This is a genomic window from Candidatus Borrelia fainii (genome assembly GCF_027925085.1).
Lineage (GTDB): Bacteria > Spirochaetota > Spirochaetia > Borreliales > Borreliaceae > Borrelia > Borrelia turicatae.
The window spans coordinates 749,726-807,396 of sequence record NZ_AP027070.1 but is presented as its reverse complement, the minus strand read 5'-3'; the positions used below and the strand labels follow the sequence as shown (position 1 = coordinate 807,396).

Genomic DNA, 57,671 nt, shown 5'->3' with positions numbered 1-57,671 from the left:
TTCAACTTGATACTTATTTTATCAATCAAAATATATCAAAACACCCTTTCCAAAATTGTTGGTTTTCACTGCATATATGAACCTAGCTGTTCAAATTACGCACTAGAATGTCTCAAAAAATACAACATCATGACAGCTCTTATTCTAATTACATTAAGACTACTTAGATGTAATGCTTTATTTAAAGGGGGTTTTGAATCATTACCAACTGAAAAACCAATATTAAATTCATTAAAAATTTTTAGAACAAGATTAATTAAATAAATTTTTGTATTTATCTGGAACCCAATTTTTGACATATTCTTTATGAACATCAACGAATTCAACAGCATTCCTATATTCCTGTCCAGGTTTCTTATAATTTTTCTCTATTAAAGGTAACAACAAATCATCACCCCAATAAAAATTATCAAACAAATAATAAGCATCGGGATCAGCATCCTTAAGTCCAATTCTAACAAGAGAATGAATACTCTCAGGTCCTCCCATTGACAACAAAGGATCATCTAAAAATTTAATATCATATTTGGTAAATGCCCAATGAGGCTTCCATAAAGGAACTAAAATCCACTCATGCTTCTTAATGGCAGATTCTAAACTTGCAAGCATTACGCTCTCACTTGAAGAGATAAGTTCATATTCTTTATCTAATCCATAACGCTCGAGAGTTCCTTCTACAGAAAGCTGCGTACCCGCTCCAGCATCTATGCCTACCATTTTATTTTTAAATTCACCTCCTCTACCCTTAAGTTCAGAAATACTTGAAATTGTAACATAACTTGGCACCACAAATCCTTGTAATGTTCCCTCATAATTAGCACCAAGATCAACAAATTTATCTTTAAATTTTTCATAATAAAATTTATCGGCCGTAGGCACCCATGCAGATACCATACCATCTACCTGCCCCGATGCTAAATACTGATACATTATAGATGTTGTAACAGGCAATATCTCCACATTATATCCTATTTTCTCAAAAACAACTTTCATAATATTGGTAGCAACCGTTTCTCCTATCCAATTAACATATGCAATTTTGACTGATCTTATACTTTTAAAGCCACTATCCTTAGAATTATCATTCTTATCACAAGAAAACAAAATTAAAATAAAACTTATAAAAACAGATATCAATAAACCTTTCATAGATCAATTCTCCTACTACTTACACAAAAATAAAATATTATTTATTATACATTTCCAAAAATCTTTTAAACTTATTTTCTTTTTTCACTCCATAATTATCAGTATTTAAGTAACTAAACTTGATAAAAATAGCCTGCATAATTCTATCCAAAATAATAGCTATTACTACAACAGCTAATCCAGATATTAAGCCTTCACCAAAATGCAATCTCTCAACAGAATATATTACAGTTCTACCAAGTCCTGATGAACCAACCATTGCCGCGATTACTATCATAGATATTGCCATCATTATTGACTGATTAATTCCCTCTACTATGCTTTGAAGAGCCAATGGCAACTGGATCTGAAAAAGGATACGAATATTACTACTTCCAAAAGACTTTGCAGCCTCAATGACCTCACCTGGAACTTGAATAATCCCTAGTCTTGTATATCTAATAACTGGAGGCATTGCAAAAATTATTGTAGCAAAAATAGCTGAAGATGTACCCATACCAAAAAAAGGTATAGCTGGTATTAAATAAATAAACGGAGGCATTGCTTGCATTAAATCAAGCAATGGTTTTAAAAATACATAAAATTTTGAATAATATCCACCTAAAATACCTATTAAAATTCCCCAAATTACCGAAAAGAACACAGACACAAAAATAATTGATATCGTATCCATTGAAACTTCCCAAAGATTAAAATATAAAATAAAGCAAAAACCTAACATAATTAAAAGAGCTAATCTTTTCTTTAAAAATAAAAAGCTTAAAACACAAATTAGAATAATAAAAAAAACAGGATTAATTAAAAGAAACAACTTTTTCAAATTGTCATAAAAAAAAATTACGATTTTCGCAAACCCTATACCGTTAGAATCCGAAAAATTGTCAACTAAAAAATTAAAAGCCTTATCTATATTAGCAACTATAAAATCTCTATTCATAAATAATTATCTCGCCAATAAACCAGCAATCTCCCCTAAATCAATGTATCCAATAATATCATCTTGATCTCCTTTTATAATCAAATAATCCAATTTATTTAAATACTTAACAACACTTTTGATCTCATTATCTAAACCTAAATTTAAAGAAACAAGATTATTACATTTTTTATTAACAGACAAATCATACAAATTAAAATTATTATTCTCTTTTTCAAGAATAACATTACATTTATCAGTATCACCATTAAGAGTAAAATCCATTTTAATAATATCCTTAATTTTTAAAATATTTAAAACGGGAAGATTTTTAATAAAATTAGCTATAAAATCAGTTTTAGGATCTCTTAATATTTCTAAGGGCCTACCCACCTGAACAATCTCACCATCCTTCATAAAAGCAATTCTATTGCCCAATTTAAAAGCTTCAATCAAATCATGAGTAATAAATACAACCGTCTTTTTTAATTTGTCTACCAACCTTAAAAGTTCACATTGCATTTCTCCTCTCATTAAAGGATCAAGAGCTGAAAAAGCCTCATCCATTAAAAGGATATCAGGGTTAACCACTAAAGCTCGTGCTATGCCTACTCTTTGTTTCATTCCACCTGAAAGCTCATTTATATATTTATATTCAGAATCTTCAAGACCCACAAGTTTTAAAATATCAAGGGCTCTTTGAATCCTAGTTTTTTTAGGAATATTTTTAACTTCAAGTCCATAAGTCACATTCCTTAAAACATTCATATGTGGAAAAAGCCCAAAATTTTGGAAAACCATGGCAAATTTATCTTTTCTTAAAGCAGAGAGTGCTTTTTGTTTAATATCATTTATTTCAACATTATCCACCAAAATAGACCCAGAATCGACTTTGTGTATACCATTCAAACATCTAACAAAAGTAGATTTACCACAACCTGACATACCCATAATAACTAAAATTTCATTCTCATAAACATCAAGGCTGATATTTGCATTTGCAATAAAAACAGAAAATTCTTTGTAAATGTCAGATCTATCTTTACCACTCTCATAACTCTTTATAGCCTTAATTATTTGTTTTTTATTTTTATTATAAGAAAATGTTTTATAAAGGTTCCTGACTTTAACACTAGTCTTAGACAAAGCAAACTCCTAATGTAAAACATTATAATTCCATATAAATCAATACTAATTATACTAAAATATCAGAATTTTGATTGACACAAATAAAAATAAGGGTCTTTTAAGAGACCCTTATTGAAAATCAAATTTATCTAAGCAATGATAATACATATTGAGGCACTTGATTTGCTTGTGCAATCATAGCCATTGCGGATTGTGTCAAAATGCTGTTAGTTGTAGATGCAACAATTTCATCTGTCATTGTTGCATCTTGAATTTGAGCATAAGATGATTTTAAGTTTTCAATAGCATATTCTGTGCTAGCCTTAATAGACTCAAGTCTGTTTTGGAAAGCACCAAGATTTGCTCTTTGATCACTTACCATTCTAATAGCATTTTCTATCTTTGAAAGTGACATATTAGCATCAACAGTAGTTGTAACATTAACTGGAGAATTAACCCCACCTTGAGCTGGAGCTGCTGCTGGTGCTGGAGCAGCTTGAATTCCCTCTTGTTGCACACCTTCCTGAGCTGGAGCAACCTGCGCACCTTCACCTGCAAAAAGGTTTGCAACATTAGCTGCATAAATATTAACAGCAATTGCTTCATCCTGATTTGCACCCACATGTACTCTTAATGTCCATGAAGCTTGTGATCCAGCTAATGATGCTGGTGTGTTAATTTTTGCAGGTTGCATTCCAAGTTCTTCAGCTGTTTTTATATTTTGAGCAGCTGACTTGTTGGACAACATATGCATTTGGTTGTATTGAGCTTGATCAGCAATTCTGTTAATTTCATCTGTAAGTTGCTCAATTTCAATTTGAATAGAACCTCTGTCTGCATCTGAATATGTACCATTACCAGACTGAACAGCAAGTTCTTTCATTCTTACTAATACTTTCTCTACTTCATTTAAATTCCCTTCTGTTGTTTGAATAAAATTTATAGCCTTTGAAGTATTTCTAGAAGCCTGAGATAATCCTCTAATTTGAGAATTAATCTTTCCTGCAACACCCATTCCAGCAGCATCATCAGATGCACGATTAATTCTATGCCCACTAGAAAGTTTTTCTTGAGTTTTGCTAAGATTAGCAGCATTAATGCTATTATTTCTTGAAGCATTTATAGCTGACGTATTATGATTTATGATCATATATCATTTCCTCCGTGATAAATTAATATAATTTTTGACATTTTAGACAAATCCATTTGTCTTTTTAAAAGGATATCACAAAAACAAGAAAAAAATAAATACAATATTAATTTAAATTTGTTATCTGTTTTGCCTCTGCAAATTTAAAGACTTAAGGATTTCCTCTTGCTCCTTCATACGCTTTACAGTGAAATCCAAAGTATTAAGCTCTCCTTCAACCTTCTGTTCTCTTTCCTCATACTTCTTTTTATAATCTTCAACAACATTTTTCTGATTGGGAATTTTGAGATCATAATTTTTAATCTTATTAGAAATAAATCCTCCAGAACTTATCAAAGGAGATAGATAATCGCCAAGCATCTTAGCAAGTCCATCATCATAAATACGGTCATCATTAAAATCAACTGCAAAAAGTTCCTTGACTGAATTAATATTATTTTGTATTATTTCATTAAATTTTTTCTCGTCAAGCCCTAAATAACGCGAAAGCCCCCCTGATGAAGATATAGAATTAGTAAAAACCCCTATTTGATTGATAATTGAAAAATTAGGATCATTAGTCCTATAAGAATTAAACATGATTAATTCTAATCTTGATCTAAGATTTTTTAATGCAAACTCCGCCCTAAGGATTCCCAAATTCTTATAAGCTTCTTCCCTCTCTTCATCACTAAAATATGACCATTCTTCAAGTATATCTGATTTTTGACCTTCTAAATTACTCTCATTTGAACTTACAACATTAATTTCAGCAATAACTTGATTATAAGCTACCAAAAAATCTAATAAAAGTTTTTTAATTCCCTCATAATCAGGTTCAACTCGAACAACAATAGTATCATCTGATGCTTGTTTTAAATTCAATGTAACATTCGGAATTAAATCATTAACAGTATTCGAATCACGCTCAACATCAACTCCATCAAACTTCACCTTTGCATTTTCTGCAAAGCTCTTGGCATTTATTGGCAAGAACCCATCTCTATTCTTTGGATCAAAGATCTCAATATTGCGAATAACAAAAGCCTTATTATTAACTTTATTTTCGATGTTGATCTCCTTTAAATCCAAAAGTGAACCAATTTCAACCTCGGCTTTTTCAAAATCACTTGCAACATTTATTGGCGGCAATTCCAAAGATTTTGTACTACTATGAATTTTAATCATATTCATCTGAATATACTTTCTCTCTTTCAAAGGAAGTTTATACTCAGATTCAAGATTAATTATACTATCTTCACCCTCAACCTTAGCATCCTCAAATGTAGCCTCTCCAGGATTAAAAACAATCTCGTTTAAAATACCTTTATCACCTGAATCATAATATTTAATTTCAAATCTAATTTTACTTCTACTACTAACCTCAATATTTTCTGGAATACTTATTGAAATTTCTGAGAGAGGCTCTAATACAATATCATTCTTATCAAGAAAAATTTTATTACTACTACTTTGTTGACTATTAATAATTTCTGTTAAATTAGGACTAAAATTTGTTGTAAGCTCACTTAAAATACCTATCTGTTTAGCAAGCTTTAAAGCCTCACCTTTCATGATAAGTTTATTGTTTTCACCTTCCTTTAAAGACCGCAAAATCAACCTACTATTTCCAGCACTATCACTTCTTACAATTTTAGCAGATAAAAACCCTTTTCCTCGATTATTAATATCCTTTACAAGAGATTCAATATCTCCATTATTCCTAATCTTAATCTCTTTATTACCAATTAAAAACACATAGTCTCCTGAAGGAATACTAATCTCCTTTTGTTTGAAATTCGCAGATAAAAAAATATCGGAACTTGCTATCTGATTAACATCAATTTTATAAGTTTCATTTTTAGCTCCATAACGAGCAGATAAAGAGAGAATATCATTATTACTAGAATTACCTGACATGTAATTAAAAGGACTATTAAAAGATGTAATCTGCCTTGCAAGTGAATTTAAAGTAGAGATCTTTTTATTAACCATCTGCCAAGCTCGTTTCTCTTGCTCTAAGTTTTCAAGCTTTTTTACAGATGAATCTATCTTGGCCTTATCAGATTTAAGCATTGATTCACGGATTTCTTTAGTATTATATTTATTATCCACACCTGGAACAAAAAATCCAGAAGACATTACAACACTCCTTAATTGGAAATTTTAACATAAAAAACATAAATTTTTACACACAAAATCATACCTTACAGTCAAAACTAACAACCAACCTCCCATTAAAAGACAAATAAAAAACAAGCATCTTTAAAAAAGATATTTGCTTATAGTAAAATTTAGGTTTATAGGAGCGTAAATATGCCAAATTTTTGTTTGTTCAATTCAAAATCTGTTCTAACAGGAAATGATAAAATAGACAATTCAGCAGTCCTTATTAAAGACAGTAAAATCTTTGATATCGTAACAGCTAATCGACTTGAAAAAATTGATTTACAAAACTATGAAATGATTGATGTTAAAGGCAACTATATCACACCTGGTCTTTATGACAATCACATACATGGATTTCACGGATACGGAACCGACCAATGCTCAACAGACTCAATAATTAAAATGTCCCAATATTTAGCAAAGTATGGAGTAGTAGGATTTCTACCAACGCTATACCCACGTCCAACTGAAGAAATGATTGAAACAATCAAAGCATGTACAAAAGCAATAGGCAAAGAAAAGGGTGCAAAAATCTTAGGACTTCATCTTGAAGGACCATTTTTCTCTTCTGAAAAAAAAGGCGCACATCCTACCTCCTATCTCCAACAACCAAGCATTGAGGTTATGAAAAAATTCATAGACGCCGCGGGGGGTACCTTTACGGATTCGTTTGGAAGAAAAAGAACAAATATTGCAACAATGACCGTTGCACCTGAACTTAAAGGCATGAGAGAGCTTGCAATGTTTTGCATGGAAAACAACATCACACTTCAAGCAGGACATACTAATGCAAAATATGAAAATATGATTGAGGGCTTTCAAGTAGGCATACTTCACACAACACACTTTTTCAACGCAATGTCAAAACTTGATCACAGAAATCCAAATGCAATAGGAGCAACTTTAATCCATGGGGATGTATCTTGTGAAATTATTGCTGATGGATATCATATTCATCCAAAACTTGTTTTAATGCTTAGAAAACTTAAAGACATAAGCAAATTAGTGCTTGTAACTGATGGATTAACTCCAACACTACAACCATCTGGAAAATTAATAGCTAATGGAGAAGAAGTATACCTTAACGATGACGGATTATTTCATATTGTAGAAAACGACACAATCGCAGGATCAGCTCTCACAATGATACAAGGCATTAAAAATTTAGTAGAATTTGGATATAGCCTAAGCGATGCCATTCAAACAAGTTCATACAATCCAATAAGGATAATTAATATTGAAAAAAAAGGATTAATATGTCATGGTTATGATGCAAATATCAATGTCCTTGACAAAGACTTAGATTTAAAATTAACAATGATAGAATCAAAAATCATTTTCAATAAACTTTGATTTTATTCATTTATAAATATAAGGAGCAATAAATGAGATTAATTATTAGATCTAACTATAATGATATTTCAAAATGGGCTGCTAATCATGTAGCTATGAGAATAAAAAAGTTTTCACCAACAAAAGAAAAACCATTCATTTTAGGGCTCCCAACAGGTAGCTCACCAATTGGAATGTATAAACATTTAATTGAAATGAATAAACTTGGAAAAATTTCATTTGAAAATGTAGTCACATTTAATATGGATGAATACATAAAATTAGATAAAAATCATCCTGAAAGCTATCACTCATTTATGTGGAACAACTTTTTTTCACATATAGATATCAAAAAAGAAAATATACACATGTTAAATGGTAATGCTACTAATCTTATAAATGAATGTGAAGAATATGAAAACAAAATTAAATCTTACGGTGGCATTATGCTTTTTGTGGGAGGAATTGGACCTGATGGTCATATTGCCTTTAATGAACCTGGATCATCACTAAGCTCAAAAACAAGAATTAAAACTTTAACTCAAGATACAATTATCGCAAACTCAAGGTTTTTTGAAAATGATATTAATAAAGTTCCCAAAAGTGCCTTAACAGTAGGAGTAGGAACAATTATGGATTCAAAAGAAGTGATGATTATAGTAAATGGACACAGTAAAGCAAGAGCCTTAAAACATGCTATTGAAAAAGGAGTAAATCATATGTGGACAATTAGTGCTCTACAGTTACATAAAAACGCAATCATAGTATCAGACGAAGCTGCAACGTATGAACTAAAAATCGGCACAGTAAAGTATTTTAATGATATCGAAAGAGATAATTTTAATAATGAAATATAAACGTTATTAATTTCTAAAAATAGTAAATATAACATAAACTAAGCACAAGACATAAGCTCTTTAAGCCTAGTTTACGAAACGCTTAAAATAACATTATTCTATGATTTCATTATATACTCTTGAAACCTCTTCCCAATTTAAAACCTTAAAGAATGCATCAACATACTCAACTCTTTTATTTTGATATTTAAGATAATAAGCATGTTCCCAAACATCAATACCTAAAATAGGTTTATAGTCTTCCATCAAAGGACTGTCCTGATTTGGTCTTGATATTATTTGCAATTCTTTATTTGCATGAATAACTAACCAAGCCCAACCACTTCCAAAAATACTAATAGCTGCATCTCTTAAAGCCATCTTAAGATTATCAAGACTACCAAAAGTAACATTTACATGTTCTTCAAAATTTTCTAAAATATTATCTTTGTTCCCAGGTTTTAAAATCCTAAAATACAAAGTATGATTAGAATACCCACCAGCATTATTCCTAATAGCTGCTTGGAACTCTTTGGGAAATCGATGAATATTTTTTAATATATTTTCAATATCCTGAGAATAATTTATTTCTATCTTTTCAAGAACAGAATTTAAATTTGCTGTATATGCATTATGATGTTTACTATGATGAATTTCCATTGTCTTAGCATCAATGTATGGCTCTAAAACATCATAAGCATAACCAAGTTCTGGTAATTTAAACATAAAATCCTCCTTTTTAGCTTTTCCCATGACAATTTTTATATTTTTTTTCACTGCCACAATAACAAGGTTCATTCCTTCCAATTTTAGGAGTACTTCTAATTATTTGAACTCCTACTGTATTACCTTTGTCTACCGAGGCAATGCCTGCAAATTCCTTATGAGTAGCACGAATATTTTTAGGCTTTTTATTTTTATAACTACTAGAATCAACATCCACTCTTACCTGCAAAGTTCGCCTTAAAGTTTCAACCTTTATATCTTTAACAAGTTCACTAAAAATCGCAAAACCTTCTTCCTTATATTCAGTAATTGGATTTTTATTAGCATAAGATCTCAAGTAAACCGATTCTCTTAAAGAATCAAGATTTGCAAGATGATCTTGAAACTTAAAGTCAATATTCCTTAAATATTCATGTTTTAAAAATTCATTAAAAAATTCAACTCCAATTAATTCTTCCTTTGCATCTAAATTAGCCCTTGCAATTTCCATTAACTTATTTTTCAAATCCACAATATTCATGGTTTCAACAGAACCAACACTTTCCATCATATAAGCAAAAATTGAATTTATCTCATTTAATACAGAACTCGTAACCACTTCTCCCTTAATTTGATCAAATAAAAAATCAAGATATTCTCTTAAAGAGAGAAGAATACGTTCCTTAATATTATTATCAACAAGAATTAAATTTCTTTGAGAATAAATAAACTCTCTATGCTTTGTTATAACATCATCATACTCTAAGAGGTGTTTTCTAATCTCAAAATTTCTATCTTCCACACGCTTTTGTGCATTAACTAAAGACTTCGTTAACAAAGAATGTGCAATAGGCTCACCTGTTGCCATTCCAAGTTTTCCCATCAAAGCTCTCAAATTATCACCTGCAAAAAGCCGCATTAGATCATCTTCAAGAGATACATAAAACCTTGACCGACCAGGATCTCCCTGTCTCCCTCCTCGTCCCCTAAGTTGATTATCTATTCTTCTTGACTCATGGCGTTCACTACCAATAACATAAAGCCCACCAAGAGCCTTTACTTCCTCATAATCTTCAAGATACTTTTCTTTCTCATTTTGCATAGCCTTTTGAAACTCTTCAAGACTCATATTCGTCCCAAACTTTTTACGAACTCGATGCTCAAGATTACCACCAAGCTTAATGTCAGTACCACGTCCAGCCATATTAGTTGCAATTGTAACAGAATGTTTTGCTCCTGCTTCAGCAATAATTAACGCTTCACGAAAATGATTCTTTGCGTTTAAAACTTCATGCTTAATACCTTTATTTTTAAACATATTTGAGAGGATTTCAGATTTTTCAATAGAAACTGTCCCAACAAGCACAGGTTGTCCTTTCTTATAAGCCTCATAAACTTCATCTGTAATTGCTTTAAATTTAAATTCCTCAGTGTAATAAATAATATCATCCTCATCTATTCTTGCTACCAATTTATTAGTTGGAACAACTATAACATCAAGATTATATATTTTATGAAATTCTTTTGCCTCTGTGTCAGCCGTACCAGTCATGCCAGAAATTTTTTTAAACATCCTAAACAAATTTTGAAATGTAATCGTTGCCATAATTTTATTTTCACTTGCAACTTTAACACCTTCCTTAGCCTCAATAGCCTGATGCAATCCATCAGAATATCTGCGTCCTTTCAAAATACGACCTGTAAACTCATCAACAATTTCAACCCCAGAATCCCCAACAATATATTCTCTGTCCTTTAAAAAAAGTAAATGGGCTTTTAATGCTTGAGTCATATAATGAACATAATTAAAATTAGAATCAACATACATAGATCCCTTAATTATGCCTTTTGAAACCAAAATTTGTTCAAGATTATTTAAACCATTTGCCGTAAAAGATACTCTCTTACCCTTTTCATCAATCGTATAATCCCCATCAAGTTCATCTATCTCTAAAGGATAATCTCCAGTTTTTGGATCTTTAGAGCATTCTTTTAAAAGTGAAACAAGAGAATTGACCTCAAGATAAGCACTAGTATCTCCTTCTGTAGAACCTGAAATAATTAAAGGGGTTCTAGCCTCATCAATCAAAATAGAATCAATCTCATCGATAATACAATAATTAAAATTTCTTAAAGATTTTTGAGATAAATCAAAACACATGTTATCTCTTAAATAATCAAATCCAAGCTCATTATTTGTAACATAAGTAATATCTTTATCATACTCTGCCTTGCGTCTAGCAGAATCCATATTAGACAACACAACACCAACACTCACTCCTAAAAGCTCAAAAACCGGTTTCATCCAATTTGAATCACGCTCTGCAAGATAATCATTAACTGTAACGATAATAACACCATCACCCGTTAAACTATTAAGGTAAGCAGCCTGAACTGAAGATAAAGTTTTACCTTCTCCCGTCTTCATCTCTATTATTTTACCCTGATGGAGGGCAAGTCCAGCAATAAGTTGAACATCATAAGGTCTCTCCTTAAGTCGCCTTCTAGCAGCTTCTCGAGATAGTGCAAATGCTCTCTCTAAAATATCTTCTAAAGTTTTACCCTCCTTAAGTTCATCTCTAAATTTTTCTGTTTCCATAGCAAAATCTTCATCTAATAAAGACAATGCCCAAGATTCAAGCTTATTAATAGTTCTCAAAGTAGGAAAATAACTTTTTAGATCTCTTTTACTTTTTGAACCAATAGTTGCTTCAAATATCGCTCTTAACATATTAGGTATCAATTCTCCTAAAATAATTGACTTTCAACTATTTAAAATAATAACATCTAAAACATGAAAAAGTTTTATAAAATTCATTTAAATCTATTTTTTATGATTATATCATGTAATACCAAAACTTTAAACGAAGCTGGAGAACAACAATTTAAAATACCATTTGGAACCTTACCTGGAGAAATAACACCACTTGTAAGCAAATTTACCAATTCAAGCTTTGATATCAAAACATACAATGGACTTGTATACATTGTAGAAGCAAAAGCAAATAAACTTATGATTTTTAATTCTTATGGAAAATTAATTCAAACTTACCAAAATGGCATATTCAAAACAAATTTTGACCTTAAAATCAAAAAAGTAGATTTTGAAAATATTAAGGCAATTTATCCATCAAAAGACTTTATTGTAGTATCAGATAAGCTAAATAATAAGAAATCTAAATTTGATGAGAGAGAAAATATATCATATTCTACACGAATATTTATTTTAAATAAAGATTCATCTGTAGAAGTATTGGGACAAGAAGGACGGAATGGAACATTATTTCCACAAGTTTACGATATCAATATTGACGACAAAAACAACATAGCAATAATAACTATATCTAATGAAGGATATATAATATACTCCTACGATAAAGATCTCTCACCCCTATATAAAATTTATGTTAATACAAACATACTACAAATACCGGAAGAAGAGAAAAAAAAATATAACATATCAATAGATAAAGTATTTTTTGAGGTAAACAAAAAAATCATTTATGTAAAGACAACTCATTATGAAAACATTAGAACCAATGAAAACATTAACGACCTTGGAGTAAGGATCAAAAACCAATATTTTTATACAATGAGCTTAAACAAAAATAAAGAATTTGAAATAAAAAATAAAATCACACTACCCCAAAACTTATTAGATGATCAACAAGAAAGTTTTATAAATATCATTGGAATTCAAAAAGATAAAATAATAGCATCCACTAACATGAGGAACCTGTCTAATATTTTAATATGGAAATTGGATAATAAGGGCAAAATAAAAGAACAAATGCTCTTAATCGAACCACCGAACCTTGAATTTCTTGCTGAAAGCCTATCTAAGGATGGAATACTTAGTATACTTTATGGAGAAAAAAGTGGGGTCAGCGTCTATTGGTGGAATTTAAATACTTTACTTAAACTATGAGGTAATTTAGAAGTCAACATTTATGAAAAATAAGAATTGCAAAAGTAAAATACAAAATAATAATAAACAAAGACTAAAAAAAAATCTAACTCTGGGAATAATCTTTGTCATCATACTAATTATTATCAAAATTGTATTAATTCCTAAACTACAAAAATTAGAAAGTAAATATAGACCTACCATCACAATAGAACATAAAATAAGAAATGAAAACCTATATATCAAAATCAATATTAAAAATCAAAACATGAAAGACTTAGGAAAAGCCAATATAGAAGTATACTTAGATAATAAACTTATTGAAAATAATATGATTTACATAGACAAGATTAACTATACATTATATACTAATGTTGCATACAGGAAAGAGGGTTTATTAAACATAGTGCTAATAAATCAGAAAGGCGATAAGGCATATTTTAGGAAAAGATTAGATCTTGGAGGATAATAGATGTTGCAAATATATTTTATATCTGTTTTACTTAATATCTTGGGGGGGATAGTGCTAGCATTCCCAATTTTGGGAGAAAGATTTAAGTGTTTAATTATCTTTGAAGAATTTATAAATTTAATTAACAATAACAAAAATGTAAAAAGCATTTTTGGCACAACATTTTTAATAGCTAGCATCTTTGAAATAATCATACCTTATGATTTGCCAATAATTGGAAATTTATTTCCTGCTATCAGTTTATTTTTTATTGGTTTCATCCTCGTCTTAAGTCAAAAAATGCCCACAAGTCTCCAAAATAATAAAGAATATGGAAAATTTAAATCTTTCATTGAAAGCAATAAAAAAGTAATAGGAATCTTAGCATTAATTATTGGAATAATTCATTTTTTTGCACCAAGAATACCTTTTCTTTAAAGATTAGCTTATGACATACAATTTTAATTACTCTTAATTATAATTCCAAAAAACAAGAGAATGAAATAAATCAAAAGGATATTCTAGATAAAGACAAAAAAACTAAAATAAACTCACCTACATACAAATGTATGTATACTGTACAAAAATGACTAAAAATAAAGAGATCATAATAAATTTTAAAAATTTAGAATATAACTTAACCGCAATTAAAAATCATATTCAAAAAAGAGAATTAGTAGCCACACTAAAATCTGATGCATATGGACATGGACTTATTCAAACATTTAAATTTTTAAAAGAAAAAGGGATAAATTATTTTGGTATTTTTTGGATAGATGAGGCTTTAAAGATCAAAAAAATAGACAAAAGGGCAAATGTATTACTTTATATCAACACAGATAAAAGTGCAATAAAAAATCTAGTTAAGTTCGATATTACACCCTTTGTTGCTGACTCTCAATATCTATCACTAATAGAACAAGAATGTAGAAAACAAAATAAAAGAATCAAAGTTCATTTAAAAGTTGATGTTGGAATGAATAGATATGGAATCAAAATAGAAAATGCTCTTAATCTAGCAATTCAAATTCAAAATTCAAAATTAGTAGAATTTGAAGGAGTTTGTACACATTTACCAACAACAGAAAATAGGAAAATTACTCAATCACAAATCGAAAAATTTGTTCATTTTATAAACGAACTTAAGACCAAGAATATAAAACCAAAATTCATTCATGCTTCTAACTCAGAACACATAACAAACTATCCAATAAGTGAAAAATTTAATATGATACGACCAGGACTTATTTTATATGGATATAAGCCAAATTCAAATAGCTTAAACAATAATTTACAACTTAAACCCGTACTAAGCTTATATTCAAAAATTATATTTCTTAAAAAGATAAAAAAGGGAGAACAAATATCATACTCTGGTCTATTTACGGCAAAAGAAGATATGCAAATCGGACTTTTACCAGTTGGATATTCCGATGGAATTCCACAAAATACATCTAACAATTTTTATTGTATAATAAGAGATAAAAAATGCTTTATTAGAGGAAAAATATGTATGAACATTTCAATAATAGAAATCCCTAAAGATCTAAAAATTAACATAGGAGAAAAAGTAGAAATTGTTTCTGAAAGATTAAGCTTAGATATACTTAGCAAGGAATCTGGCATGAGTAAATATGAAATACTTTGCTCTATTGGAAAACATGATAAAAAAAAATATTTATATTAAATTACCTAAAGAATCAAATTTTTGAAAATCAACTAAATTTCCTTTACTATTATAAATCCATTTATAAACCGAAATTCCCCCAATATCATCTCTTAGTTTTAAATCTGGACCATGATTTGTCTTTTTTGAAATCTTGCCAAATTTATTATACTCATATTTATACACACTAACACCGTGAATATCATATTGTAACTGGCCGAGACTGCCAAAATTTTTACGACTAATAAGTCTATTTTGTTTATCATATTCATAAGCATACTCAAAAATAGCACTCCGATCTGCAACCAAAACCCCACTCTTAGAATAATTACTCTTCAAGATCAAATTGCCATTAACATCATATGTAAATTTATATCTAAAAACACCTGCAAAATCATCTATAGGATTATCAAAATCCCCATAATGCTCTTGAGATTTAAGAAGACCATCCTCATTATAAGCATACTTATAAATCATCACACCATTGGAATCACTAATTAAATTAAAATCTTTATCAAAGAAAAGATTTTCAATCAAATAAAACTTATTATCATACTTATAACTATAAACTGCAATACCCTTAAAGTTATTCATTATTTCATATTTTTCCTCATAACTAGCGGAAATATCACTATTATAATTTTTATTTATTCTATTACTATAATTTATTACCCTTTTTTCATTATTTTGCACATAAAAAATGGTTTTTCTAATAGCATAACCATTCTGACTAACGACTAAATTATTGTTAGCATCATAATTATACTCCTTATAAAAATAATCCTTTTCTTTTAAATTATATTCATATCTATATATTGCTACATTATTCTCATCGGGAGTCAAATTATTTTTAATATCATAATTTAAAATTTCAATGAGTTTGCCATCAAAATCATAACGATACATCTTTATTGCAACAGAAAAAGGATTTGCATACAAAGAAGCTAGTGGATCTAAATATTCTTCCTTTATAATATTATGTGAACTGTCATAAGTTAACCTAAAACCATATATTCCATTCTTAGCCTTGATGTTATAATTGTTATCATCGTAATATAAAACTGTTTTCCTCCTATTAGAATCATCATAAATAATTTTAGTATAGTAAACATCATTTAAATCTTTAATTTGAAAACCAACCTCACTAAACCTATAAACATAAAAACTACTATCATCATTGTAAATAAAATGATAATAAGCAATTCCATAATTATCTCTTATAATCTCATTAGATTTATTATAATTAAAAATACTCTTCGGTCTGCCATTTGGAAAATATTCTATTTGTTCAACATAAACATCTTTTAAATTCTTAGCAGCAAAACCTCCATTTAAAAATAATCTCCTTTCTATATCCTCAAAATATTCTATTTTGATCTGATTTGCACCAAAAAAAGAAGGAATTAAAATACTAAGTTTGCCAACATAATCAACAAATACAAGTTTGCCATCATTATAAGTAAATTTATATCCACACTCTTCTTCCGCATTTTTTTTACTGCTCTCATATTTTCCAATTATCCTATAATTAATATCATAATCAGCAAACCTATAATAAATTTCTTCTGAAAAAAGAGCACAAGACACAAAAAACATCACCAAAAACATAGTCATTCCTTGATCAATCAACCTTATTTTGATAAATTTATTATACAATAAATTAATTTAACTAGGAGTTTAAGATGGCAAAAATTTCTAAAAATGCTCAAAGAAGTGGTTCTAAAGAATTGTTAAGCAAGTGGGGCGGAAAAATTATAATGAAGTCTAAATTTGAAAATGGTAAAATAAAACACTATGCTGAATGTCAAACCTCAAAAAATATAGCAAGAAGACCTAAAGATTTATTTTAAAATTTATTTCTTATTCAATTTATCTTCAAATTTCAACCAAGCTTCATCTTGTTCACTTTTAGTATAGGCCCTATTTAAGGTTGCTTCCTTAGGGGTTTTGCCTTTTCTAACATAAGAACTCCTAATTTGCTCTCTTAGCTCTTCCCTTTGTTTTCGTCTTTTGCTTAGTTGTCTCTTCACTCTTTCATTTGGATCAAAAAGCTCATGCTGAGCTTTAACCACAATCTTAGAATTTAATCTAGATAAAGCCTCTTTATAACTCTGCTGCCTACCTGTTAATAATAACATAAGCCTCTTTAACAAAGGCAAATCTCTATAAGCAGCATCTAAAAGATTAGATAGGTCAACTTTATAAATCTTATAAAGTGGTAAAAATGTATTACTATTTTTAAAATATTTAGCAGCTTCGGTTTTGATTATATCCTTAAGATGCGTCTGAATATTTTGTGTTTTAGAAACTCGTTTATAATGAGAAACAATAAAATCAAGAAATGCGACTTTATTTTTTAAACAATAATCATTTATATCATAATTAGAAACAAACTCAATCAATGTTTTTTCAAGACCTTCTTCTGTTAAAATAGTAGAAGAATTTTTCCCACTATTAAATATTTTCACAAATTCATTTCTCAACTTATCCCTAATATCAACTAAAATTTGATCGAATTCCTTTAAAAACATAGAATAGGCACATGGCTTATATAAATACATTCCACGTTTAATGCTAAATATCTTAGGTAACGAACCCTTAATGTTCGACTCAAAAAAGTATTCATTAGCCGTCTTTAAAAAATATTCAGAATCAGATAATCCCTCAGCATGCTCTTGAAGAATATTTTTAAATTCTTCTATATTAATAAATCTCGGTTTAAACTCTATTGTTTTTTCAATTGATTTTAAAGTTTCATCAATCTTAATACTTTCTAAATTTCTAAGTTCTCCTAAGTTTTTCTCATTAGTAATATAAATATTTAATACTTCTAAAAAAGTAAAGTAATGTTTAGAAATATTAACGCCTTTTTTATTTAAAATTTCTTCCTTATTTTCTAAAATTCCTACAAGCAAACTATAAGCAACTCCCACACCATTCATACCCTCATCCAACATTCGATCATATTCATTAAGCTTTACATTTTTAGCTCTCATAAAAACATCTTTAACTATTCTATTAGAAGCAATCCCGAATAAAATTCTCTTCATAAATTCAATAAAATATAAGGCTTTTCCTGATGGAATTATTAAAGAATCCAACACAAATATCTTTTTTGATGAAGAATTTTCTTGAAAATATTTAAGATTAATGTCTGAATTTGAAAGAATGACGAACTCTTTTTCGAAAACCAATAAATTTTTATCTATATTTTTAATTGTAAGTAAAGTACTAAAGAGTTCTATTCCCACATAATGCTTTAAAAACAAATCCTCGATAGCATAATAATAAAAATCATAACTATTTTCATCTGTTATTATTATTTTATAAGGTACCATTTCCCCATTAGATGTTGACTGATTAATAATAATTCCTCTCTTAACCTCATAAAGTTTGCGAAATAAAAAATCCAATTCGCCTTTAAGAGCACGGATTTTAACAGAATAATCTTCGATAAAATCAGCATAATCTATAATATTGTTCTTGTGTTCCAAAATAATCCTTAAAATCATTTTTTGAGTATCTGAAGAAATCCCTATTTGAGAAATCAAAATATCCACTTCTTTATCATTGAGATAGAAAATTTCGGGTAATTTTTTCATCTTATATTTCCAAGCTCCTCATATACAAAACAATAATAACATATTGATAAATTCAATAGAATTAAAAAACGCCAAATAAAAATGAATTATATAAAATATATAAACATAAAAATAGAATAGCAGGTCCTCTACTGAAAACTCCTCTAAATCTCACTATGAATAATAATATTAAAGATACAACAAACATGATACTAAAATCAGTCAAATAAATATCACTCATGAGTACTGGATTTATAAAACTACTAATAGATAAAATAAACCCAATATTAAATATATTACTTCCAATGATATTACCAAGGGCAATATCTGACTCCTTTTTAATTACTGCAAAAAGAGAAACGACAATCTCTGGGATGCTGGTCCCAAAAGCTACAAAAATAATTCCAATCACTTTCTCACTAATATTAAAAACATTGTGTGCAATGTATATTGAACTATCTATTAACAACTTTGAACCGAAATATAAGAAATATATACTTAGTAATAAGAGCAAAATATTTAAAAATAAAAACTTAAACCCATAATTACAATTAAGATTTTCTAAATTTTTTGTAACAGAATTATATTCTTTCTCTTCTTTGTAAAACAAATATAGATAAGATAAAAATAAAATTAAAATCACCAATGAACTGGTTCTATAATAAGATACCTTAAAAAAAGACAAAGTACCAAAATCAAAAGAAAGCAATAAAAGAAGCAACATCAATAAAAATAAAATTATAAAAGAAAATTTAAGTCTCTTAAAATCAGTTTCAATCCTTAAAAAAACCCCTGTTAAGGGAAGCGCAAGCAACATATTAATGATATTACTCCCAATGATATTAGAAACAATAATTTCATTTTTACCCTTAAGAGATGCTATTAAACTTGTAAAAAGCTCTGGAGCACTTGTTGATAAGGATACTATTATAACACCAATTAAAAGACTAGGAATTTGAAAATAAGTAGCAATGTTAACAGAGCTATTTAAAAGATAATTCCCACCAAGATACAACAAAAAGATACCAAATACTACACAAAAAAGATGAATATGTGCCAAAAAAATTTCCTTCCACAAACATTTAAAAATTCGCTTAAATTATTCTTAACCATATAGTAAATATTAGATGCATTCCATAAACTAAAGCCATTACCTAAAGATTCCTTAACGCCTCTTAATTGATGAGAAAAATATTTTAAATAAACTTCTTTATTTACACGGCGCTCAGAACCAAGCAAAAAAGCTTGAACATAAGGTCTAATTATAACCTTACCTGAAGAGAATACAGCAGCTCTATTACTTCCTTCCTTATAAATTTTATAAGCTCTTGTAGTATAGTATAACTCATTCTTTAAAAAATCGCTAGTATAATGAGAAGGATAAAACATTGGAGAAATAACATCAACATAATCTGCAATCATAGAAATATTTTGACCAATACTATTTGTAATAAACCATCCATTATTTCCGTAAATGTCAATAGAAATAGGAATAGAAATATTTTTTCTAGCCATAATTAAAAAAGATTCAAGAGCATCAATCGCACGCATCTTATATTTATTAAATCTTGAAGTTATAAGAGACACAGGTCCATCTGTTGGAAATCTAATATAATCAAACTGAATCTCATCAACTCCAAGAGACTGAATTTCTCTTGCAATAGATAAATTATAATCCCACGTGTCTTGCAAGAAGAGATCTACCCAATGTTCTTTTTGAACAAATTTAAAAGAATCACCATGTTCAACCTTTACAAGGTTTGCCCAAGGCTGATTGGTTTTTTTATTCCAAAGAGCATATTCATAATTATTATAAAAATAAAGTTTCGCGTCTTTAAACACAACAACTCGTGCAATAACATATATTCCAAGTTCTTTTGCTTTATTTAAAATATAAGGAACATCTATCAAATTTTTAACAGCCTTTATCTTGTTTGGCAAAACTAATTTACTTGAATAAGTTAAAATACCAGTATCATCTTTAAAATCAATAATAACAGCATTCATGCCTAATCTTTTTATAAACTCAAATCTCTCATCAATAGCTGTTTTGCTCCTAAGAGTGTAAGCCGTTAAATAAATTGACCCCTTATTAGAAGCAAGATTCATTCTTTCTAATTTTTCAACAGAATTTTCTCCATACACAGAAAATTGACTATTAAAAGTCCATTTGCCATCAACATAGGAATAAAAATGATTATCATAAGTTCTAACTAAAAGTTTTTCCATTTTTGCATCTGACAAATCAATAACACGCACTATCTGTTTTTTAAAGGGAAAGTCCAACTTCCTAACAACCCCTAAAGTTGTATTAATTAAAATAATATCTCCATAAATTCCACAGGAAAAGTACAACTCATTTGCATTGTTTCTTGAAAACTCTATTGCACTAACCATATCATAATAACCAGCACCCAGATATGTCTTAGAAATTAAAGAATTTAAGCTCTTAAAATCCAAATTATCATTAACACTTAAATAAATTCCACTATTAGAAGTACCAATAGCAATACGTTTATATTCTCCTCGAGATAATGCACTTGATGTAATGTAAGAATTTTTATTAAATTTCTCATTATCAACTAATTTTATAAAACTTTTAAAATAATTATGAGAAACATAAACAGAGTCATTAGTTGTCAAAAGGGAATTTGAAGAATAAAAATCTTCATAAATAGAAGTTATTCTCTTATACACAGGTTTTTCAAACGGATATATCCATCTAGTCTCTACTCCCTTAGGTTCAACCTTAAATATCAAATTATTATGTTTTTTATATAAAGCACCTTTATTAACAAAAAATAAATCACCATTCTTAAAATATTTAGTCTCGTCTAATGAATGCAAATGAAAACACAAAAAAAAAGAAGAAAACAACAAGCAAATTATATACAAAAGCATTATACATGTATTAAGTTTCATATAAATAACATCCAGCCTTTTTTAAAATAAATTTAAAAACAAATATCATTGTAACAAATTATTGAAGTTCCTATTAAGTTCTTCCATAAAGTTTTGTAATGTCACTTATCTTTTTGCTTAAATCGTCACTTAAATCACTACTTAATATTCTAAAATTGTTAAGCATTGCATCAGACATATTTATACTAAAATCAGATATCAAATTAAGATAATCTTTCATTGGAATTATTACACTATTTGCAACACTAGCCATCGCCCCTCTTATCATATCCCAAACAATAGCATTTTCACTAGTATTGAAATAATCAAAAATATATTTTTTATGCTCATTATCAACGGAGTTAATAAATCCACGAATAGTATTACTCTCATGAGTACCCGTATAAACAACACAATTTCTTATATAATTATGGGGAAGATATATATTTGTGGAATCAAAATCAAATGCACATTGCATCATTTTAGTTCCAGGAAAACCAAAATAATCTCTTAACCTAAATGTATCTCCACGATCTTTTACAAGGTCTTCAACCCAAATTTCTAAGTCATCAATCTCATTTAGAACCTGTTTAAAAAAATCTTTCCCGGGACATTTTACCCATTGTCCACCAAATAGCAAAGATTCTTCTGCAGAAACCTCCCAAGTTGATACGAATCCTCTAAAATAGTCAATTCTAACAATATCCACATATTTACGCAAAAAATCAATACGATTAATCCACCATGCATAGTTATCTTTTCTTAAAGCTTTCCAATTATAAGCTGCATTGCCCCAAAGATATTTTTTGCTAAACAAACAATCAGGGGGTATCCCCGTTACTTTATCTTTACTTGCATCAAACCTTAATTTAAAATATTTTTGATGCGCCCAAACATCAGCAGAATCATAAGACACAAAAATAGAAATATCACTTACTATTTTAATTCCAACATTATTAGCATATTTTTTTAAAGCTTTAAATTGTGAAAAAAAGAAATATTGTAAAACTTGTTGAATGTTGATTTCAACCTCAAGTATCTCTCTAAGCTCAGCTAAAGCCTTAGCATCCCTTTTTAAAATTTCTCTACTAAATAAAAGATTAAAAGCCTGTGAAGACTGAAACTTAGAATAGTACTCTTTAAAAGCAATAAAACTTGAAAAATCTAAAAGCCAATAATCAGCTGATTTTTTAAACTTTTCAAATGCATGAATCTCATCAATTGTTGCCCTGTGCAAAAAATTCAAAGCAGCATTTCTTAAAACAACTTCCTTAGCTTTTAACTTATCATAATCAATATATCTATCTTCCAAGCATTCAAGAGTATCTAAGTCTATATCAATAAACTTATCAATAGCATTTAAATCAATATAATTGATATTACCAGCAAATGCAGAACAACTTGAATAAGGAACCCTCACAAAATTAGGAGGTGAATAAGGTAATATCTGCCAATAACCTTGTGATGAAGCGGCAAGAAAGTCTATAAATTTATATGCCCCTTTCCCTAAATCACCAATACCGTATTTAGATGGCAGAGAACTAATATTTAGCAAAATTCCACTTTTTCTTTTCATTTTTTATACCTCAAAACAATTGACTATTTAATTAAGATCTTAAAACAACCGTTCACATACAATCATTATAACTAAAATATAAAACTCACAAAGCATTATTCAAAAGATTTAATGAAATATTTTTCAAAAAACATAATCTCAATTATGATATAATTCGTTAAATGAATATTAAAATTGTTATATTACTACTTTTAACAAATACTCTAGCATTTTCATCTGAAATATTAGAATTTAAATATACTAAAGGAGCTAAATTTAGAATAGAAACTACAGATAATCAAGAAATTTACCTAAATGGAAGATTTAACTCAAAAACCAAAACTAATATCCAAGTTTCAAGTGAGGTAAAAGATGTAAAAAATAATTTTGCAGATATCAAATCTTACTTTAGAGTATTAAAAAGAGATAATGAGAGCGATGTTTACTTACTTAAAGAAGAATTTGAAGGAAATTTTAGCATAAACAAACAAGGCGAATATAAAATTAATAATGCTCAAAAAAGACCTTCTGTTAGAGGCATTCCAAGATTCCCAAAAACACCCATAAAAGTAAATGAAACTTGGACATATCCAGCAGAAGAATATATTCAAGCATCTGAGATTTCACAAGAAATAAAAGATTTTGTCACAAAATTTGATGTAAATTATGTGTACAAAGGCAAAGAAAAAATAGATGGCAAATACTACGACATACTTCTATCAAATTATAAGTCTAAATATAACGTAAAAAACATATTATTCTCTCAAAAGGTTAACCAAATAATTTATTTTGACTCAAAATTAGGAAATATATATAAATATAATGATACATATGAATTTCAAATGCAAAATGACAACAATAATATCAAAATTACTGGAAACTCATTTGGGAAAATAATCTCTATTGAGCTACCAAATGAAAATATAATAGAGCATGAAGTTAAAGAATATATCAGCACAAAACAGATAGACTCTATTAACATAGAAAAAAACGAAAATGGCATTAAATTAAGCTTAGATATTGAATTCTACCCTGATTCTTTCCAAATCATTAAAAAAGAATACAACAAACTAAAACACATAGCCAATTTATTAGAAAAGTTTAAAGACAACAATATTTTAATAGAAGGACATACAGCAAAGTTTGGAACAGAACAAGAAATGCAAGCATTGTCTGAAAAAAGAGCTCATTCAATTGGAAACTATTTATTAAAAATGAAAGTAAAGAACAAAAACCAAATATTTTTTAAAGGATGGGGTGCTAAAAAACCTAAGTATGCAAACTCATCTCCTTTAGCATCAAAAAATCGAAGAGTAGAAATTACAATTTTAAACAATTAAATATTAGATTGATCTCTTGCTCTTTTTTTCTTTTTTAGTCTGACAACTTATACATAAAAATGCATAAGGAATAGCCTCAAGTCTTTCTCTTGCAATACTTTTATCACATGCTAAACAATTACCATAAGTATTTTGGGAAATTCGATAAAGCGCCTGATTTATTAAATGCAGCTTCTTTTTCTCAACTGAACTTAAAGCTTCAAGATTATTTCCATCCATATTGTCAAATGCAATATCAATTATGTCCTTTAAATGCATATCATTATTAATGATCTCTCTTTTACTATCCTCAACAGATCTTATAGAATTTAATATTTCTTTCTTTGACTCTAAAAGAAAATTTCGCATCTTTTCAACAAATTCATGCTCAAAATTACTTTTCTGCATGATATTACCTCCCTATAATAAATTACAATTTTTAAAAAACTCCGTGTAATTATATAAACAATCCCATATAATGTAAACTAGTACATTAATTTTTAATAAAAAAATAATTGCAATGATACTTCTAATTGTGTACAATTGATTCTGTTACATAAATAACAAGGGGGCATTTTGAACACTAAAGAAGAAGCTATTGAAACTGAAGGGATTGTTAAAGAATCTCTCCCTAACACAATGTTTAGGGTAGAACTTAAAAATGGGCATTTAGTTTTAGCTCATCTATCTGGAAAGATGAGAAAACATTTTATAAAAATAGTTCCTGGAGATAGAGTTAAGGTTGAGTTATCACCTTATGATCTTACAAAAGGGAGAATAGTATATAGAGAAAAATAAATACTTATATCAAAATAATTTAAATCAATTAATAAATTGGTATTACTTTATATTAAACTATCTTTAACAGACGCTATAAAGTTTTTATGAATCCATCCCTGAAGTCCATGACTTGTTTGAATAAGAACAAAGTCATCTTTTCTATTAAGTACGTAAACACTTATATTCCCGTTTAAGAATCGCCAACTTCTTGAAAAATTATCAGGGACTTTATAAAGAGAAACTAGATCACCTTTAATAATTCCAATCTCAGACTGTTGGTCAACATAAAAGTAATATGTTTGAAATAAAGTAAAACACGTTACAGATAAAAGCAAGAATAAAATAATTCTCTTTAAATTTTTTGCATAAAATTTATAAGAAATAATCACTATTAAAATATTTATTAAAATTAAACTAATAATAAAAAAAATATTAGACCAAACAAAACTATTGTTTCTAATATTTTCATTAACTCCATTCTTAGCCTCAATAAAATCAATCACCTTGTAAAAGGTATCATTACTTGGTGAAGTAAAAAATGCTTTATAAGCCGAATAAATTGCATCAAAATATCTATCCATTTTATTCAAAATGAGAGCTCTATTTAACCACAGTCCTGAATAACTTGGATTCTTTTTAAGAATATTATCAACTCTATTAAGAGCATTATCATAATTTTTTAATTTATAATCTTCAATTAAATCATTTATATTATCTTCTGACAAATAACCATCGTTAATAGCATTAAGACTAACAGCAAGAGTTAATATTAAAATAACTAATCCACAACCTGATGCAATAAAGAACTTTCTATATCTAATAAAAACAACTAAAGAGAATAAAATTCCTGGTATCAAAATTAAGTAATAAACGGGAACAAAGAATAAAAAAGTTTTATTCCTATGTTTTAAAATATCATGATATGAAAGCAAACTAAAATCTGACAATAACTCTTGACCAAACTCATTATTATTTTTAAATTTCCCATAATATTCATATTTTAGTCGTTTACCATCAAGTTTATAAACTTTTCCATCATCAGGATTTAAATAAGTAAAATCACCAATATTTAAAAATAAATTACCCTTATTATCTGGTTTAAGAGTATATACCTTAGATATACTACCCTTATATCCATCTTTTGAAGGTTCAAAATTATAACTTTTTTTATTATAAATAACTTTAGAGTTATAAGTTTCAATTTCTGGAAAACGAATATGTGGAAGATTACCTTGTCCTGTAATTTTTATTAAAACAGTAAAAGTATCTTGATTAATTAAAGTTGAATTAGGAAATTCATAGTAAATTTTAAAAGTTCCAACGGCCAAAGACTTAACCTCATCAGGTATTGGTTTAATTTTTAAAGAAATACCAGGACTCATACGGGCAATATCTTCGCCTATATTAAAAGAAACACTAGGAATAACAATACCTTTTGAACCTCTAAGAGGAGTTAAGATAAAATTATAAAGGGGTACATCCAAGATTTCTTTACTATTAAAAGCCCTATATTTAATATTTTCAAATATAGGGGTTCTATCAATCATTGCATCTTTAACAGCGTTAAAAGAACTGGCAATAGACTTCAAATTATTATTCACAAGCCAATTGACACGCAAAACGAACCCAACACTTTGATACTCATAAATTTCTTCTTTATCAAAATCCCAATACAATCTAACTGGCAAACCAAAAAACTTCGACTCATCTTCTTTTAAAATAACCACTTCAAACTCTGAACTTAAATAAACTTCATCAAGATAAACAACTTTTAATGAAGGAATCTTAACAAATCCCAACTTATCAAAAGCATATTCAATTTTTATTTCTGTAACAATGTTATTTCCATCTGGTACCTTTGATATCGAAGCAATTTTGGTATTATCATTTATATCTTTACTTATTTCAAACTTTAATAACGACTCATCAATATCTTGAGATAAATTTAATCTAATCACATGAACAACCTTAGATCCTCTAAGTACCTTAGTTGATACTAAATAATCGGTACCAGATAAAGAGTAAATTTCAAAGTTTATAAAAAATAAAATTAAAGATATCACCAATCTTCTTGTAAAGACACAGTCTGTTCTTTTGACCTTGTTACCCATAAAACCCTCTCAAGATTTTCAATATACCTTAAAAAATTTTCATTGTTCTCAATAAAACTTTGACTTCTCTTAACACTTAAACTATCTAAAACATCTGGAATAGTTCTTTTTTTAATTATTGCAAGTTCAAGATTATATTTAGCATTATAACTTGCGGGATTGATCCTTAAAGCTTCCTTAAATGCCACCTCTGCTTTTCGATAAAGTCCTTGATTATAGTATATTATTCCCTCATTATAGTTTATATTAAAATTCAAAAAGGAATCATTATCTCTTTTTGCATACGAAAACATCCGAAGGGAGCTTTCATACTCTCCTAAAGAATAATATACAATCCCAAGATTATAATAACCCCACGACATACCTTGTTTATCATCTACAAGATCATAATAAATGGAAATCGCACCCTGATAGTCGCCTCTAATATATTCATAATTACCAATGACCATAAGAAACATGGCTTTAATATTAGAACAAGATAAAAAGGATGCAAACATAAAACTCATTAAAAAATAAATTAAAAAGTTTCGTCCCATTTAATGACCTTAACAAATAAATACAATACTATAAATAAAAAAGAGATAGCTAAAAAAAGCTTATATCTTAAAATACCAATAAGCAAAATATCACTTGAACTTTTTTTCATTATATCATTCTTTATCTCATTAATAACATAATTAGTACCTTTTAAATATAAATTATAATAAGAACCCTTAAGAGAAGACGTTAAAAGATACAAATTATCCTCATCAAGCATGGCTTCCACTATATTGCCATATTTATCTTTAACACTTAAATTATTATCAATCAAAGGAGATGGCTTATTACTTCCAATCCCAACTACAAAGCTTGTAATATTAAGTGCATCAATCAACTTAGGAAAAGTATAATAATTATACTCACCCCATTCATCTCCATCTGTTAAAATTATCAAAAAATTATAATAAGAATCATCTTTTATTCCCTGTATGGCATTAAAAACTCCTTCACCTAAAAAACTACCAGGAAAACTTATTAAATTAGGCTCAATATAATTTAGCATTTTATGCAAGCTAGCTTTATCTTTAGAAAAGGGCAATACTAACAAGGATTTACCTTTAAAAATAGTAAGCGAATATTCAACATTCTCAAAATTATTTAAAATCAAACTAACAAAATTTTTAGCACTCTCAAGCCTGTTAATCGATTTTTTTTCATCAAATGTTAACATACTACGAGAAATATCGACAACAAAAGATATCCTTAAATTTGATCTTTTATCCTCAGTAGCTTTTTGCCCCCAAGAAATATCCAAGATAGAAACAATTAAAGAACCCAGACTCAATACAAAAAAGAACATCATAAGAATTTTTTTTATATAATAATTTTTAATGTAAGCATTATTAACATACATAAGACTTAAAGTCTTAAATAATGGAAGCGATTTTCTAAAATTATAAATATATAAAAAAAGAACTAAAAATAAAATTATAAACAAATAAAAAGCATAATAATTGCCTATACTCATAATACCTCTTCTAAAAAGAACTTAGACAAAATGAAGTAGAGGATTAATAAGAAAAATATTACCAATAAAAATTCATTATAAACATCATCATTATCAACCGAAATTTTAATCTTTCTATCTACATTTTCCTTTTTCGAAAAATCCTGTATTGCAAGTTTAAATGAAAAATCATCACCTACAGAATAAAAAGATCCTCCTGTTTTACTTGAAATCTCCAAAAGCATACTAGGATCATAAATCTCTCTTAAAGTACCTTGATAAAACTTGCCAGATCTCAATTTAAACCCAACACTAAACTCTTCACTGCTACCAATTCCAATAGAGTAAATTTTAACATTTAATCCTTGAGCAAGATTTATTACCTGATCCTTATAAACTTCATCCGAATTAACTACACCATCTGTTAAAACAATCACTGATCTCTTAAGTGCTTCCGAATGCTTTAAATGAGAAAGAGCAATGGAAATACCAAGGTCCAAAGCAGAACCATTGCCAAGATCCATAATATAAATATCGTCTAATTTTTTAGAAAAAAAATCTCTATCAATTGTAAGTGGAACTATTAAAGAAGCTTCCTTAGCAAAAGCCACCAATCCAATATTGTCATTTTCTCTTTGATAAACAAAATATTTAATTAATTCTTTTGCAAATTCAAGTCTATTTTTAGATGAAAATTCAATAGCACCCATGCTAGGAGATATATCTAGCACAATAACAATATCAGCTCCACTACTAAGATAAGTCGTTTTCTTTTTCGAAATAGAAGGACCTGCTAAGGTTAAAATCATAACTGTCATTGCTAAATAAAATAAAGCATAAGTTATAAAATATAACAAATTCAATCCATAATCCTTTAATTTTATAGAGCCAAAGTTTCCATAAATAGATATTGGAAATTTAACTTTTCCCCCTCTACGCTTAAAAAAATGGCTAAAATAAATTATTAATGGAAGAATTACAAGTAAAAATAAATATAAAGGTTCATTGAATGTTAACATTATTCCCTCTATTAAATTCTTCAAAATTAAAAGCTGCTTTCTTTAAATCATCTAAAACAAGTGAAAAATTTCCACCTGATAAATTGATTCCACTAAATTTACTAAAATCAGAAAGTCTAAGCATATTAACAAAAGTTGAACGAATTTCATAAGGAACATTAAAATTTTGCAAAATTTCAGAAATTTCCGTCGTAGTAATTGCATTAAAATCAAAACCTGTTTTTTTAGATAAATAAACCCTTAAAGATGAATTCAATAAATTATAAAAAACAACCTGTTCTTCGTCATTCTTAATATAATTAGACAAAATAACCATTTGTTTCTGAAATACTTTATAAGGTTTTCTTAAATTATGCTTCATTATTAAAAACACTAATAACTGCTTGACAAGCTTCAAAAATTTAATACAAAAGTAAGGAACTGCTACAAGAGCTAAAATAAAAATAACAAGATACGTACTTGTTCCTGGAAGAAAAAGCACTCCCTCTATATCCTGAATTTTAAGAACATCATCATCTGCAATTAACTTACTAGTATTTATTTTGACATTATTTAGAATTAATTTAAAAGACTTATCATTGCTGATAATATCTCCAACATAAATATGCGGAAGAGTATTGCTTCCAACATAAAACGAAACAAAATATACTATTACCTCCCCGCTTTCAGGTATGTAAAGAAGTGACTTAACTTCAACAAACTCATTTTTAATTTCCTCAAATTCAGCAGGGATAAATTTTTCATTCTCACCAAGAATTAACGAAAATTTAAGCTCAACAGTATCTCCCACATAATAACGAGTTGGAATAAACATCTCATTTTTTATCTCATAAGAAAATAAATAAAAAGACAAAAAAAACATGATAAAGACAATTGTGTTTTTCAAATATCATTCTCCTTTTTTAAAAGGGCTTTTAACTTTCTAAAAACATTATCTTTCGTACTAATTTCTATAAAATTAATACCTCTTTTTATGCATTCTTTTCTCCATTTGATTTTATCTAATGTCCAATAATTTTTATAACTATTCGATATCGTTTTACTAAATCCAGAAGTCAAAAAATCTTCACAAGTTTCAATATCTTCATAAGTTAAAACTCCATATTGAGGAAGATTTTCATCAAAAAAATCTGTAAGCCTTATTGCAATAATATTATGACGTTTACTAAGAACAGTTAAAGATTTAAAATAATTACTGGCCTTAAAATCTGAAATAATGATAATTAAAGATCTTTTCTTATAATATTCAGCTGTATTTTTAAATACATAAGTTAAATTACTTCCCCTCTTAAGGCGCCTATTTATTGTCTCATTTAAAATTCGTCCTAAATGTGAATGCCCCTTTCGAGATGAAATAAACTTATCCGTTTCACTTGAGAAAAAAGTTATACCTATTTTATCATTATTAAAAAATGCCATATGAGCAAAAATAGAAACTAATAAATCTTGAATTTCCTTTTTACTAGTCAAGCTTCCCAGACTCATTGAAAGAGAATTATCAACAAGCAAATGAAGATTCATTCCCTTATCTTCTCTAAAAACCTTCAAGAATATGCTATCCGTTTTCGAACTAACATTCCAATCAATCAATCTAGCATCATCCGTTTCCTCATAAGGCCTAAACTCATGAAATTCAAGACCAAGACCCTTAAAAATAGAACGATACCCACCAAAATTAAGCTCCAAAAGCATTTTTCTAGAGAAGAATTTTAAAGCTTTTATCTTAGTTCTAGTGCTAGCATTTGATTCATTATCATATTGCATATGAAATTTAACCCCTTAAGGAAGCGCCACAGCTGAAAGAAGTATCTTAATAATATCATCAGTATTCATCTCTTCAACCTCTGCCTCATAAGATGGAGTAATTCTATGTCTCAACACATTATAAGCCACAGCCTTAACATCTTCAGGAAGAACAAACAATCGCCCCTCATAAAGGGCATTAACACGAGCACATTTGAGCAAACTAAGTGATGCCCTAGGAGATGCTCCAAATTCAATATATTTAGTAAATGGATAAGTTTTTTTGTCATTTTCACGAGAAGCTGCTATTAAAGTAACGATATAAAGCATTATCTTATCATCTACCTTAACCTTACCAATTGTACGCTTGAGCTCTGCTAAAGAATAAGCATTCATTATTTTTGCAACTTTAATATTCTCAAGCCCACCATCAACTGAGAATATTTTAAGAAGCTTAATTTCATCTTGAATAGAAGGATATTTCACATTAACTTTTAACAAAAATCTATCAAGCTGAGCTTCTGGCAAATTATAAGTCCCCTCTTGTTCAATTGGATTTTGTGTTGCAAGAACAAAGAACGGATCTGGCAGCTTATATGTCTCATCGCCAAGAGTTACTTGACGCTCACTCATTGCCTCAAGAAGTGCTGATTGCACCTTTGCAGGTGCTCTATTAATTTCATCCGCTAAAATAATATTTGAAAATACAGGCCCCTTTCTAACCTTAAAAGTCCCTGTCGTACTCTTATACACCATATTACCTGTAAGATCAGAAGGCAAAAGGTCCGGGGTAAATTGCACTCTCTTAAACCCAAGATCAAGAACATCTGAAATTGTTTGAATAGTCAATGTTTTAGCAAGGCCTGGTACACCTTCAAGCAAAACATGTCCTTCAGTTAAAATTCCCATCAAAATAGCATCTATCATTTCTCTTTGACCAAGGATTCTACTTGCAACCTCTCTTCTAAACTTATTTATTAAACCTAATGCATTCTCTACTTCAGAATCTATTTGAAAACTACTTTTCATACCACTCCTATCGTACTAAAATTTTTCATCAAAAATAAAATATAAACGATAAAACGAAAAAATAAAATCACTACTTATAAAGCAAAAGAAAATTCCTCTCTTTACCATCACTCATTGTTGATGATTTTATTTCTATTTTGTTAAACAAACGTTCAATATGACTAATTTCAAACTTAATCTTATCTAATTTACCCTTATAAGCCATAATCAAACCCCCATCTTTTAAAATCAATTTCAAAATTCTTGCATATTCCCTTATATCTCTAAAAGCCCTAATTGTAATAAATTCATATTTATTTTGCTCTTTATCAACATCATGTTCTAATACCTCAATATTGTCTAAACCAAGTTCTAAACTAATCATCCTTAAAAAAGTAGCCTTTTTATTACTACGTTCAAGAAGAATATACTTTCTAAAATTATCAAAAAGAGCCAAAACAATACCTGGAAATCCAGCTCCACTACCTACATCAAGTACTTGCCGTGGATTATTATCTTTGATAATAGGCAATCCAGCTACAGAATCTAGAACATGTAAAAGCACTGCATCAAAATTTCGATCATTATTTGACACCAAGTTAAACCTAGTACCAAATAACAAAACTTTTTCTATATAAAATCTTAATTTATCAATACTTTTTGAAGTAAAAGGCACTCCTAAACTTTTCAAAGAAAGTTCAAAATCATTCATCATAAAGTCAAATTAAGCACTACCTTATTTTTAGGACTTGAAAAATATATAAGTAAAACTTGAATATCCGTATTTCTAACACCAGAAATCCTACTTGCCTGAGCAAGATTAGCTGGCTGGATTTTAACAAACTTTTCTCTAGCCTCTCTGGATAAACCATCAATTTCATAATTGAAATCAAGAGGTAATTTAATAAGCTCAAGGTTATTCATCTTCCTAATTAAATCTCTTTGTCTATTAATGTAGCCTTCATATTTAATATCTAATTCAACCTGTTCAAGAATCACTTTTGAAGCATTCAACTTAGGATCTATATTAATAAGATCACTTAAATTGATATACGGATCTTTTATAATATGATAAAAATCTTTACTAATATGTTTCTTTAACTGCAGAGTACTAGCTTCCCTTTCCTTAAGACGCCTCTGCCTCAAAAGTTCCTTAATTTCTTCTACTTGTTTCTCCTTGAAAAAATATCTAGAATATTTTTCTTTACTAACTAATCCAACTTCATATCCCCACTTAATCAATCTCTTATCACTAGTATCATGTCTTAAATTAAGCCTATGTTCAGCCCTTGAGGTAAACATTCTATAAGGTTCCTTAGTACCCTTAGTAACAAGATCATCAATAAGCACTCCAATATAAGAACTTGTCCTTGGCAGTATCATTGGATCCTTCCCCTGCAATTTAAGTGCTGCATTAATTCCAGCCATCAATCCTTGAGCTGCAGCTTCCTCATATCCTGATGATCCATTAGTTTGTCCTGCAACAAAAAGTCCCTTAAGCCTTTTAGTCTCAAGGCTTGCATATAATTCAATAGGATTGATATAATCATACTCAACAGCATATCCAGGTCTTGTAATAACTGCATTTTCAAGTCCATCAATACTATTGATCAATCTTTTTTGAACATCCTCGGGTAAAGATGAACTTAGACCATTAAGATACATCTCTTCAGTATTTAGACCTTCAGGTTCAATAAATATTTGATGTTTATCTTTATCTTTGAATTTTACTATCTTGTCTTCAATTGAAGGACAATATCTTGGACCATTCCCAATAATTTCACCGGAATAAAGCGGAGAGAGATGCATATTGTCACTAATTATTTCATGGGTTTTTTTATTTGTATAAGTGATATAACAAGAAAGCTGAACTTTATCTATCTTAGTATTTGAAAAGGAAAAAGGAATGATATCAGAATCTCCAAATTGAATTTCTGTTTTTGCAAAATTTATACTCTTTCTATGAACCCTAGCAGGAGTACCTGTCTTAAGTCTACCCATCTCAAATCCAAGTTCAAATAAAATTTTTTCAAGTCCATAAGCAGCAGGCTCAGAAATTCTCCCCATACAAGCTCTATATTCACCAATAAATATTTTACCTCTAAGAAAAGTTCCGGTCGTAAGAACAACAACACTAGATGTAAATTTATTACCCCTCTCTGTAACAACACCTTCGATTTTATTCCTCATAGAATTAAGCAAAAAGTCACTAACGGTATCTTGAAAAAGATCAAGATTGGGTTGCCTTTCCAATGTTTCTTTTGCCTTAACCTGATACACTAATTTATCAGCCTGAGCACGTGGTGCTTGAACAGCAGGTCCTCTGCTTTTATTTAAAATTCTAAATTGAATCATACTAAAGTCAATAAGGCATCCCATCTCTCCTCCAAGAGCATCAATTTCACGCACCATATTTCCCTTAGCAAGTCCACCAATAGCAGGATTACAAGAAAGTTTACCAATCGTATCTAAATTCTGAGTAATTAGAAGCGTCTTAAAATTTAATCTTGAAAGAGCTAAGGATGCTTCAATACCAGCATGTCCCCCTCCAATTACAATAGCATCGAAATCCATATCTATATCTATTTCCCTAAACAAAAATTCTTAAACATATTGTTAAGTACATCTTCACTAGTAACCTCACCCGTTATTTCGCCTAAAAAATTAAGAACTTCATAAACATCAAATGCCAACATATCATAGCTTATACCTTTTTCTATCTTATTTAACAACTCAATAATTAAAGTATAAGCTTTTTTTAAAAGTTCTGCTTGGCGGCTTGATGATACGATAACATCATAAGAATCAATATCAATATAATCAAAGCATGTCAATGACCTTATCTTATCATAAAGAGAATCTATGCCAAATAAAGTCTTAGTACTAATCTTTACTAAATTTGATAGATTTATATTACCTGAATTAAAAAATTCAACTGTTTGTCTATTTGGTTCTAAATCTATCTTATTTAAAACAAAAATCACTTTAGGATGTCCCTTATAAGAATCAATAAATTTTAAATCGTCATTTGTTAATCTTACATTCTGATCAATAACATAAAGAACTAAAGATGCTTCCTTAATTAAAGAATTACTTTTAACGATACCCAACTGTTCAACAAAATCACTAGTCTCCCTAAGTCCTGCTGTATCAAAAACGTTAAATAAAATACCATCAAATTCAAAACTTGCTTGAATATAATCTCTTGTAGTACCAGCATAAGAGGAAACTATAGCCCTATCTTCCTTTAGTAACAAATTAAAAAGAGAAGATTTGCCAACATTAACAGAACCGGCCAAAACTAATGCAATTCCATGATCCAGTTTCCTTGCAGTATGATAAGAATCAATCAATCTCTTAAGTTCATCTCTGCTTTTTGAAATAATCTCAAAAGGAATGGCAACCTCATATTCACTTGTTTCATAATCAAGATGAACACTAAGTGCTGAGAGAAAATTTAAAATATCTTTTTTGATCAAATCTATTTTAGCAAACAAAGAACCTGAAAGCTTGTTAACAGCAAGACCATGGGTCTTATTAGTTTTAGCAAAAATTAGTTCATTTACTGCCTCTGCTTTAGTAAGATCAAATTTTCCAGCCAAAAAAGCACGAAGAGTAAATTCACCAGGTTCAGCCATTCTAAATCCCACTTTCAAAAAACAGCCTATAATTCTCTTTATACCAATAGGAGAACCATGCGCCATAACCTCTATTGAATCTTGCCCTGTAAAACTTTTTGGAGCTCTATAAAGACAAACAACAACTTCGTCCAATTTTTCACAAATTTCTTTATCTATTAAATATCCATAATGAATGGTATGGCCAGACGCCTCAAGCAATCGCTTAGGATCTGAGAATATTTTAGAAAATTTTTCAATTGAAGAAATCCCACTACTACGAATCACACACAAAGCGCTACTAAGTAAAGGAGTAGCAAGTGCAACAATATCATCTTCTCTTTGAAAAAGTTTGCTCATAGACTATAAAAATTATAACATAGCATAAATGGCAAAGATTAAAAAAGATTAAAAATAAAAGAAAAAATTCAAAAATACAATACATAAGATAAATGACCTAAATTTGTAAATATTATAAATTTCACTTATAATTTATTTTATAAAGATGAAAACTAAATTAGAAACCGAACTTAAAAATACTTTACAAGAAGAAGTTCTTTTAGTAGAAGATATATATGATATGTACCTAAATATAAAAAAATATCTTGATGAAAAAAATGAAAAAATGTTTAAAGAAGCAATAGACAAAACAAACATTTATCTTCACAAATTTAAAGATATAGAGCAAAAGAGAGATGAACTTTGGAAAAACTTTACAGATGCTGAAAAATTTGAATCAACTTACATGGCTATAGAAAAACTGTGTTTGGTTTATAAAAAAGAGATATATAATTATTTTCATCGATTAAGAATAGGGATATTAAATATCCAAAACTTAAATTACTTAATATCAAGCTATACAGAAACATCTCTTGGTATTTTAGATCTAATATTTAAAGATGCTCAAGAAAGCGTAGACAATATAACTTATAAAAATCCTTATGGACCAAGAAGCGGAAACTTAAATGAAGCATCCGTTTTAATAAACAAAAAACTTTAACTACTTAAGGAGTTTTAAATGGATTCAACATTTTCAGGAATCGAAATTGGGAAGAAAAGTTTATTTGCACACAAAGATGCTATGAACACAATTGGACATAATTTAACCAACACGTCAAAACCCGGATATTCAAGACAAAGAGCTATAATGAAAACTGAGATGCCAATTTATGCTCCTCAGTTAAATAGAGCAAACAAAGTTGGTCAACTAGGTCAAGGAATAATGGTTCAATCCATAGAGCGAGTCAGAGACGACCTGCTTGATATAAAAATAGCTGAAGAATCACATAGACTTGGCTATTGGAGTTCAAAAGACAAATTTATCTCTTTGCTTGAAAATGTATACAATGAACCAGAAGAACAATCAATCAGAAAAAGATTAAATGATTTTTGGGATAGCTGGCAAGATTTATCAAAACAGCCTCAAGGACTAGCTGAAAGAAATATTATACTAGAACGCGGACAATCTTTTGCAGAAGTAGTAAACAGCAGATTTCATTCTCTTAAACGAATATATACAATGGCAAATGATGAAATAAAAATCACTACTGAAGAGATAAATAACTACCTTAGGAATATCAGTGAGCTTAATAGGCAAATTGCAAAAGCAATCGCCATGAAAGATCAACCAAATGATTTAATGGATGAACGAGATTTAATAGTTGATAAACTAAGCAATTTAATTAGTATCTCCATAGAAAATAAGCGAGACCCTAATGAATTTTTAATCTATGTAGAAGGAAAACATCTCATTCAAGGTGCAATTGCAAATGAATTTATATTGGAAGCAGCCAATGGCTCTACAGGAACTAAATGGAATGTTCTATGGAATAATGGAAAACCGGCTAATATTAATACAGGAAAATTAGGGGCTCTTATTAATGTAAGAGATAACGAAATTAAAAACGAAATTAATGAGATAGATAATATGGCAATTAATATTACAGAACTTGTAAATGAAATCCATGTGTCAGGACACGGTCTTGATCAAAAAAACGGAAGAATTTTCTTCGACCAAGAATACAAGTTAACCGATGAGCGTGGAAGACATGACAGTAATGGAGATGGTCAATTTGATTCTGTTCATATATTTAAAATAAATAGTACAAATGAAATTTTTCCAGAAGAAAATCTAGGATTTTCAGGAATACTCAAATTTCAAGCAATCAATAAAAATGATTTTATAGAAATACCCTACAATACAACAGATACCGTTCAAGACGTAATAAATAAAATAAATAACTCCAACTCACAAGTCACTGCAAGAATTAATGCAGAAGGAAAATTTGAAATTAAGGCAATCAAAGAAGAAGAAAACGACAGTGCTATTTTTAGAATTAGATATATTGAAGATTCTGGACTATTTTTAACAACTTATACAGGCATTCTAAATGCATCGGGAGCTGAGGGTGCTTATAACTATCAAGACATTAATACTACTAACCAACTAATAAATACAGCTAGCTACTCAATAGCTCCTCTTAAAAATCCAGCTGCATGGCTTAAAGTATCTAGAGAAATTGCAGAAGATCCATCAAAGATTGTATCGGGAATTAAAACTCCAACAAACAACACGCCTATTGGAGACAATAAGGCAGCATTACGTATTGCATCTTTTGTAAACTCACAAATCATGATTGGAAAGAATGCAACACTCAATGACTACTTCGCAAACACAGCTTCCAATATTGCAATCAAAGGACAAACAGCAGAAATTACAAAAAATAGTCAAGAACAAATACTTAAAAGTTTAACTGATTTAAGACTATCAATATCTGGTGTAAATAAAGATGAAGAATTAGCAAACATGATAGAATTTCAACAATCATTTATTGCTGCAAGCAAATTCATCACTGTTTCTGCAGAATTAATAGATACAATCATAAATAAAATGGGAGTATAATGTATGATAAACAGAGTAAGTCATCCTTTGACATATGATAACTTAAAAACATCCTCAACAGACAAAGAAGTAAAAATAACAAAACTTTTAGGAAGTCTATACCAAGGTGGCAAAAGAATTACAAATTTGCGAGACGACCCAACAGGTGTCACTCATGCAATAAGACTAGACAGTGATATATTTAAGCTTAATACCTATATTAAAAATATCAACAGTGCCAAAGGAAAATTAAGATATATGGAAGGGTATTTACAATCCCTTGCAAATATTTTAACTCGTGCAAAAGAAATAACTGTTCAAGGTGCAAGCGGTACATACAAAGCTGATGATAAAAAGATAATAGCAAAAGAAATAAATGCAATACTTGAAGACGTCCTAGCAATAGCAAATGTAAAAGGATCAAATGGATACAGTATATTTGCAGGAACTAAAATTGATAATGAAGCATTCAAAGTAATTAGAGAAAACAGGATAAATAAACTAACTCAAGACAAAGCAGAAACTCAAATAGTAAGAATAGACTACAATGGAAATCAAGCAGAACAAACAACTGAAATATATAATGGAATTTACATCCCAAATAACTATCCTGGAAGTGAAATATTTTTTTCTCACAATCATTACATAACATCATCAAAAAATGTTAATGGATTTATTGTCAAAGAAAACACAAAAATTTATATTGATAACATTGAAATAGCATTAACAGCAGGGGATACTGCTGCCGACATTATTGCCAAAATAAATGAATCATCTGCACCTGTTGAAGCTACTCTTGATCGTATTTTAAATTCAATGGTAATACAAACAACAATACCTCACCAAATATGGATAACAGAAGATGAAGGTTCAACAGTACTACAAGAGTTAGGTATTTTGACCCAAAATAATACTACCAAAGAACCTCCTTATAATATTGCAAACAATACTGAGATTAGAAACAAAACAATTTTTGATAGCTTAATTGAGTTAAGAGATAATTTAGAAGAAAATAGAGAAGAAATTATTGGAAGTAGAAGTTTAGCAGAAATTGATGCAAGTTTAAATAAAATTTTTGCAACATTAGCTGATCTTGGAACTAAAGAAAATAGACTTGACCGAAGTTATGAAAGGATAAGTAAAGAAATAATGGATATGAAAGATGATATGGTTAAATATACCGATCTTGATGTCACAAAAGCAATAACGGAGCTTAACATGACAAATTTAGCTTATCAAGTATCTTTAGGGGTTTCCGCAAGAATAATGCAAACAACATTATTAGATTTTCTAAAATAAAATGAAAAACGAAATTAGTATAAAATTTAAATTTCCTGAAGGGATACTGGGATTTGAAGAGATTAAAGAATTTATAATCAAAGATTCTGAACACAAACCTTTCTCTATAATGCAATCGATAAACGGAGAAATAAATTTTTTAGTAACATCGCCCTTTAATTTTTTAGAAAAATATTTGCCAAATATAGAGGAAGAAGATTGGTTAGATATCCAAATAGAAAATGAAGATGAAAAAGTCATACTATGTATAATTAACATGCATGTAAAAAACTATAAAGAAATAACGGCTAATTTAAAAGCTCCAATCATATTAAACAAAAAGAAATTAATTGGGAAACAAGCCATATCTACAAATGAAGAGCATTATCTTAGATATAGAGTCTTTAAGGAATAAATATGCTAGTATTATCAAGAAAAGCAAACGAAAGCATAAAAATAGACTCTAACATTGAAATTTCAATATTAGAAATAAAAAAAGATAGCGTTAAAATAGCTATAAAAGCCCCTGAAAATATCAAAATACTTAGATCTGAAATCTATGATATTATCAAAGAAGAAAACAAAAAATCAATCCTACAAGACAAGAATAATATACATAAAATTAAAAATTTATTTGATTATCTTAGTAAATAAGATTTAATCTCTGCATCACTAAACCTTATATAAAAAGGTCCTGACAAAATATCATCTCCCTGCCTGTTTTCTAAATACTTAAACTTGCCAAGCTCTGTCAAAACCGAACCAAAAGAATCCATATCACTGATAATCTCAAATTTATTTTTAAGTTTCTCATAAAGAATATCATTAATATCATTACTCACAATAACAAATTTCAAGTCAAGACCATCTAAATATTCAAATAACTCTGATTCAGAAAAACAAAAAAATTTCCCGCAGAATTTAGAATTCTTATAACACCCAAGGAAATATTTACCTGCTGTAAAACTTAAAGTTAGCGTATCTGTGCTTGTATTAACCAATCTCGCAAAAACATCAAAAGTAGGTACATTAACAAAAGGAATTGAAAGACCTAAAGAAAGCCCCTTAATAAAACTTAAACTAATTCTCAAGCCTGTAAAAGAACCAGGACCAGAAGAATTAATAAGTAAATCAAGTTTATTTAGATCAATACCACACTCTAATACAAAATCATTAAATAATTTTGGGATACTAAGAGTATAATTAATCTTATCTTTATCCTTAATGATAGAGAAGACCTCACCATTAATTTCAAAATGAATCAACAAAGTTTTATGTGAATATTCAATTGCAAGGGTATTCATCGCTAAATTTTAAAATCCTACTAGTATTTTTTATTTTAAATGTTAAAAACATCAATCTATTCTTTGGCAAAACATCAATAATTATCTCTGGCCATTCAATAGCTATTATAGCTGACATATCTAAGAGAAGCTCCATTCCACCAATAAGTTGAAACTCATCCAAAATATTTAAACGATACAAATCAATATGATAAAATTTAAAATCTACAAACTCATAAACATTAACAATATTATAAGTTGGACTTGTAAAGTAAGAAATGCCAAGATTTAAAGCCAAACCTTTTAAAAAAGTTGTCTTTCCAGTGCCCATATCACCACAAAGACCAAATATCTTCCCAATAGGCAAGGGATTGAAAAAAGATTTAGAAAAGTTTATAATTTCCTCTTCTGTTTCAAAAGATAATGTCAAGGAAGCTCACCTTTTATGTCAAGATCAATAACATGCCTCTTGATTGCAACCATTAAACTAAGGACAGGATAATTTAAAGGGTCTACAAAATCAATAGTGATATGTTTCTCACCTAAAGGAGTTACTTCTATTGTAAACTTCACTTGCTTAGTCTCACTAGATCCCTTATATTCATAAAAAACGTCAGCAAAATATACTCTTCTATAATATATATGACTATCTTGTTTGCTGATATTATCAAGAGAAATAAATTTCACAAATAGTATTTCCTTTAAATAAAATCCCGAGAAGCCAACATAGGAATATTTTCATTTAGCGCTATTTTCAAAGATGGGACTTTCATTTTTAACTTTTAATACGCCTATGCAACTATCCGTTAAAAAAATACTTAAATCCCCAAATTTAGTAAGATGTCGCAAAAAATAACTCTAATCCCTACAATTAAACTTCCCAGGAAGTTTTTAATTTTTTATTTCATAAACAATTTTTTTAAAAGTTTCAATATCTTCAATTGCCAAATTAGATAAAATTTTTCTATTAAGCTTAATATTAGACTTTTTCAAACTTTCAAAAAACTTTGAATAGTTAATTCCCATACCCGTTAAAGCAGCAGAAATTCTTACGATCCATAAACTTCTAAAATCCCTCTTACGAGTCTTTCTATCTCTTGTAGCATACATCATACCTTTACGAAGAGTATCTTTAGCTTTTTTATAATTACTTTTCTTAGTACCCCAAAAACCCTTAGTTTTCTTTAAGATCTTCTTTCGTCTTGCAACGTGAACTATCCCGTTCTTAACTCTAGCCATATAATCTCCTTAAATCAATATTTAAGCATAAGGCAATAAGATTTTGATTCTCTTAATCTCAAAACTTGAAACCAAACCTGACTTACCCAACTTCCTTCTTCTCTTTGAAGACTTTTTTGTCAAAATATGTCTTAAATTTTGCTTCTTATATTTAATTTTACCTTTTGAAGTAAAAGCATATCTTTTTTTTGCACTTTTACATGTTTTCATTTTTGACATTTACATCTCCTTATCACTACTTCTTAGATTTAGGTGCAATAATTAAAAACATTGTTTTACCCTCCATCTTAGCTGGGGACTCTAAAATATAATTAGACTCACCTACCCTCTCAAGAATACTATCTAAAATTCCATAGCCCAAATGAGTATGAGCAAGTTCACGTCCTCTAAATCTTATAGTAACTTTTACCTTATTACCCTCTTTGAGGAATCCTAAAATATTTCTATACTTAAAATCAAGATCATGAGTATCTATCTTTGGCTGCATTCTAACTTCTTTAAGCTTAATTATTTTTTGATTTCTTTTTTGCTCTTTTTGACGCTTTTCCTGATGAAATTTATATTTCCCATAATCAATTATCTTGCAAACAGGGGGCAGTGAATTTGGAGAAATTTCAACCAAATCAAGCTCAGCATCCCTAGCACATTTAATAGCATCTTCAATTGGCAAAACAGATTGAGTTCCATTATCAAAAATAACCCTAACCTCACGAGCCTTAATCTTATGATTAATTCTCAATTCTTTATCACCGGATCTTGACCTATCCCTATCCTTACCGGAACTTCTATTTATCATTTAAAAGTACTTACTCCTCAAACAGCATTAATCAATAACTAATTTTAATATACCTTCTCTAAAAAGTAAATTCGAACACATATTTCTTAAACACAATAATAAAAAGAATTTTAAAAAAATTCTAAAACGTAAAATTTAATTGATTAATAAGTCATTTAAAAGTAAAATTTATTTATTATGAATATATTTTTACTAACAAGTCTACCTTTAGTTTTTAAAATATACATGATAATAAAACATCCTCAATTAAAGTTAATTAAGCAAAATTATATCCATGCAATATCAATATTGCTCGCAATGACCATTTTTTCTTTACTATATCTAACAGAAGAATTCATATTATATAAAAGCTTGCTTATAAATTACCAAACAAAATTCAGTTTAGCATATTCAATATTTATTAAAGAACAAATATATTACTATGTTTTTCCATTATTTATATTCACATTTTTTTTTACACTCAATCCAAAATCATTGCTTAAAAAAAATTCAATATTTTTAATATATTTTGCATTTGGATTAATATTCTCTAAAAATTTAACACTCATCATAACAAACAGTAAAGTTTTTGGCACATATGAATATATTAAAATACCGCTTCTACATATATTAGAACTAATATTTACAGCAATTATATGCGAAAAAGGAATATGTCTTCATATAACACAAAGTATAAATGGATATCAATTAATTTTTGTTCCTATCTTGATCTTAGAAGCAATTATAACATTTTTAAAAGTATTAATTTTAACTAATGCACAAATTTATGCTCTAATAACATTAATAATACTTCTAGGAATCACAATCATAAACAAGAAAGTCATTGGAACTGTAAAATAATGATACATACAATAAAGACTTTTATTATTGCAATTATTTTAATTCTATGTTTTAGTTGTAAAAACAATAAAATCACAGATAAGAACTTTGATTATATCATAATTTTTTCAGACGCCACAGAGTATTTTTTCAAAATTAAAAATTCTCCATTCATACAAGATCAAACACTCTTTATCAATGAAAAAAACATCGAAATTATTAAAGACAAACTAAATAATGTAAAAAAGATACTTTTAACACATAAATCAAATAATGAAATATTTAATATCAATAAAATTAAAAAAAAAACTTTTTATCTATCTAAAGTAAAATTTTCATTAAAAAAAGCAATAGATTTTATATTCAATGATCCCTCAATAAATTTAACAACCTCATTAATAATGAAAGACAACACACTAAGTCAAATAGATTTAGAACACTTAGAAAAAAGTGCAAAAGAACAAAATATAAACATTACTACAATAAACGACAAAAATATTTTGTATTTAAAAAATTTGATTACTCCAAAAATAACAAAAGTAATCCTATTTTCAATGAAAAATAATCACGTTTTTTTAAAAAAATTATCAGAATCATCCTTTTTTAAAAAAATAGAATTCATATTGATTGGAAGTAATAAAAAAGATTTAAAAGAAATTAACACAAAATACATAATCAGCATGAATGAACTCGATTTGCTTGAAATAACAAAAAAAATTAATAAAGATTTTCAATACGAATTCAACATCTATGAAAAAACAATATAAACCTGATTACAAATCAACATACATTTAAGTGAATTAATAAGCAACAATTGAAAAACAAAAAATACTAATTACTAATGAGAGAAAATAATTGTTAAATCAAATCATTAAATAAATCCTTAAAATTATCATACAACACAGTTACAATGCTATCCACATCACAATTTTTAATTTTTGCAATCTCAAGACATGTATATCCTAAAAAACATGGAGCATTAATCTTGCCCCTTAAAGGAACTGGGGCTAAAAATGGACTGTCTGTTTCAATTAAAATATCTTTAATATTTAATTTCTTTAAAACTCCTCTTAAAAGCTCTGAATTCTTAAAAGTTAAATTACCTGCAAAAGAAATCTTAAATCCAAAATCAATAAATTTTTTAGCATACTCATAATTACCTGAATAACAATGCAATATGCCTCTACTCATAAAATTAGAAGATTTAATAATATTGTAAATATCATCATAAGCCTCTCTTACATGCAAAATGACGGGCTTTTTATATTTACTAGCCAAATCTAACTGAATATTTAAAGCTTCAATCTGCTCTCTTTTATTATCTCCCTTAAGGTAATCAAGTCCAATTTCGCCAACAGCAACAACGTTTTCCTTTTCTAAAATACTCTCAATCAATTCAAAATCATCTCTTAAAGCCTTATTTAAAGGATGTATACCAACTGTTAGTGAAATATTAGGATAAGTATCTAAAAGTTGTTTTCTCTCATAAAAATCAATAGGATGCAATCCAATATCAAGAAAATAAGAAAATCCATTTTTAAAACATTCATTAATAAGATAATGAATATCAATAGAATTTTTCTTAAGTTCATTAAAATGAACGTGAGTATCTATCAACTTTTTAAAAAAAATAGAGTTTTTAAAATTAAGATTCATACATCCATCTTTTTTTTAAGGCTAGTAATGTAGTCAATAATAGTAACATTCTTCATTCCAAGTTGCAAGAAACTTGACAAAATATTTACAGCACTTTCAATTTGCCCTAATGCTTCATAACATTCAGCAGCATTTACATACAATATTGAGTTCTTAGGATTGGTTTTTATCAAATTTTTAATAGCTGACAATGCCTCTTCATACTGCCCCTGTTCCTTTTGAAGTAATGCAAGACCAAGTATAGCAAACATGTCAAAATCAATATCAAGAGCTTTTTTATAATAAATTTGTGAATTCTCATACTCTTTTAAGTACCGGTAAGTATCACCTATTCTTGTTAAAACCAGATTATTCTTTGGATCCTTATCTATTATTGTAAGCCAATATTTTAAGGCTTCATGATACTCTTTACTTCCTCTATAACAATCAGCAAGTCCAAAAATAGCATAAAAATTATTCGGAGATAGTTCCAAAGCTCTTTTGAAAAAATAAATTCCCTTACTAAATTCCTTTAATTTTCTATAACAATTTCCAATTGAGGTTAAAACACGAACATCAATCTTAACCTGATTTATTTCATACATCCTAAGCCAATATTTCAACGCTTCTTTATATTCCTTAAAGTCATAATATAAATGTCCAATACCAACAAGAGCATAATCATTATCAGGTACAAGTTCTAATACTCTTAAGTACGATTGCCTAGATTTTTGAAAATTTTTTAATTTCCTATAAGAAGAAGCAACTCTTGTAAGAACCGTAATATTTTCAGGATCATATTTCAAATATTCTTCCCATACATCTGTAGCCTTCTTATAATCACCTAAACTTCTATAACAATCTCCCAATCCAAAAAGTGCATAATTATTATTTGAATGTTTAGCAAGGCATTTTTGATAATAAATTATAGCTTTATCAAAATTTCGCTTCTTCCTTTCAATGTCTCCAAGTCCAACAAGAGCATAATTATTACCATAATCCTTTTGTAAGATATCATTAAACAATGCCTCCGCTTCAGAAAGTCTCTCTTCCTTTATCAACTGATATCCCCTTTTGGATTTTTCAGTAACATCAAGAAGCTCATTATCAGAAATTTGCGAGATATCCCCAAACTCACCTAAAAGTTTCTTGTCTAACATAAATACCCCTTCTTAACTGGTTTATTAAAGACATAACATTCACTTCATATATGCTATTTAAAAAAAACATATAAGTCATATTTATATATAAACATATCAAGATATTAATCAATCTTTAATATCCAATCTCAATAAACATATTATATAAAAAATTAAGAAAATATACTTAAATTAGTAAACTTAAACTTATTTATTTAAATCGCATATAAAGCCTATAAAATAAAATTCATGACCACCTATAACAAAAAAATCCAAAAGTAGGATAAAATAATACTACTTTATTAGGAGAAAATTAAGATGTTTTTAGAAAAATTAAATCCCATCGAAAGCAAAATAAAAATACTTGAAGAAAAATTACAAGATACAAATTTAATAAAAAACCAAAAAGAATATGCAAAAATAATAAAAGAATATAACTATTTAGAAAAAATCAAAGAAAAAAAAGATGAATATGAAAAAATAATAAGCCAAATCGATGAGAATCAAAAAATTTTGTCCGAAGAAGAAAATTTAGAAATGAAAGAATTAATTAAACAAGAATTAACTCATTTAAATCTCAAAAAAGATGAAGCTGAACATACAATCAAAATATTACTCTTACACCAAGATGAAAATGACAGTAAAAATATAATTATTGAAATTAGAGCTGGAACAGGGGGAGAAGAAGCTGCACTTTTTGCACATAATCTTTACGAAATGTACACAAAATATTCCGAGAAAAAAAAATGGAAAACAGAACTTATTAACTTTAATGAAACAGAACTTGGTGGATTTAAAGAAGTAAGTTTCGAAATAAAAGGCAAAGAGGTATTTAAAAAATTGAAACATGAAAGCGGGGTACATAGAGTTCAAAGAGTCCCTATAACAGAATCCAATGGAAGACTTCAAACCTCAGCAGCAACCGTTGCTGTACTGCCTGAAGTTGAAGGAACCGACATTGAAATCAACGAAAAAGATTTAAGAATAGACGTTTATAGATCTTCTGGTGCTGGAGGCCAACATGTAAACACAACAGATTCTGCCGTTAGAATTACACATCTGCCTACAGGAATTGTAGTACAATGTCAAAACGAAAGAAGTCAGCACAAAAATAAAGATCAAGCTATGAAGATATTAAGAGCAAGACTTTATAAATTTGAAGACCTCAAAAAACAAGAACAACGCTCAAATGACAGAAAGCAACAAGTAGGTTCAGGTGATAGGTCTGAAAGAATTAGAACATACAATTTTCCACAAAATAGAGTAACAGAACATAGAGCAAATATCAGTCTTTATAAACTAGAAGAAATTATGCAAGGAGAACTTGATCTTCTTCTCGACACACTAGCCCTAAAATTACAAGAACAAGCACTAAAAGATAACCCATTATAATTTACTTTAATGACAATAAACGAAGCAATAAAAAATTCAAAACAACATAATTTAAATACTCTTGAGGTTTTATTACTACTTGAAAAAATCTTAAAGAGTAGAAAAGAATTAATTCTTGCAAATATAAATAAAAATTTAACAAAACAAGAAGAACATAAATTATTGTGTCAAATAAACAGAATAAGATCAGGCACACCCATAAACTATATACTTAAAACAAAAGAATTTATGGGCATTGAGTTTTATATAAACAAACATGTACTAATTCCTAGAGAAGATACAGAATGTTTAGTAGAAGAAGCTTTAATTCAAATTAAAAAGCACAACTTAAATAAAATTTTAGATTTATGTTGCGGAAGTGGATGTATTGGCTTAACAATTGCACATTATCTTAAGTGCAAAGTAACACTATCGGATATTTCAAATAAAGCCTTAAAAGTATCATTAAAAAACACACAAAAACTAAAATTAGAAAATTATATAGAAATACAATATTCAGATCTGTTAAAATACATAAGTAAAGAGTTTGAGCTAATAATCACAAATCCTCCTTATTTAAATAAAGATGAACTAAAAATAAAGGAAAAATTAACAAAAGAACCAAGAGTGGCTCTTTTAGGGTTTGGAAAAGATGGTCTTGAAATTCAAAAAAAAATAATAAGACAGACAAAACACAAGCTTGCCAAGAATGGACTCCTAATAATAGAAATGGCTCCTTGGCAAACAAAATCTTTAAAAAATTTTGCAATACAGGAAGGGTTTGACTATTTAAAAACTATATATGACATTGAAAACAGAGAAAGAGCATTGGTCTTAAGGATAAAAAATGATACAAGTCTATGAAATTGCATACTTACTTAAAATAAATGATATCGATAAACTAAAAAACATTTTTAGAAAAACTGTCAATAATATTTATCAAGATGAAATTCAAAAAAAATTAATATTTAAAGCCCTTGAAATATCAGAGCAATTACACTACGGACAATATAGAGAAAGTAAAGAGCCATATGTCATACATCCAATAATGGTTTCACTATTTCTTATAAAATTTCAACTAGACTTTAAAACAATAATAGCTGGGCTACTACACGATGTTCTTGAAGACACAAGTGTCAAAAAGGAAGAAATAATTAAAGAATTTGATCAAGAAATTTTAAGTCTAATTGATGGGGTAACCAAAATTCACGACCTACACAATAAAACAAGAGCAATCAAAGAAGCAAATACCATTTCAAAAATGTTTTTTGCAATGACTCACGATATTAGAATAATAATAATCAAGCTTGCAGACAAATTACATAATATGGCAACTCTTTCTCACTTACCCAAAAATAGGAGGGAAAGAATTGCAAGAGACTGTCTTGCCACTTATGTACCAATCGCAGAAAGACTTGGTATCTCATCACTTAAAATATATCTTGAAGATTTATCATTAAAATATCTTTATCCAAAAGAATATAAAGAAATCAAAAATTTTCTATCCGCAACAAAAATAGAAAGGGAAAAAAAATTATATAAGGGAAAATTGATAATAGAGAAAGAACTTAAAAAAATTGGCATCGATGTCACAATCACAGTACGTTCCAAACACTTCTACTCAATATTTAGAAAAATGAAAACAAGAAATAATAATATCTCTCAGATCTTTGATACTCTGGGAATAAGAATAATTTGTAAACAACAAAAAGAATGTTATGAAATACTAGAAATTGTACATAAAGTTTGGAAACCAATACCTGGAAGACTAAAAGATTACATAGCAATCCCTAAAGAAAACAAATATCAATCTCTACATACCACTGTCAGAATACCTGAAGATAATCAATTGATAGAAATACAAATTAGAACAGAAGAAATGGATAAAATTGCTAAATATGGTGTTGCTGCCCACTGGCTTTACAAAGAACAAGTCGAATTAAAAGCTGATGATATATCATTTATCAACCGAATCAAAAAATGGCAACAAGAATCGGTTAACAAAAATCAATACTCAATGCATGACATACACAAAGAACTCTTAAACACATTTATATATGTCTATACACCAGAAGGAGAGATAGTAGAACTTCCATTTGGCTCAAATTCAATTGACTTCGCATATACAATACATACAGATATTGGGGATCAAGCACTTTATGCAAAAATTAATGGTAAAATTAGCTCACTAACCAAACCATTAAAAAATGAACAAATTGTTGAAATATTTACTTCTCCAGAGGCAAAACCTGATGTAATTTGGCTTAACAGTGTTAGAACAAAAAAAGCACGCTCAAAAATTAGATCTTGGCTTAATAAAAACGACAATACAATATTTGTAGATAATAACATCATTGCATACCTTATTGGAGAAAATAAGGAACAAAAAAGACTTTTTAGCTTGTTTAAATCTTTAACAAAATCCAAAATAAAAAGTATTACAATAGCCCCTGACTGTAATCCATTAACAGGTGAAGATATAATTGGGATAATACAAAAAGATACAATAGTAGTTCACAAAGAACATTGTAGAGAAATTGCACATCAGAAAAAAAACCACCTTGTAGAAGTAGAATGGGAAGCAACACCAACAAGAAAAGTATATCATATCATAATATTCTTAAAAAATTTAAAAAATCTTTTTAATTATTTAGATAATCTTTTTACAACTTTTGACGTAAGACTTATTAGTGAAAAAATAGAAGACTGCGGAAATGGACATGGAATAATTAACATAATTATCTCATCAAATGCAAAAAACGTATCAATGATTTTTACTTCACTTAAAGAAAATCCTAATGTACTCCAAATAATGCAAGTAGAAGAAGACATAAAAAATTATGATAATTAAGACATTACTCTTAATCCTAATACAAACATTAATTTCACATAAAATAATAAAAGCAGACGAAATAGAACAATGTGGCAAACAAATAAGAAAACATATCACAAAAATTAATGAACTAAACAGATCTTTAGAAAAGATAAAACGAATAAAAAATACTTATGATTACATAAAAAAATATTTTCTAGAAAATAAGATTCAATACAAAGAACACTCACTCCAAGAAATTGGATTTATTGGATACTCGCAAAAAACAATTCACGTAAAAATAAAAGGCACAGAAATAACTAACTATAATATCATTGTTCCAATAGAAGCACAATATGAGCTAAAAAATAACCTAGCAATAGCCATTGTAATAACATTAATAAATAATTTCAAAAACAAAGAAATAAAAAATAACCTAAACATTTATTTTATAGAAGACGATTCACATAAACAAATATCAACAATAAACAGTAGATTGTTATTAAACAATAATGCATTTGACAAAAATATAAATACAATATATTTAATGTTAAATGAAGACAAAGAAAATAACTTAATAGAGTTTAAAAATCAATCAAACATAATAAATTCAAAAACAAATTTAAGTTTTTTAGAAAATTTTATAAAAACATTTGAAAATAATAAAGTAAACTTTAACGTATCAAAAATAAATGACAAACATATCAATGAAATATACAATTTGTATTTAAAAGAAGGAATTCCAATTTTAATAATAAGCAACAATAAAGAATACTCACTCTTAAAACATGTAAAAAATAACAATCTTTGTGATATTTACAAATCAATTGAAGAGACAGTCAAAGCCAAAAAAAATAATCAAAGTGAAAATGAACTACACTATATCATTATAAATATGCCATTTAAAAAGTGGATAATAAATGAAAATACACTTATCATAATAATATATGCTATTTGCAATTTCATTATATTAGTGTTCATCACAAGATTTAAAGAAACTAGTATCATACTTAGAAAAATGAAAGAAAATTATCATAAAATCATAAAACTATTTTTCATATTATTCCTAAGCACATACATCTCCACTCTAATCACAAATAAAATGTTAACAAAATATGAAAATTTCATAGACTATAAGATTATAAATCCAATATATCTAGTAAACTTTTTTCTAACATTATTTAACTTCAATATTATATCTTATTTCACATATAACTTTAAAATACATTTAAGCCTTAAAGAACTTAAATATTTAGCAACATTAATCTCTATAATTGAACTTATTATAATATTATATATCAAAATAGAATTTATTTTAATCATAATTTTAAAAAATATACTAATATTAATGATTCCTAACAAGACAAAAATTCTAAAAAAGATAGTAATAATGTTTATTTGGATAACAAATCTCATGCTAATAACATCAATACAAACAACCTTAATGACGGCAAGACCAATTGCACTAAGTTATTTAATATCAATTCCACTTTTCTCAGCAATACTTACCAACATTGTAGAACATTTAAAACATAAAACTGAGACAATAAGACAAGAATTTACAAAATTTGAAAAGATTGAATCTATCATTCTTTTTCTAATAATCGCCATTACCATAATATCACACGACATAGAAAAAATTTCAACAATAAAAATAGATCAAATAATAAGCTTTCCAGAAAAAATTAACAAAATTAGCGTAGAATACCTACAAGACAACAGAAATGCAATTCAAATTTTAACAAAAGATTTTAATTTAAGCTTAGAAAAAAATAAAAAATACACAGAAAAGGAAATTCAAACACAGGAAAACTTAATAAATTTATTTTTTCAAAAAATAGATGTAGCTGAAAGAACTATTTATGATATTAAGATCACCACAAATCAGATTACAAAACAAATTAATCTATTTTTAAAAAATGCATCTGAACTTATCATATATCAAAGCAATACACCATATAAAATAGCATCCAACAATGTAATATTTACAATAAACAATATTAAATTAAATACAACAAATATAACTTTTACAGTTAAAACTCAAGAAAAAATTAAATATGATGTTGTTGCTTATTCTGATATCAATAAAAACTACGTAAAAATATATGATCAAAAAACCAAAAAAGAAGTTAAAAACATTAATATAGACTATTCATACGCAATAAAGTATTCTGGAATACTTCCAAAATCTGCAAAATACAATCAAAATCCCTTTTTTAAACTTCAAAATGACAAAGAAATTGAAAATTTAAAAAATTTAAAACTAAATTAGTTTTCCAGTCGGTGAAAATCAATCCTCTCCTTTCTCTTTGCATAACTTTGAAAAGCTAAGGCTATCAATTTATCAATCAACGATCCATAATCAAGACCATCATGTTCACACATCTTAGAAAACATAGAAATATCTGTAAATCCTGGAATTGTATTTATTTCATTAACATAAACTATGTTAGTATCTTTTTCGATCAAAAAATCAATCCTTGCCATACCCCTAAGCTCCAAACATCTATAAGTAAAAAATGCATATTCTTTAATGTCTAACAAATGTTTGGTATCAAGGTGAGCAGGAATATTAAAGACAACCGAGTTTCCAGGAACAGTGAAATATTTAGCATTATAGTCATAAAATACAAAATCCTGTATAATAATTTCACCAGGAGTAAATATTTTAATCCGCTCATTTCCAATAACAGCACATTCAATCTCCCTTGCCTTCATAAACTTCTCTACAACAACCGTTAAATCATACGCAAAAGCTTCTTCAATACATTTTTCAATCTGAGTATCATTATATGCAATACTTATTCCAATTGAAGAACCTAGCATAGCCGGTTTAACAATGACAGGATAATCTAAACTTTGCTTTATGTCTTTTTTGATGCCCTCTTTATCTAAAAGATAATCATATTTCTTAAACCCAATAAAGGGCACTAAAGGAATATTAAAACTTTTAAGCAAAAGCTTACAAAAATACTTATTAATAGAAATAGCACTTCCTAAAATTCCAGAACCAACACAAGGAATATCCATAATTTTTAAAAATCCCTGAATAGCACCATCCTCACCTGTTCTTCCATGAACAATAGGAAACACAACATCAATTTTAAGATCCTTATTATTCACAAATATTCCATAACCAGGAATTAAACTAATAATAGCAGAACTATCTTTTTGAATTAATTTAGGATCATCAGGAACAGAATCTAATAGGTACCAAACCCCAGTAATTTTATCAATAAAACTTGAAAACACATTATATTTATCAAGCTTCATAAGAGCTGAATAAATTTCACAAGCAGATCTAAGAGAAATTTCATGCTCAAAAGAAACTCCTCCAAATATTAACATAAGATTTTTTTTCATCAAATTAACTCCTATTTCTCGAAATTATATCTTTAACAACAGCTTGCTCATCCCAAAATATACTTTGATCTTTATATATTATTGAGTTTTCATGCCCCTTTCCAAGAGTAACCACCAAATCATCAGTATGTGCAATATTTATTGCCTTTTCAATTGCACTTTTTCGATCAGGAATGAAAAATAAATCTTTATTTAAAGTCTTTCCTGAAATTCCTTCCGCAATATCTCTAATTATTTGCATACTATCTTCACCTCTTGGATCTTCATCACAAAGTATTATTATATCTGAATATCTATCTGCAATTTTTCCTTGTAACTTTCTCTTAAAAACATCTCTTTCTCCAGCAGAACCAAAAACAGAAATTAATCTATTTTTTGAAAGTCTTTTAAAGATAGGAAAAATTTTAAGAAAAGCTCCAGGTGTATGTGCATAATCAATAATTAAAGAAAAATTCTGCCCAAAATCAACACCTTGCATTCGTCCAAAAAGACCCTCAATATTTACAAGCTTATCAATAAGTTCTGAAACATCAACGTTCATAACTTGATTAACAACAATTAAAGCCGCCATAACATTTTCGACATTGAAGCTGCCAGTCAAATTAACTCTAGCATCATATTTAACATTCTTATGATAAAACTCAAATTCAGTAAAACCCATTTGTTCATTAATCTTACTTACAAAAAAATCAGCATTTTTATTCTCTAAACTATACGTATAAGCCCTATTAATAGTATTTAAAAAGGTAGAAAAATTTTTATCATCCATATTGATGATACCAAAACCACCATTAGCATCTGCAGAAGAGAAAAGATTAAGTTTAGCATTTAAATAATGCTGCATAGTACCATGAAATTCAAGATGTTCATGACTAAGATTAGTTAAAACAGCAATAGAGTACGCAATATCAATTAATCTTGATGTTCTAATATCAAGGCCATGCGAAGTCGATTCAACAATAGCATATTCAACATTATTTTCTACCATTTTACTAAGAATTAAATGAATTTCTGTTGACTCTGGAGTCGACTGTCTATAAGGATTCTTAACTAGCGTTCCACTTCCATCTTCAAAGAATACCGTTGAAATAAAACCAACTTTAACACCCATAGATTTTAATAGAGTATAGATATAAAAACAAACAGAACTTTTACCATCAGTTCCTGTAACGCCAATAATCTTAAGATTTTTTGAAGGCTCATTATAAAAAATATGAGCAAAATTTGACATAAATTTTTTTATATTACAAGAATCAATTTTAATATATGTCACATTGGGATCATAAAAATCAATATCATTAGTATGCACAATAACATTACTACCTCGCTCAATTGCCGAATTGATAAATTTTTGACCATCAAAATGAAGTCCTGGAAGAGCAAAAAATACAAAATGAGATAAAACATATCTTGAATCATATGTAAGTCCCAAGATTTCTACCTCACAAGACCCTTTAATTTCCTTTACAAAATTCTTATCTAACTTAGATAAAACATTATTAAGCATTTTTTTATTCATATTCATAAATATTACAAAAATAAAAATTATTTTTATAGAAAAACATATAAAGAAAATACTTAAAAACGTTCAATCACAATCATCCAATCATAAAAGATACTGTTTACAATTTAAATATTTTTTAATAAACTAATTAATATTCAAAATGGCGCTGTACCCAAGTGGCTAAGGGAGAAGTCTGCAAAACTTTGATTCGCCGGTTCGATTCCGGTCGGCGCCTTGTAATCCTTAAGTAAAAAGTCAATACAATTTTTTTTTACAAAGACAAACAAAACTAAAGAAAATGCTTTAAAGATAAATTAAAATAATACTTATGTTAGAATTAACAATCATATTAATATTCATAATACTATCGGCAATTTTTTCAGCATCAGAGACAGCCTACACATCATTAAGCCTAATTCAACTTCAAGACATAAAGAAAAAAGGCAAATTAGGAATAGTAGTATACAACTTAGCCCAAAATCCATCAAAGCTTGTAACGACAATCCTAATTGGAAATAATATTGCCAACATAACAGCAAGCGCTCTTACAACAAAATTTGTCCTTGACAAATATGGAAACAATGCACTTGCTTTATCAACTGGAATCATAACAATAATAGTGCTTATATGCTCAGAAATATTCCCTAAACAGATTGCTATTTTAAATAATGAGAGCATAGTTTTATCAACCTCAATCTTACTCAAAATATTAACAATCTTATTTACACCAGCAATATATGTAATTAATGGAATAGTTAAAATTTTACTAAGCCTATGTAAAATAAAAGCAAGTCAAAAAATGACTAAAGATAGCATTAAAAACATGTTATTTTTGGCCGAAAAATTAGGAATTTTAGAAAATGATGACAGAATATTCATGCAAAAAATGTTAAACATAGGAGAAGTTAGGGCTTCTGAGGTTATGACACACCGAACAGAAGTATTCTCACTCTCAAGCACATCTCAATTAAAAGATAAGATCAAATTAATTAAAAAAGAAGGATATTCCAGAATTCCTGTATATAAAGGTCAAAATAGAGAAC

General features: G+C 28.2%; 55 protein-coding genes and 1 tRNA gene (2 of these 56 running past the window's edge). 23 read left to right on the top strand and 33 right to left on the bottom strand.

The window, feature by feature from the left end:
- Positions 1–264, top strand: partial view of a membrane protein insertion efficiency factor YidD gene (yidD, locus tag QMG63_RS03735; RefSeq protein WP_281861825.1) — the 3' portion only. Its footprint begins 30 nt before the window's first position; 264 of the gene's 294 nt are visible here — the last part of the coding sequence; the start codon falls outside the window, past its left edge; it ends in the stop codon at positions 262–264.
- Here yidD and QMG63_RS03730 read toward each other — a convergent pair.
- The 5 genes from QMG63_RS03730 to fliD all read right to left on the bottom strand — a co-directional run bounded on the left by QMG63_RS03730 (position 253) and on the right by fliD (position 6,464).
- Positions 253–1,149 carry a glycine betaine ABC transporter substrate-binding protein gene (locus QMG63_RS03730; protein WP_281861823.1) on the bottom strand — a complete coding sequence of 299 codons (897 nt, stop codon included), beginning with the start codon at positions 1,147–1,149 and terminating at the stop codon, positions 253–255. The genes yidD and QMG63_RS03730 overlap by 12 nt on opposite strands.
- A gap of 37 nt (positions 1,150–1,186) precedes the next feature.
- A complete protein-coding gene (locus tag QMG63_RS03725) occupies positions 1,187–2,086 on the bottom strand; it encodes an ABC transporter permease (RefSeq protein WP_281861821.1) in 900 nt (299 codons plus the stop codon).
- A gap of 6 nt (positions 2,087–2,092) precedes the next feature.
- Positions 2,093–3,211, bottom strand: a complete 1,119-nt coding sequence (locus QMG63_RS03720) for an ATP-binding cassette domain-containing protein (protein WP_281861819.1) — start codon at positions 3,209–3,211, stop codon at positions 2,093–2,095.
- 127 nt (positions 3,212–3,338) lie between these two features.
- Complete coding sequence (locus tag QMG63_RS03715) at positions 3,339–4,343, bottom strand: flagellin N-terminal helical domain-containing protein (protein WP_281861817.1); 1,005 nt, start codon at positions 4,341–4,343, stop codon at positions 3,339–3,341.
- Between the two features lie 120 nt (positions 4,344–4,463).
- Complete coding sequence (fliD, locus tag QMG63_RS03710) at positions 4,464–6,464, bottom strand: flagellar filament capping protein FliD (RefSeq protein WP_281861815.1); 2,001 nt, start codon at positions 6,462–6,464, stop codon at positions 4,464–4,466.
- A 174-nt stretch (positions 6,465–6,638) separates the two neighbouring features.
- Between fliD and nagA the strand changes: the two genes are divergently transcribed.
- Together nagA and nagB are read left to right on the top strand one after the other, a co-directional pair.
- Entirely contained in the window at positions 6,639–7,844 is a 1,206-nt protein-coding gene (gene nagA / locus QMG63_RS03705) for an N-acetylglucosamine-6-phosphate deacetylase (RefSeq protein WP_281861813.1), read from the top strand.
- Between the two features lie 32 nt (positions 7,845–7,876).
- On the top strand, positions 7,877–8,680 hold the full coding sequence (gene nagB, locus QMG63_RS03700) for a glucosamine-6-phosphate deaminase (RefSeq protein WP_281861811.1): 804 nt from the start codon (positions 7,877–7,879) through the stop codon (positions 8,678–8,680).
- Positions 8,681–8,773: 93 nt separating this feature from the next.
- Here the strand turns inward: nagB and QMG63_RS03695 are convergent, their stop codons facing one another.
- Together QMG63_RS03695 and secA are read right to left on the bottom strand one after the other, a co-directional pair.
- Positions 8,774–9,385 carry a superoxide dismutase gene (locus QMG63_RS03695; protein ID WP_281861810.1) on the bottom strand — a complete coding sequence of 204 codons (612 nt, stop codon included), beginning with the start codon at positions 9,383–9,385 and terminating at the stop codon, positions 8,774–8,776.
- A 13-nt stretch (positions 9,386–9,398) separates the two neighbouring features.
- Entirely contained in the window at positions 9,399–12,095 is a 2,697-nt protein-coding gene (gene secA, locus QMG63_RS03690) for a preprotein translocase subunit SecA (protein WP_281861809.1), read from the bottom strand.
- 63 nt (positions 12,096–12,158) lie between these two features.
- Here secA and QMG63_RS03685 point away from each other — a divergent pair, with 63 nt between their 5' ends.
- From QMG63_RS03685 to alr, 4 genes are all read left to right on the top strand, one after another.
- Positions 12,159–13,292, top strand: coding sequence for an LIC_12708 family protein (locus QMG63_RS03685; RefSeq protein ID WP_281861807.1), 1,134 nt, complete (start codon positions 12,159–12,161; stop codon positions 13,290–13,292).
- Positions 13,293–13,314: 22 nt separating this feature from the next.
- A complete protein-coding gene (locus QMG63_RS03680; RefSeq protein WP_281861805.1) occupies positions 13,315–13,740 on the top strand; it encodes a hypothetical protein in 426 nt (141 codons plus the stop codon).
- A 3-nt stretch (positions 13,741–13,743) separates the two neighbouring features.
- Positions 13,744–14,160 carry a hypothetical protein gene (locus QMG63_RS03675; protein WP_281861803.1) on the top strand — a complete coding sequence of 139 codons (417 nt, stop codon included), beginning with the start codon at positions 13,744–13,746 and terminating at the stop codon, positions 14,158–14,160.
- A gap of 148 nt (positions 14,161–14,308) precedes the next feature.
- Positions 14,309–15,409 carry an alanine racemase gene (gene alr, locus QMG63_RS03670; RefSeq protein ID WP_281861801.1) on the top strand — a complete coding sequence of 367 codons (1,101 nt, stop codon included), beginning with the start codon at positions 14,309–14,311 and terminating at the stop codon, positions 15,407–15,409.
- On the opposite strand, the gene QMG63_RS03665 is transcribed toward alr, so the two are convergent.
- Positions 15,401–16,996, bottom strand: a complete 1,596-nt coding sequence (locus QMG63_RS03665; RefSeq protein WP_345741256.1) for a hypothetical protein — start codon at positions 16,994–16,996, stop codon at positions 15,401–15,403. The two genes, alr and QMG63_RS03665, sit on opposite strands and share 9 nt — an antisense overlap.
- Before the next feature lie 74 nt (positions 16,997–17,070).
- Here QMG63_RS03665 and QMG63_RS03660 point away from each other — a divergent pair, with 74 nt between their 5' ends.
- Complete coding sequence (locus tag QMG63_RS03660; RefSeq protein ID WP_281861799.1) at positions 17,071–17,238, top strand: hypothetical protein; 168 nt, start codon at positions 17,071–17,073, stop codon at positions 17,236–17,238.
- A 3-nt stretch (positions 17,239–17,241) separates the two neighbouring features.
- On the opposite strand, the gene QMG63_RS03655 is transcribed toward QMG63_RS03660, so the two are convergent.
- The 4 genes from QMG63_RS03655 to malQ all read right to left on the bottom strand — a co-directional run bounded on the left by QMG63_RS03655 (position 17,242) and on the right by malQ (position 23,446).
- Positions 17,242–18,990 carry a hypothetical protein gene (locus QMG63_RS03655; RefSeq protein ID WP_281861797.1) on the bottom strand — a complete coding sequence of 583 codons (1,749 nt, stop codon included), beginning with the start codon at positions 18,988–18,990 and terminating at the stop codon, positions 17,242–17,244.
- Between the two features lie 61 nt (positions 18,991–19,051).
- Positions 19,052–20,029 carry a calcium/sodium antiporter gene (locus QMG63_RS03650; protein ID WP_281861795.1) on the bottom strand — a complete coding sequence of 326 codons (978 nt, stop codon included), beginning with the start codon at positions 20,027–20,029 and terminating at the stop codon, positions 19,052–19,054.
- Complete coding sequence (locus QMG63_RS03645; protein WP_425592811.1) at positions 20,002–21,897, bottom strand: putative glycoside hydrolase; 1,896 nt, start codon at positions 21,895–21,897, stop codon at positions 20,002–20,004. The genes QMG63_RS03650 and QMG63_RS03645 overlap by 28 nt, the downstream gene beginning before the upstream one ends.
- Before the next feature lie 67 nt (positions 21,898–21,964).
- Positions 21,965–23,446 carry a 4-alpha-glucanotransferase gene (malQ, locus tag QMG63_RS03640; RefSeq protein WP_281861793.1) on the bottom strand — a complete coding sequence of 494 codons (1,482 nt, stop codon included), beginning with the start codon at positions 23,444–23,446 and terminating at the stop codon, positions 21,965–21,967.
- 161 nt (positions 23,447–23,607) lie between these two features.
- Here malQ and QMG63_RS03635 point away from each other — a divergent pair, with 161 nt between their 5' ends.
- Positions 23,608–24,765 carry an OmpA family protein gene (locus tag QMG63_RS03635; RefSeq protein WP_281861791.1) on the top strand — a complete coding sequence of 386 codons (1,158 nt, stop codon included), beginning with the start codon at positions 23,608–23,610 and terminating at the stop codon, positions 24,763–24,765.
- Positions 24,766–24,768: 3 nt separating this feature from the next.
- Here the strand turns inward: QMG63_RS03635 and QMG63_RS03630 are convergent, their stop codons facing one another.
- A complete protein-coding gene (locus tag QMG63_RS03630; RefSeq protein WP_281861789.1) occupies positions 24,769–25,152 on the bottom strand; it encodes a TraR/DksA family transcriptional regulator in 384 nt (127 codons plus the stop codon).
- 168 nt (positions 25,153–25,320) lie between these two features.
- Between QMG63_RS03630 and infA the strand changes: the two genes are divergently transcribed.
- Positions 25,321–25,542 carry a translation initiation factor IF-1 gene (gene infA, locus QMG63_RS03625; protein WP_011772125.1) on the top strand — a complete coding sequence of 74 codons (222 nt, stop codon included), beginning with the start codon at positions 25,321–25,323 and terminating at the stop codon, positions 25,540–25,542.
- 47 nt (positions 25,543–25,589) lie between these two features.
- On the opposite strand, the gene QMG63_RS03620 is transcribed toward infA, so the two are convergent.
- The 10 genes from QMG63_RS03620 to mnmE all read right to left on the bottom strand — a co-directional run bounded on the left by QMG63_RS03620 (position 25,590) and on the right by mnmE (position 36,868).
- Positions 25,590–27,635: a hypothetical protein gene (locus tag QMG63_RS03620; RefSeq protein WP_281861786.1), complete on the bottom strand. Its 2,046-nt coding sequence runs from the start codon at positions 27,633–27,635 to the stop codon at positions 25,590–25,592.
- Positions 27,584–28,171 (bottom strand): tetratricopeptide repeat protein, encoded by a 588-nt coding sequence (locus QMG63_RS03615; protein ID WP_281861785.1) that lies wholly within the window; start codon positions 28,169–28,171, stop codon positions 27,584–27,586. Before QMG63_RS03615 ends, QMG63_RS03620 begins: the two co-directional genes overlap by 52 nt.
- Positions 28,153–29,142, bottom strand: coding sequence for a vWA domain-containing protein (locus QMG63_RS03610; RefSeq protein WP_281861783.1), 990 nt, complete (start codon positions 29,140–29,142; stop codon positions 28,153–28,155). The genes QMG63_RS03615 and QMG63_RS03610 overlap by 19 nt, the downstream gene beginning before the upstream one ends.
- Positions 29,139–30,140 (bottom strand): vWA domain-containing protein, encoded by a 1,002-nt coding sequence (locus QMG63_RS03605; RefSeq protein WP_281861782.1) that lies wholly within the window; start codon positions 30,138–30,140, stop codon positions 29,139–29,141. The genes QMG63_RS03610 and QMG63_RS03605 overlap by 4 nt, the downstream gene beginning before the upstream one ends.
- A complete protein-coding gene (locus QMG63_RS03600; RefSeq protein ID WP_425592802.1) occupies positions 30,124–31,026 on the bottom strand; it encodes a hypothetical protein in 903 nt (300 codons plus the stop codon). The genes QMG63_RS03605 and QMG63_RS03600 overlap by 17 nt, the downstream gene beginning before the upstream one ends.
- Positions 31,023–31,904, bottom strand: a complete 882-nt coding sequence (locus QMG63_RS03595; protein ID WP_281861780.1) for a DUF58 domain-containing protein — start codon at positions 31,902–31,904, stop codon at positions 31,023–31,025. The genes QMG63_RS03600 and QMG63_RS03595 overlap by 4 nt, the downstream gene beginning before the upstream one ends.
- Positions 31,905–31,919: 15 nt before the next feature.
- Positions 31,920–32,912, bottom strand: a complete 993-nt coding sequence (locus QMG63_RS03590; RefSeq protein ID WP_281861779.1) for an AAA family ATPase — start codon at positions 32,910–32,912, stop codon at positions 31,920–31,922.
- Between the two features lie 70 nt (positions 32,913–32,982).
- Entirely contained in the window at positions 32,983–33,606 is a 624-nt protein-coding gene (gene rsmG / locus QMG63_RS03585) for a 16S rRNA (guanine(527)-N(7))-methyltransferase RsmG (RefSeq protein WP_281861777.1), read from the bottom strand.
- Positions 33,603–35,465 carry a tRNA uridine-5-carboxymethylaminomethyl(34) synthesis enzyme MnmG gene (gene mnmG, locus QMG63_RS03580; RefSeq protein WP_281862109.1) on the bottom strand — a complete coding sequence of 621 codons (1,863 nt, stop codon included), beginning with the start codon at positions 35,463–35,465 and terminating at the stop codon, positions 33,603–33,605. The genes rsmG and mnmG overlap by 4 nt, the downstream gene beginning before the upstream one ends.
- Before the next feature lie 8 nt (positions 35,466–35,473).
- A complete protein-coding gene (gene mnmE, locus QMG63_RS03575) occupies positions 35,474–36,868 on the bottom strand; it encodes a tRNA uridine-5-carboxymethylaminomethyl(34) synthesis GTPase MnmE (RefSeq protein ID WP_281861775.1) in 1,395 nt (464 codons plus the stop codon).
- Positions 36,869–37,013: 145 nt separating this feature from the next.
- Between mnmE and QMG63_RS03570 the strand changes: the two genes are divergently transcribed.
- The 5 genes from QMG63_RS03570 to csrA are packed head-to-tail and all read left to right on the top strand — an operon-like array spanning position 37,014 to position 41,321.
- Complete coding sequence (locus tag QMG63_RS03570) at positions 37,014–37,508, top strand: flagellar protein FlbF (protein WP_281861773.1); 495 nt, start codon at positions 37,014–37,016, stop codon at positions 37,506–37,508.
- Between the two features lie 18 nt (positions 37,509–37,526).
- Positions 37,527–39,410 carry a flagellar hook-associated protein FlgK gene (flgK, locus tag QMG63_RS03565; RefSeq protein ID WP_281861771.1) on the top strand — a complete coding sequence of 628 codons (1,884 nt, stop codon included), beginning with the start codon at positions 37,527–37,529 and terminating at the stop codon, positions 39,408–39,410.
- A gap of 3 nt (positions 39,411–39,413) precedes the next feature.
- Positions 39,414–40,688, top strand: a complete 1,275-nt coding sequence (locus tag QMG63_RS03560; RefSeq protein ID WP_281861769.1) for a flagellar hook-associated protein 3 — start codon at positions 39,414–39,416, stop codon at positions 40,686–40,688.
- Between the two features lies 1 nt (position 40,689).
- Complete coding sequence (gene fliW, locus QMG63_RS03555; protein ID WP_281861767.1) at positions 40,690–41,082, top strand: flagellar assembly protein FliW; 393 nt, start codon at positions 40,690–40,692, stop codon at positions 41,080–41,082.
- Between the two features lie 2 nt (positions 41,083–41,084).
- On the top strand, positions 41,085–41,321 hold the full coding sequence (gene csrA, locus QMG63_RS03550) for a carbon storage regulator CsrA (protein WP_281861765.1): 237 nt from the start codon (positions 41,085–41,087) through the stop codon (positions 41,319–41,321).
- Here the strand turns inward: csrA and tsaB are convergent.
- The 6 genes from tsaB to infC all read right to left on the bottom strand — a co-directional run bounded on the left by tsaB (position 41,306) and on the right by infC (position 43,985).
- Positions 41,306–41,971, bottom strand: a complete 666-nt coding sequence (gene tsaB / locus QMG63_RS03545) for a tRNA (adenosine(37)-N6)-threonylcarbamoyltransferase complex dimerization subunit type 1 TsaB (protein WP_281861764.1) — start codon at positions 41,969–41,971, stop codon at positions 41,306–41,308. The two genes, csrA and tsaB, sit on opposite strands and share 16 nt — an antisense overlap.
- Positions 41,952–42,380 carry a tRNA (adenosine(37)-N6)-threonylcarbamoyltransferase complex ATPase subunit type 1 TsaE gene (gene tsaE / locus QMG63_RS03540; protein WP_281861762.1) on the bottom strand — a complete coding sequence of 143 codons (429 nt, stop codon included), beginning with the start codon at positions 42,378–42,380 and terminating at the stop codon, positions 41,952–41,954. The genes tsaB and tsaE overlap by 20 nt, the downstream gene beginning before the upstream one ends.
- Positions 42,377–42,637, bottom strand: coding sequence for a hypothetical protein (locus tag QMG63_RS03535; protein WP_281861760.1), 261 nt, complete (start codon positions 42,635–42,637; stop codon positions 42,377–42,379). The genes tsaE and QMG63_RS03535 overlap by 4 nt, the downstream gene beginning before the upstream one ends.
- A gap of 204 nt (positions 42,638–42,841) precedes the next feature.
- On the bottom strand, positions 42,842–43,189 hold the full coding sequence (gene rplT / locus QMG63_RS03530) for a 50S ribosomal protein L20 (RefSeq protein ID WP_011772144.1): 348 nt from the start codon (positions 43,187–43,189) through the stop codon (positions 42,842–42,844).
- A gap of 21 nt (positions 43,190–43,210) precedes the next feature.
- On the bottom strand, positions 43,211–43,408 hold the full coding sequence (gene rpmI / locus QMG63_RS03525; RefSeq protein ID WP_281861758.1) for a 50S ribosomal protein L35: 198 nt from the start codon (positions 43,406–43,408) through the stop codon (positions 43,211–43,213).
- A gap of 16 nt (positions 43,409–43,424) precedes the next feature.
- Complete coding sequence (infC, locus tag QMG63_RS03520) at positions 43,425–43,985, bottom strand: translation initiation factor IF-3 (protein ID WP_281861756.1); 561 nt, start codon at positions 43,983–43,985, stop codon at positions 43,425–43,427.
- A 177-nt stretch (positions 43,986–44,162) separates the two neighbouring features.
- Here infC and QMG63_RS03515 point away from each other — a divergent pair, with 177 nt between their 5' ends.
- Together QMG63_RS03515 and QMG63_RS03510 are read left to right on the top strand one after the other, a co-directional pair.
- On the top strand, positions 44,163–44,825 hold the full coding sequence (locus QMG63_RS03515) for a hypothetical protein (RefSeq protein ID WP_281861754.1): 663 nt from the start codon (positions 44,163–44,165) through the stop codon (positions 44,823–44,825).
- Entirely contained in the window at positions 44,825–45,571 is a 747-nt protein-coding gene (locus tag QMG63_RS03510) for a hypothetical protein (protein WP_281861751.1), read from the top strand. The genes QMG63_RS03515 and QMG63_RS03510 overlap by 1 nt, the downstream gene beginning before the upstream one ends.
- A gap of 91 nt (positions 45,572–45,662) precedes the next feature.
- On the opposite strand, the gene QMG63_RS03505 is transcribed toward QMG63_RS03510, so the two are convergent.
- Both QMG63_RS03505 and QMG63_RS03500 read right to left on the bottom strand, forming a co-directional pair.
- A complete protein-coding gene (locus tag QMG63_RS03505) occupies positions 45,663–46,460 on the bottom strand; it encodes a TatD family hydrolase (protein WP_281861750.1) in 798 nt (265 codons plus the stop codon).
- Complete coding sequence (locus tag QMG63_RS03500; protein WP_281861749.1) at positions 46,457–47,599, bottom strand: tetratricopeptide repeat protein; 1,143 nt, start codon at positions 47,597–47,599, stop codon at positions 46,457–46,459. The genes QMG63_RS03505 and QMG63_RS03500 overlap by 4 nt, the downstream gene beginning before the upstream one ends.
- Before the next feature lie 297 nt (positions 47,600–47,896).
- On the opposite strand from QMG63_RS03500, the gene prfA reads away from it, so the two are divergent.
- Genes prfA through QMG63_RS03480 form a run of 4 tightly spaced genes read left to right on the top strand, consistent with a single transcriptional unit; the run spans position 47,897 to position 54,033 of the window.
- Entirely contained in the window at positions 47,897–48,970 is a 1,074-nt protein-coding gene (gene prfA, locus QMG63_RS03495; protein ID WP_281861747.1) for a peptide chain release factor 1, read from the top strand.
- 9 nt (positions 48,971–48,979) lie between these two features.
- Positions 48,980–49,813, top strand: a complete 834-nt coding sequence (gene prmC, locus QMG63_RS03490; protein WP_281861745.1) for a peptide chain release factor N(5)-glutamine methyltransferase — start codon at positions 48,980–48,982, stop codon at positions 49,811–49,813.
- Positions 49,797–51,800 carry a RelA/SpoT family protein gene (locus QMG63_RS03485; RefSeq protein ID WP_281861744.1) on the top strand — a complete coding sequence of 668 codons (2,004 nt, stop codon included), beginning with the start codon at positions 49,797–49,799 and terminating at the stop codon, positions 51,798–51,800. Before prmC ends, QMG63_RS03485 begins: the two co-directional genes overlap by 17 nt.
- Positions 51,790–54,033 carry a hypothetical protein gene (locus QMG63_RS03480; RefSeq protein ID WP_281861742.1) on the top strand — a complete coding sequence of 748 codons (2,244 nt, stop codon included), beginning with the start codon at positions 51,790–51,792 and terminating at the stop codon, positions 54,031–54,033. Before QMG63_RS03485 ends, QMG63_RS03480 begins: the two co-directional genes overlap by 11 nt.
- Here the strand turns inward: QMG63_RS03480 and QMG63_RS03475 are convergent.
- Positions 54,030–55,127, bottom strand: coding sequence for a D-alanine--D-alanine ligase (locus tag QMG63_RS03475; protein WP_281861740.1), 1,098 nt, complete (start codon positions 55,125–55,127; stop codon positions 54,030–54,032). The two genes, QMG63_RS03480 and QMG63_RS03475, sit on opposite strands and share 4 nt — an antisense overlap.
- Before the next feature lies 1 nt (position 55,128).
- Entirely contained in the window at positions 55,129–56,643 is a 1,515-nt protein-coding gene (locus tag QMG63_RS03470; RefSeq protein WP_281862108.1) for a UDP-N-acetylmuramoyl-L-alanyl-D-glutamate--2,6-diaminopimelate ligase, read from the bottom strand.
- A gap of 147 nt (positions 56,644–56,790) precedes the next feature.
- Between QMG63_RS03470 and QMG63_RS03465 the strand changes: the two genes are divergently transcribed.
- Both QMG63_RS03465 and QMG63_RS03460 read left to right on the top strand, forming a co-directional pair.
- Positions 56,791–56,863 (top strand) — tRNA-Cys (locus QMG63_RS03465).
- A 93-nt stretch (positions 56,864–56,956) separates the two neighbouring features.
- Positions 56,957–57,671, top strand: partial view of a hemolysin family protein gene (locus QMG63_RS03460; RefSeq protein WP_281861739.1) — the 5' portion only. It continues 527 nt past the right edge of the window; the window shows 715 of its 1,242 coding nt (coding positions 1–715); its start codon is at positions 56,957–56,959; its stop codon lies beyond the right edge, outside the window.

Coding starts and splice junctions, on each gene's coding strand:
- QMG63_RS03730 (WP_281861823.1), bottom strand. CDS start 1,149: ATGAAAGGTTTATTGATATCTGTTTTTATAAGTTTTATTTTAATTTTG.
- QMG63_RS03725 (WP_281861821.1), bottom strand. CDS start 2,086: ATGAATAGAGATTTTATAGTTGCTAATATAGATAAGGCTTTTAATTTT.
- QMG63_RS03715 (WP_281861817.1), bottom strand. CDS start 4,343: ATGATCATAAATCATAATACGTCAGCTATAAATGCTTCAAGAAATAAT.
- fliD (WP_281861815.1), bottom strand. CDS start 6,464: ATGTCTTCTGGATTTTTTGTTCCAGGTGTGGATAATAAATATAATACT.
- nagA (WP_281861813.1), top strand. CDS start 6,639: ATGCCAAATTTTTGTTTGTTCAATTCAAAATCTGTTCTAACAGGAAAT.
- nagB (WP_281861811.1), top strand. CDS start 7,877: ATGAGATTAATTATTAGATCTAACTATAATGATATTTCAAAATGGGCT.
- QMG63_RS03695 (WP_281861810.1), bottom strand. CDS start 9,385: ATGTTTAAATTACCAGAACTTGGTTATGCTTATGATGTTTTAGAGCCA.
- secA (WP_281861809.1), bottom strand. CDS start 12,095: ATGTTAAGAGCGATATTTGAAGCAACTATTGGTTCAAAAAGTAAAAGA.
- QMG63_RS03685 (WP_281861807.1), top strand. CDS start 12,159: ATGAAAAAGTTTTATAAAATTCATTTAAATCTATTTTTTATGATTATA.
- QMG63_RS03680 (WP_281861805.1), top strand. CDS start 13,315: ATGAAAAATAAGAATTGCAAAAGTAAAATACAAAATAATAATAAACAA.
- QMG63_RS03675 (WP_281861803.1), top strand. CDS start 13,744: ATGTTGCAAATATATTTTATATCTGTTTTACTTAATATCTTGGGGGGG.
- alr (WP_281861801.1), top strand. CDS start 14,309: ATGACTAAAAATAAAGAGATCATAATAAATTTTAAAAATTTAGAATAT.
- QMG63_RS03665 (WP_345741256.1), bottom strand. CDS start 16,996: ATGTTTTTGGTGATGTTTTTTGTGTCTTGTGCTCTTTTTTCAGAAGAA.
- QMG63_RS03660 (WP_281861799.1), top strand. CDS start 17,071: ATGGCAAAAATTTCTAAAAATGCTCAAAGAAGTGGTTCTAAAGAATTG.
- QMG63_RS03655 (WP_281861797.1), bottom strand. CDS start 18,990: ATGAAAAAATTACCCGAAATTTTCTATCTCAATGATAAAGAAGTGGAT.
- malQ (WP_281861793.1), bottom strand. CDS start 23,446: ATGAAAAGAAAAAGTGGAATTTTGCTAAATATTAGTTCTCTGCCATCT.
- QMG63_RS03635 (WP_281861791.1), top strand. CDS start 23,608: ATGAATATTAAAATTGTTATATTACTACTTTTAACAAATACTCTAGCA.
- QMG63_RS03630 (WP_281861789.1), bottom strand. CDS start 25,152: ATGCAGAAAAGTAATTTTGAGCATGAATTTGTTGAAAAGATGCGAAAT.
- QMG63_RS03620 (WP_281861786.1), bottom strand. CDS start 27,635: ATGGGTAACAAGGTCAAAAGAACAGACTGTGTCTTTACAAGAAGATTG.
- QMG63_RS03615 (WP_281861785.1), bottom strand. CDS start 28,171: ATGGGACGAAACTTTTTAATTTATTTTTTAATGAGTTTTATGTTTGCA.
- QMG63_RS03610 (WP_281861783.1), bottom strand. CDS start 29,142: ATGAGTATAGGCAATTATTATGCTTTTTATTTGTTTATAATTTTATTT.
- QMG63_RS03605 (WP_281861782.1), bottom strand. CDS start 30,140: ATGTTAACATTCAATGAACCTTTATATTTATTTTTACTTGTAATTCTT.
- QMG63_RS03595 (WP_281861780.1), bottom strand. CDS start 31,904: ATGCAATATGATAATGAATCAAATGCTAGCACTAGAACTAAGATAAAA.
- QMG63_RS03590 (WP_281861779.1), bottom strand. CDS start 32,912: ATGAAAAGTAGTTTTCAAATAGATTCTGAAGTAGAGAATGCATTAGGT.
- rsmG (WP_281861777.1), bottom strand. CDS start 33,606: ATGATGAATGATTTTGAACTTTCTTTGAAAAGTTTAGGAGTGCCTTTT.
- mnmG (WP_281862109.1), bottom strand. CDS start 35,465: ATGGATTTCGATGCTATTGTAATTGGAGGGGGACATGCTGGTATTGAA.
- mnmE (WP_281861775.1), bottom strand. CDS start 36,868: ATGAGCAAACTTTTTCAAAGAGAAGATGATATTGTTGCACTTGCTACT.
- QMG63_RS03570 (WP_281861773.1), top strand. CDS start 37,014: ATGAAAACTAAATTAGAAACCGAACTTAAAAATACTTTACAAGAAGAA.
- flgK (WP_281861771.1), top strand. CDS start 37,527: ATGGATTCAACATTTTCAGGAATCGAAATTGGGAAGAAAAGTTTATTT.
- QMG63_RS03560 (WP_281861769.1), top strand. CDS start 39,414: ATGATAAACAGAGTAAGTCATCCTTTGACATATGATAACTTAAAAACA.
- fliW (WP_281861767.1), top strand. CDS start 40,690: ATGAAAAACGAAATTAGTATAAAATTTAAATTTCCTGAAGGGATACTG.
- csrA (WP_281861765.1), top strand. CDS start 41,085: ATGCTAGTATTATCAAGAAAAGCAAACGAAAGCATAAAAATAGACTCT.
- tsaB (WP_281861764.1), bottom strand. CDS start 41,971: ATGAATACCCTTGCAATTGAATATTCACATAAAACTTTGTTGATTCAT.
- rplT (WP_011772144.1), bottom strand. CDS start 43,189: ATGGCTAGAGTTAAGAACGGGATAGTTCACGTTGCAAGACGAAAGAAG.
- rpmI (WP_281861758.1), bottom strand. CDS start 43,408: ATGTCAAAAATGAAAACATGTAAAAGTGCAAAAAAAAGATATGCTTTT.
- infC (WP_281861756.1), bottom strand. CDS start 43,985: ATGATAAATAGAAGTTCCGGTAAGGATAGGGATAGGTCAAGATCCGGT.
- QMG63_RS03515 (WP_281861754.1), top strand. CDS start 44,163: ATGAATATATTTTTACTAACAAGTCTACCTTTAGTTTTTAAAATATAC.
- QMG63_RS03510 (WP_281861751.1), top strand. CDS start 44,825: ATGATACATACAATAAAGACTTTTATTATTGCAATTATTTTAATTCTA.
- QMG63_RS03505 (WP_281861750.1), bottom strand. CDS start 46,460: ATGAATCTTAATTTTAAAAACTCTATTTTTTTTAAAAAGTTGATAGAT.
- QMG63_RS03500 (WP_281861749.1), bottom strand. CDS start 47,599: ATGTTAGACAAGAAACTTTTAGGTGAGTTTGGGGATATCTCGCAAATT.
- prfA (WP_281861747.1), top strand. CDS start 47,897: ATGTTTTTAGAAAAATTAAATCCCATCGAAAGCAAAATAAAAATACTT.
- prmC (WP_281861745.1), top strand. CDS start 48,980: ATGACAATAAACGAAGCAATAAAAAATTCAAAACAACATAATTTAAAT.
- QMG63_RS03485 (WP_281861744.1), top strand. CDS start 49,797: ATGATACAAGTCTATGAAATTGCATACTTACTTAAAATAAATGATATC.
- QMG63_RS03480 (WP_281861742.1), top strand. CDS start 51,790: ATGATAATTAAGACATTACTCTTAATCCTAATACAAACATTAATTTCA.
- QMG63_RS03470 (WP_281862108.1), bottom strand. CDS start 56,643: ATGAATAAAAAAATGCTTAATAATGTTTTATCTAAGTTAGATAAGAAT.